This is a genomic window from Legionella feeleii, assembly GCF_001467625.1.
GTDB lineage: Bacteria > Pseudomonadota > Gammaproteobacteria > Legionellales > Legionellaceae > Tatlockia > Tatlockia feeleii.
Map to the genome: position 1 here is coordinate 446661 of NZ_LNYB01000085.1, position 45573 is coordinate 492233.

Here is a 45573-nt window from a genome sequence, read left to right on the forward strand (position 1 = left end):
TTTACATCAATGCTTTCTCTTATATTTCCTGTATGGCTGGTGAAATGTCTTGTTGAAATTCTTTTACTTCCTTTTTCAATAAGAATAACAAAAAGAATAAAAAATCGTGAAAAAATGAATATTTTTGACTTTAACACCAACTTCAACCCATTCATACTTGATTCAAAATACTCCATAAATGAAAATAAGGTTTAAAAATGAAAAAAAAAGCTGTCGTCTTATTGTCTGGCGGATTAGATTCAACCACATGCTTGGCATTTGCTAACTCAAAATCCTATGAATGCAATGCGTTAAGCTTTGATTATGGTCAAAGACACTCCTCTGAATTAAACGCTGCAAAAAAAATAGCTCAACATTTTAATGCAAATCAACATGAAATAATTTCCCTTGACTCATTGGGGAAACTGGGTGGTTCATCCTTAACCGATCAAACTAAAAAAATTGAAGAATACTCAGGAAAAACAGGAATACCGTCAACTTATGTACCCGCAAGAAATACAATAATGCTTTCAATTGCACTTGGCTGGGCTGAAATAATTAATGCTGATAGCATCTTTATAGGTGTCAGTTCAGTTGATTATTCAGGCTATCCAGATTGTAGGCCGGAGTTTATTGAAGCCTTTATGAAAATGGCAAATTTAGCCACAAAAAACTCAGTTTTAGGAGAAAAGATAAATATTGAAACTCCTTTATTGTATTTAAGCAAGGCTGACACAGTTAAACTCGGAAAATCTTTAGATGTGGATTATTCAATGACAGTTTCATGTTACCAAGCCAATCAAGATGGAGAAGCCTGCGGGAAGTGTGATAGTTGTTATTTGAGAAAAAAAGGATTCCAAGATGCTGACATTCAAGATCCAACAAGATATATAAGTTAATCACTAACCTTAGCCTCTTGAATCCACTGTCCGGAACCCGGACCGTGGACAAGTGTCCGGATCCCGGACACCTATACTTTCTCACAAATATACTTTTTTAAATGCTCGCTCAATTCATTGATATCTAATGAGTTCAATACATTTCTCGTTATAGAAATCCTCCCTGTGCTGGTAATTCTAAATAATGGTGATCCGGCATCATCATTATACACAAACGTTTTATTTCTATTTGTTTTTGAGTTTGATATAAATTTATCTATGCGTTTTTGTAGAGAGTTAACCCCAGCCCCTTCTCTAATATCTTGTGATAACTTCATAACTGCATCAATATAAACATCCCCCATAGCACAGGTTTTTGATAAAAATGCAGCTGTAGTGGGTGACACTTGAGATAAATCTGAAACTTCATCCCAAATTTTTTGAGGTACTTTATTAAAAGACATCAAATCACCAAAAGAAGATTTTGGTATTCCTAACCTTTTTGATAATTCATTTTGGCTAACATTTAATTCATTCATCATTTTTAAATACGCCTTGGCTAGAGAGTAGGGGGATAAACTATGTTTTTTATTTTCACTGGTTTGTATAACCATGCAATCAAGATCATCTTTATTTATGATGATTGCTTTTAATTTTATCCCTGCTTTTTTGCAGGCCCTCCATCTTCTTTCTCCACCAATAATTTCGTATTCGTAATTTAAATCTTGTATTTTTCTTATAATTGCCGGCTGCAATTGCCCATTATTTTTAATATCTTCCGAAAGCTCATCTATATCACCAAGTTCGAAATCACTCCTGTCGGAAAACCGCCAGTTACAACACTTTTCAGGGTCAACTGAGACAATATCTTGATTATTTTTAACTTCACTTTCCAGTTCTTTAATTCTAGTTATTAATTTTTCGTTTTCCTCAAATTGTTCAGTAGCTAAAATTTCCCAGTCATCTTTACCGTTTCTATTAAAGCTTAAAGAGACTGCTTCTTTTTGTAATGACTTTTTATTCATAAGATATCCTTTAAGAATTAATAATATATTCTAATACAGCCTCATACTCTTTAGAGACATTTTCGTTTGGCGCATAATCAACAATAGACATTGCAATTGCAGGACTTTTACATTCACGTAACCTTACGCTATTTGAAATAAAAGTCGGACATATTTCATTAGGGAATGTTTTTTTTACAATATTGATTACGTCTCTATCAAAATTTCGTAATGGTTTTTCAACCCTGTTTGGAATTAAGGCAGCAACCTTTACTTTATCATTTATTTTTCTCATTTTGAGTTTCTTAACTTGCTGATATACATCCTGTAACCCCCAGCTATCATATAAATCAGGGGTAAATGGAACTATAATTTTATTGGAAGCAGCCATTATAGAATCATATAAAGCCCCTTTCGATGGAAGGCTATCAATAATGATATAATCATACTTTGACTTATATTCAAGTAGGTTCTCTTTAATTAAAAATAATAAGTCTGATGCAGGAATAGCTTCGCAAGTATTAGCCAAAGAATTATTCGTACCTATTACATGTAAATTCTCACTAAGCTGATAAGGCTTACCAGAACGCCCCATAACGAGGTCAGACGTTGTAAACTTCATATCAATGGGATCTTTGATTAAAGAAGAGCTTAAGTGTCCCTGTGGATCACCATCTATCACAAGAACTTTTTTCTTTTTCGAAAGCATTAAACAAATATTAAATGCAACTGTCGTTTTACCAACACCTCCTTTAAAGTTTAAAAAACTCCATATTTCAGCAAGGCATTGATCTTCTACATCGCTTTCTTCAACCCCTGTTCTATCTTGTAGCGATATCCAGTTATCCAGTAACCGTAGTGCCTGAACAGGGGCTTTCTGGAAAAACTGATGCTCTTCATCCATCATCCATTTTTTTATAGAGCTAACAGAATACCCTGTTATATCTGATATATCTGAATGTTTTAAAGAATGCTTTTCTTTAATATCTCTTATTCTGTCATTTATGCAATCTATATCTGACATATTCTTCCCTCCCTCAAGATGACTATTTTATTATCATAAAGTTCAATACAAGCAAAAAAACAAGCTATTTTCTTCAAAAACCACTCTTAGGTTAGTTCTTTTAAGGAACTTATTCAATGCATTTGACAATAAAGTTCATTTCAGGAGAGAATAAAGAATAAAAAAAAGCCCGGGCTAACGGGCTTTTAAAAACTGGAGTTTTTGGGTGTTTTTAGATATAAAAATTAATCTCACAAATTAATTTTATCTAAAAATACCCATTCCGTCAAAGTTTAAAAAACTAAGGAATGGTTACGCATGAATAAAAACAACAATATAGCGACAATTTACCACGACCGCCATGATCAGTTAAAGCTTCTGGCAAGCAGTCCTGCCAAGGCAGAATTCCTGAGTAAGTGTATTTACTGGTGGCAGATTTCCAAATATAAAATTAAAAACAGCGATTACATCTGGTTTACCCGAACCACTGACGAACTGGCAGCGGGTGCAGGCCTTTCAGAAAGCTCAGTAGGACGCTACCTTCGGGATTTCGCAGAGAAAGGCCTGATAGAAAAGAGGGTGATTAAACGCTATTCCAGAAAACACGCTCAGGACATCGCCTGTCTGCATATCCGAATAACTGACAAACTGCTGGCGCTTTTAAAAACCAGTACAAAAAAACCATCCACAACCAACCAAGCAAGCAAAGGCAATAAAAATCCAGATAGTATAAATTTAGGTCATATTGACGATACCCCTTCGGTCAATCTGACGGTTCCTACTATTAATAATAAAGGAGATTCTCCTAATAACAATATCAGTACTGTTAGCAAAAATGCTGTTAATTGTGGAAAAAAACAAAAAACCTCTTTTGAAAAAACCGTCTTTCCCATTGAAAAAGACATTGGAGAAAGAGTCAGTGAAGAAATCAAAGATCACATCAAAGGCATGCTCTACAACGTACTTAAAAATCAGGGACAGGAGCTAAAGCACAATGAACGCCTGTTTACTGAAGTCCTTTTTGCTGTGACAAACAAAGAGCAGTTCAAAGACGTTGCCTGTATAAACCACCGCATCAATATCGCTGCAAGCCTGATTCGCAAAAAACTATGGCGAATACCAAAGGGATTTTATAACCACTGGGATATCGGTCAGGCCTTCAAGGAGCGTGATGAGGTTAAACGCCGAAGAACAAGTCAGGAAAAGCTTGAGCGTGAGCTTTTAGGCGTAACCGACCCACAACGTATCGCTGAAATAAAAGCCCGTTTTGAGGTAAGTATGGCTGACGAGTTCCGCTTCGATAAGCAAAAAGAAATCATTACCAAACAAAAAGAGCAGGCATCCCATCAACGGCATTTGACAGAAAAACTCAACCGAATCAGCAATGAAATCTTCACGGAAGGCAAATACTTAAAACAAATGGAAGATGCCCTCGATCAGGGTTTGGGATATGCCAACCAGGAACTTATCGACAGCATCGGCATAAAGCTTGCCAGACTGTATGACGAGCAGGCGAATATTGAGTCTGAACTTCAAAACATTCGACAGGAATGGGATTTGTGTGCTTAAATTCAGCTCATTTTACAGATGGTTTTTGTCCACAGATTTTGTGAATAAGCCTGTGAGTATAGATTGAATGGGCAGGGTTTATCAGGGTTACAAGAGTTATGCTCGAATCTGGTGTATGTGAAAAATAAATTAGGTGGCGTATCCTGTTGATTGTTCGCCAAGAACATAATCAACAAAAGGAAATACGCCATGAAGGATTGTAATCTGAAAGAGGTTTCTACACCAGTTCAAAGAATCACTGATCCATTAACTGAATTATTAAGGAATGGAGCCCGTGATTTAATTAGGCAAGCAGTTGAAGCGGAGCTTGGTGCCATGCTGTCTGAATATGAGGATTTAAAACTAATTGACGGTAGACAGGCTATCGTACGTAATGGTTATTTGCCAGAAAGAACCATTCAAACAGGCATTGGTGACGTCACAATCAAAGTGCCTAAGGTTCGTGACCGCAGTGGCTCTGGCATTCATTTTCAAAGTCACTTGTTGCCACCGTATTTGAGACGTACAAAAAGTATTGAGGAATTGATTCCCTGGCTTTATTTAAAAGGATTATCAACGGGTGATTACTCCGAAGCCTTGGGCGCTCTGTTAGGTGAGCATGCAAAAGGCTTATCTGCAAATACGGTATCTCGATTAAAAAGCCAATGGCTTTTAGAGCATCAAAACTGGCAACGCCGGGATTTAAGTCAGAAACGCTATGTTTATTGGTGGGCGGACGGTATTTATAGCCAGGTGCGAATGGACGCTCGCTTGTGTTTACTGGTTATTATCGGTGTTACCGAGCATGGCCATAAAGAGTTAGTTGCCGTGAGTGATGGGTATCGGGAGTCATCGGCAAGCTGGGAAGAGTTACTCACGAGCTTACGGCAAAGAGGTCTTGTTCATTCACCAAAGCTAGCTGCCGGAGATGGCGCATTGGGCTTTTGGAATGCTATTAGCAAAGTGTATCCCGACACCCGTCACCAACGTTGCTGGGTACATAAGACCGCTAATATTCTAAATAAACTACCGAAGTCAGTGCAGCCCAAAGTGAAAGCAGCACTGCATGAGATATGGATGGCATCAACCCGTAAAGATGCTCATAAAGCCTTTGATAATGCGTTGGAGTTATTCACACCCAAGTACCCGAAAGCAATGGATTGCTTGAATAAGGATCGCGAGGAATTGCTCGCTTTTTATGATTTTCCTGCAGAGCATTGGATTCATATTCGAACAACAAATCCAATTGAATCTGCCTTCGCTACAGTGCGATTACGTACAAAAAAATCACGTAACTGTGGCTCAAGAGATAGCACATTAGCAATGGTATTTAAGCTGATGGAGTCCGCTCAGAAGCGGTGGATAAAAATTAGAGGTTTTAACCTATTAACACTTGTTGTTAATAACGTTAAGTTTGAAGACGGAGTGCAGGTTGTTGAACAATCGGACTGGAAGGCCGCTTGATGATATTTTGCTCATACACCAGAATTGACAATAACTCTTTCCTATGTTTCATTCAGCTACAACACTGATACGGCTCACAAAGCAAGCAGGTAACCCATTATAAAGGACGTAATAATTCATGAAAAAATATCGGAGTATCCTTGCATGCATTATAGGGAATGCCCTGGAATGGTATGAATTTAGTTTGTTTGCTTATTTGTCTCCTGTTATTGCGAGTTTGTTCTTCCCGGATAATAATCCTGCCACGAGTTTATTGGCCACGATGCTGGTCTTTGCTGCAGGATTCATTGTGCGGCCCCTCGGCTCTATTGTTTTAGGACATTTAGGCGATCGCTATGGGCGTGCTAAAACACTTAAGTTTACTATTTTACTAATGTCTATTGCTTCGATCTTAACCGGTTTTCTGCCAACTTATAACCAAGCAGGATTATTGGCTCCCCTCTTATTAATTACTTGCCGTTTACTACAAGGATTTTGTATCGGTGGAGAATTTGCCGGCTCTATGATTTATCTTTCGGAATCAGCACAAGATAAACATCGTGCCTTGGTTAGCAGTATGTCTAATAATGGTTCCAATATTGGCGTATTGGCCGCTATTCTAGCCTGTACTACTCTCAGTGCCTTTGTTGGTAACGACGCTTTAGCGAGTTATGGCTGGCGTATTCTCTTTATTTCTGGCGGAGTAATGGGAATTTTAGGATTGTGGCTAAGACGTGACCTGTCGGAATCAGAGACTTTTCTACAGTTACAGCAAAACATTCGTGAAAAATATTTGCCTGTTAAATATGTGCTTACTAAACAATATCGCTCTATGTTTCACATTATTTTATTATTATTTATTAGTGCCTGCGGCAGTTATACTCTGATGGGCTATCTCTCTACCTATTTACATGAGTTTTTGCAGGTCCCGCTTAATCAAGCTTATCAAATGCAGACCTTGTTTATTGTTTTTTCTTTATTATTTGTGCCGGTGTTCGCACATATTTCTGACAAAGTTGGTCGAAAGAATATTTTAGTTTTTTCAACGCTTGGCTATTTAATTTGCGCTATTCCTAGTTTTTGGGTTTTACAAACGATTTCCGCTTGGTGGGTTTTGCTACCTTTAGTAATTTTTTATAGTGCCGAACAAGCTGTGACGCCGATAGTAATGGCAGAAATGTTTTCGGGTAAAGGACGTTATACGGGAATTTCCATGGCCTACAATATCTCCATGGCTCTAGTAGGCGGCTTTTCCCCGGCAATTAATACCTGGCTTATCAATCGCTTTAATACAATGATGATTGCCTATTACGTTGTCTTTTGCGCACTGGTTTCTTTAGTTGTTGTCGTAAAATACTTACCAAAACAATATGGCATTGAAAAGAATTTAGCTGCAATCTAGCGAAATCCTCTTCTCGCCCTGAAATCAACATTTGGAACCAGGCTGTTAGACAGTATTCCTATGCTCTTTCGCAGGCCTAACCTGTTCACCAAGACACAACGCCATGAATAAGAGAAAGAAATAGCCAGATCCTGAATAAAACAATAAAGAATCAGAGAGATTACCGAGCAAAAAAGGTATCAGCATGGCAAAAGCAATCGCTCTTGTTGTATTAAGCTGCCAACTGGCTCGAATTAAACTAACAAACAGGAACAATAAAGCAGCAAAACCCACGATACCAAATTCCGCAGCAACCAACCAATATTGATTATGAGGCTCTAACAATTTAGGCCCCCAGGCTGGTACCGGTTTCTCAGTTCTAAAGTAATAAGTAAAGCTACCGGTACCATTGCCAAATATTGGATGTTGGTTAAAAAGCTTGTGGGCAAAATCATGAAACTGTAAACGATAACCCACTGCGGAATTTTTATCATTGTTTTGGTAGCGATTTAATTCTTTGGCAATGGAATTAACATGCTCGTTGATTAAAGGGTATTTAAAGTAAGCTAATGTAAATGCCGAGCCGATCAAGAGAATGCCTGCTATAGCCTGGCGCCAAGAGCAGAGTTGTAAAACTAAAATACCCATCATCAATAGATAAACGACGTAGCCTGTACGACCAATATTGATAAAAAGCTCTTGATAGCTGTATATCCCTGCCAGTAAAACATAGGCAAAACGCCCCCCTAAACCTTGATGACGGTAGGCTAGCAGCAACGATAGATAGGTCGCAAAAGCAACCATAAAACCAGTAATAATATGGTTGCGAAACACATTATCAGGATCAATCGCAAGCGATTGTAAAAAACCGTGAAACTTTAAGATAGAAAGCGCACAGGTAATAAAAATAGCGAATAGGAATGCATGCAAACCCGTTTCTCTCGTTTTAGCATCACGGAAGCCAACCACTAACAGTGGCAAGTAAAGTAATTTGCTGTATTTTTCTACGACAAAAAATTTTTCTGACAAATTGGCCGGGCTCCAGAAGCAAGCCAGTAGAGCGATTGCAAATAAAATCAAGGCTGCCTTGCACCAGGATTTTGCAAAAAGACCAGCCAATTCTGAACGATAAGAAGGCGACAGGAGAATGGCCACTACCGACAAAGCCATACCAATACTTTTTCCACTGGAACTCATCGGTAAAAGAAAGAGTGTTGTGACCAGCAAGAAAGGAACAGCACGATGCAAAGAAAATTTTTGTGAAAAACTGAGTGTTGTTTCCATACGATTAATTATCTCTTATTGTCTTGGGTAATTTTTCGAACTGAGCATCGCGGTAAAGCTGTTTGATACCACGATAGAAAGTCCCCTGCGCATTAAAAACAGCAAATAAAAATCCGGCTTTGCCATCTAAAAAACCCCGTTGTAAAAAATAACAACGGAAAAACATCCATCCTGATCCCAATAAAGTTTTGCCAAAACTCGGCGATTTCTTTGCTTCGATCTTTATTTTGGCACTATAGGACGAATAACGATTGATTTTGTAGAGGGCATGACTAACATCCTGAAAAGAGTTGTGCATAATTCCCTGCTTTATTCGACTGATTCTTGCTGTTGCCGGAAGCAGTATTTTTTCATGTACAATATCCTCGCTATAACGAGCGCCAGCTCGCTTAAAAAGACGCACATGCCGTTTAGGACTGGAGGAAAAACGCAAGGGCTGACCGTAGAAACTCATACAGATTGGTATGCGATAAGCATCTGCTGCATCGCTGTTAATGGCGGCAATTATTGTTTCTTTGAGTGCTGCATCCACCCATTCATCGGCATCAAGATTTAATACCCAATCACCAGTGGCATACGCAAGTGCTCGCTGTTTTTGTACGCCATAACCCTGCCAATCAGTGCAATGCACTTTTTTAGTATATTCTTCGGCAATGGCAACTGTATTATCGCTACTACCCGAATCAAGAACAACAATTTCATCAGCCCATTGCACGGATTCCAAACAACGTCTAATGTTTGCTTCTTCATTTTTAGCGATGATAATGACACTGAGCATGTATGATTAACCAGCCAGAAATCGATAATGGCAATATTTTAACTGGATAACGGCATAAATGTAAGTAATTTGCAACAGGAAGCAGGTTTAATGGCCAAAAATAGTGCCCTATTGCTATTAAGTTGCACTATTGATCATACCGTCTCGTATTCTCTGATCAGAGAATATTTTGCCCTTTTGAGTACAGATTATTTTGCAAATCCTTATTAGCTTTTGAAAAAGTCTCTTGGTTTTTTCTTTTAAAATAAGAATATAAGGAAAAAACCCGAATTGATCTTGCAAAAACCGATGGCCTCTTCAGAGTAGGTATCTTCAATCAATTTGATAATATTATCGCCCGCTTAGTGGGGCTCTGAAAAAGGGTAACTACTTGTTAACTGGTAATATCATTGCGCCAAAATTACAAGCCCAAGTTCGCTGCAACCACTAAAAACAAAGGCACTGCATGCTGAAAGCATGAGTGCCTTGAATAGTTAGAACAGGTAGAATTCAACAGACACCTTCACGATGATCATGGCTATCAAAATGAAGCTTGCCATCTTTTACTTGTAAGGTGACATGACCACCATTCGCCAACTTACCAAACAGTAATTCGTCAGCAAGTGGTTTCTTTACATTTTCCTGAATTAAACGCGCCATTGGTCGCGCGCCCATGGTTTTATCATAGCCATGTTCAATCAGCCAATCTCGAGCTGATTTATCAACCTTAAAGGTTACGCCTTTATTGCTTAATTGCTCATCAAGTTCCATGATAAATTTATCGACAACCAAACCAATCGTCATCTGATCAAGAGGCGCAAAATTAATAATAGCGTCTAATCGGTTTCTAAATTCAGGGCTAAATTGTCGTTTAATAACCTCTAATCCATCATTGCTGTTATCCTGCAAAGAAAAACCAATGGCGTTTCTGCTGATTTCATAGGCACCGGCGTTAGAAGTCATCACGAGTATCACATGACGAAAATCGGCTTGCCGCCCATTTGTATCTGTCAAAGTGCCATGATCCATAATCTGCAGCAACAAATTAAAGACATCGGGGTGTGCTTTTTCAATTTCATCAAGCAATAACACTGCATGAGGGTTTTTAGTCACAGCTTCCGTCAATAACCCGCCTTGATCATAACCGACATAGCCTGGAGGAGCGCCAATCAGACGTGAAACCGTGTGTTTTTCCATGTATTCGGACATGTCAAAACGCAACAGCTCAATACCCAAAACATTTGCTAACTGTTTAGTGACTTCTGTTTTACCAACGCCTGTTGGGCCGGCAAAGAGAAAGCAACCCACTGGTTTTTGCGGTTCACGCAGGCCTGAGCGAGCCAGTTTAATTGCAGAAGCAAGTGCGGTTATTGCATTATCTTGGCCATAAACTAACAGTTTTAAATCCCGTTCCAAATTACGCAAAGTATCTTTATCTCGAGCAGAAACCTTCTTAACCGGTATACGAGCAATTTTGGCTACTACACTTTCAATTTCTGTCACAGAGATTATTTTTTTGCGTTTTGTCGCCGTTAACAGATTTTGATATGCACCTGCTTCATCGACCACATCAATCGCTTTGTCAGGCAAGAAACGGTCATTAATGTACTTCGCTGATAACTCAGCAGCAGCCTTCAGTGCGGGAATAGAAAATTTAACACCGTGATGATCTTCAAGACGTCCTTTTAATCCCTTCAGAATTTCAAAGGTTTCATCAACACTTGGTTCTGTAATATCAATCTTCTGAAAACGTCTGGCAAGCGCTCTGTCTTTTTCAAAAATCCCACGATACTCCTGGTAGGTGGTTGAACCAATACATTTCAATTCGCCATTGGCCAGTAAAGGTTTAATGAGGTTAGAAGCATCCATTACCCCTCCAGATGCCGCACCTGCACCAATGATGGTATGGATTTCATCAATGAATAATACGGCACCATCCTGCTGGCTTAATTGCTTTAAAACAGCTTTTAACCGTTTTTCAAAATCACCACGATATTTGGTTCCAGCCAATAAGGCTCCTAAATCCAGTGAGTACACAACACAGTTACTTATTGCCTCTGGAACTTCACCATCAACGATACGTCGCGCCAGCCCTTCCGCTATAGCTGTTTTACCCACGCCTGCTTCACCCACCAATAAGGGATTGTTTTTACGGCGACGGCATAAAACCTGGATGGTGCGTTGAATTTCTTCATGGCGCCCGATAAGGGGATCGATTTTACCCATTCTGGCGCGCTTATTGAGATTCATACAATAACTTTCAAGCGGAGACTCACTACCCTCACCACCTAATCCTTCATCATCCATTGGTGAATTCATACTGTCATTCATATCATTGTTATGATATTTAGAAACACCATGGGAGATATAATTAATGACGTCTAAACGCGTTATATTTTCACGGCGCAAAAAATAAACAGCCTGGCTTTCCTGCTCACTAAATATTGCTGCAAGAACATTAGCACCTGTCACTTCCGTTTTACCTGCAGACTGAACATGAAACACTGCTCGTTGTAGCACCCGTTGAAAACCGAGGGTAGGTTGAGTTTCTCGATCCAGCTCATCCTCTGGAATTCTAGGGGTCGTTTCGTCAATGAACTCAAGCAAATCACGTCTTAACGAATCAATGTTGGCATCACAAGCCTGTAACACATTACCAGCTGCTGGATTATCAAGCAATGAGAGCAATAAATGCTCGACCGTCATGAATTCGTGACGTTTCTCTTTGGCTTCCTTAAAGGCTAGATTTAAGGTGAATTCAAGTTCTTTGTTTAACATTTTATTGCTCCTCTCTCCAGCCACTACCAGTTTTCGGGTTCCATGGTACATAACAAGGGATGCTGGTTGCTTCTCGCATGGTCGTTTACTAGAGCGACCTTTGTTTCTGCTATATCCCTGGTAAAAACACCACAAACTCCCTTTCCTAAAATATGAACCTGTAACATCACCTGTGTCGCCAATTCTTCATTAAAGTGAAAGAACCGCTTCAATACATCCACTACGAACTCCATCGGCGTGTAATCATCGTTAAGCAGTATAACCTTATACTTCTTCGGCTGTCTGACCGCAGGTAAGGCTTCCGACTCCGCCTTTTTGCGCTCAATTATTTCCTCTAAAGACCATCCGCTCATGACATACACCCTTTATTAATTTTATAGACTTACAATGCACTTTTGGCCAGTAAAAAGATGATTTAATTATTGAAAAAATTAAACCTTGCGACAATCAACAACATCTTGATTAGATAGCATTCATACTGGTTATTATGAATAGTATAAAAAATACTCTCACTGTTAATCTGTAAAATGGCAGTTGAGCTCTTAATGCTGCCAATATACCTTAAATTTATTTGTATCCAAAAGTCCTTTTTTGGACGTAAAACGCCCCTTTTCAGGGGCGTCGTTTTATTCGTTATAAATTTGATTTATAACTATCCAATTTTAGAATATTACTTTATTTACATATGGTTAATCATCGCTTCAGCAAATCCGGAGCAACTTACACAGGTAGCGCCTTGCATTAAGCGCTCAAAATCATAAGTAACTGTTTTTGCTTCAATTGCCCCTTCCATTCCTTTGATAATTAGATCAGCCGCTTCAACCCAACCTAAATGGCGGAGCATCATTTCAGCCGATAAAATCAACGAACCCGGGTTTACTTTATCTTGACCGGCATATTTAGGCGCTGTTCCGTGAGTTGCTTCAAAGACAGCCACCTCATCGCCAATATTAGCTCCAGGTGCAATTCCAATACCACCAACCTGTGCAGCAAGTGCATCAGAAATATAATCACCGTTTAAGTTCAGGGTAGCAATAACGCTATAATCTTCTGGTCTTAATAAAATTTGTTGCAAAAAGGCATCAGCAATGACGTCTTTAATTATGATGGGTTTACCTGTTTTAGGACTGGTTAATTCCATCCATGGTCCACCTTGATATTCTTTTGCTCCGAAACTGTCGCGGGCAACTTGATAACCCCAATCCTTGAATGCCCCCTCGGTAAATTTCATGATATTGCCTTTGTGAACCAAGGTAACAGAATCACGCTGATTATCAATCGCATATTGAATAGCAGCTTTGACTAAACGCGCCGTACCTTCCTGAGAAACCGGTTTAATTCCTATACCGCAATTCTCGGGAAAACGAATTTTCTTCACACCCATTTCTTTTTGCAGAAAATGAATAACTTTTTTGGCTTCGGCTGAGTTGGCTTGCCACTCTATACCCGCATAAATATCTTCTGCATTCTCGCGGAAAATAACCATGTTGGTTTTCCAAGGCTCTTTGACTGGGCTTGGTGTACCATTGAAATAACGAACTGGACGTAAACAAGTATACAAGTCAAGTTCCTGGCGAATGGCAACATTCAATGAGCGAATTCCACCACCGACTGGCGTAGTCAAAGGGCCTTTGATAGAAACAACGAATTTTCTTATGGCATCCAGCGTTTCTTTGGGTAGCCATTGATCTCCACCATAAACCTTTGTTGCCTTCTCACCGGCATAAACTTCCATCCAGGCAATTTTCTTTTTATCACCATAAGCTTTTGCCACTGCCGCATCAACAACCCTTATCATCGCTGGAGTCACGTCCACGCCAATACCATCGCCCTCAATGAATGGAATAATAGGAAATTGAGGTACTTTCAAGGATAAATCAGCAGCAACAGTAATGGCTTGTCCCTGAGCTGGAACATGGATTTTTTCGTAGGTCATTGATAACTCCGTCTGGGTTAAAGAGATTAATCATAGCACGCTCAAACTCTTTGTCCCAAATGCATTTAATCTTACAAACAGGTATGGCTTCTCAATTGAATATAAAGACACTCATTGGCCGTAATGTGCACTACCTTTTCAGAGTTAAGTCTACCTTGAAGATATCCTGGTGCGCATTCGGTGCTTGCTAATGATTACCTCAACCTGATGCTCAGGTAAGCTTTGGTAGATAGAAAGAATTTTAAAAAGGATTTGAAATTGACTAATCTGTTTTATTGCACTGAGTTTAACCATTCGGGATCAAAGAGCTATTGGCCCGGTCGCTGGGCCTTCAGCTCAGCGACCGATAACTCGACTAGCTAGACATTAGCTATGTATTTTAGACCAATATAAGGACCTGATGCTGAAAAATCACTTTCAATACCTGTGAATACAGCCCCAATGTTATTTTGCGCATTGAAATAATTAAACCACATATAACCTACATCCAAAATTAAATCGCCTTGCGCCATAGTATAAGTGTAATCAGCCCCTACTTTGGCTTCAAGTTCTGGAACCATGGCAGTCTTTGAACCTTCGGTTAAACATATTCCACAGTTAAATTTGCTAGTTCCAACTAATATCGCTGTTGCAGCCTTAGCGTAAATTCCCAGACCATTTCCAAAAACGTAGTTCATATCCAGGCCAGTACGGGGGCCAAAGCCGTTAAATGTAGCAGATGATTGCGAAATAAATTCGCCGCTCCTATAAACGTGTGCGCGAGTTTGAATTCGCGCATATTGTACGCCGCCATGAAATCGTATTTTCTTATTTGCACTGAAATCAACAAATTGGCCTAACTCACCATTAACAGCATCCCACTTACTGTTGATAGATAAGTAATTACCACTTGCGAATGAAACCCCTGGTGTGAAATCATTGTCGTTGTCGAAATGGTACCAGTTTACATTAATGTCATTGCCTGTATTGAAATGATAGGAGCCTTCAAGTTTGAAACCCCAATCCCAATTCGGGTCGAAATCAGTAAACCTTGTAGCAGAATCAGTAGTGTTTGAGCCATAGTAACCAAAATCAGCATCATATACTGGTTGCAAATAAAGAGCGCTTATACCAATATCCCATGCAGTTCTCTCACAAGGAACAGTAACATTACCTGGGGTGCAAACAGGCCCCATAGTGCCAGCAAATACTGCACTGCTTCCTAAAGCAAGTATACTTAGAGCTGTTTTTTTCAAACTAAACATCCTTTGTCTCCAATTAGTGAGTTTTCATTCATTGATAAGTTTGCTTGGAAGTTCCCAAGAGCATGCGCTATATCAGCCAGTAAGTAAGCGAAGCATGCAATGCTTCGAGTATCCTTTTTGAATATAAGTAAGTCAAGATTTTGTCATTAAAAAAATTTAATGAGTACTAACATGCAGGCATAAAACCTACAACGTGTATTATGGTATGATTCACCATTCTAGGCTAGATAAGCGTTATTTTTCCATTGTAAGCAACATGAGTGAAATTTTACTATTCAATAAACCTTTTGGTGTTCTAAGCCAATTCACCGGTGACGTACATGAACAAACGTTGGCTCACTATATTAATAAACCGAACTTTTATGCAGCAGGGCGTTTAGATAAAAATAGCGAAGGGCTTTTGCTTCTTACTCATCAGGGTAAATTGCAACATCAGCTCAGTCATCCTGACGCCAACAAAGAGAAATATTATTGGGTTCAGGTAGAGGGGATACCACAAGAACAAGACCTCTTCCCCATTAGGCAAGGCTTAGTAATCAGAGAAACACGGTTTTTGCCGGCCAAAGTCACATTAATCGATGAGCCTCCGCTCTGGCCAAGGAATCCACCGGTGCGTTTTCGTAAAACCATACCAACCAGTTGGTTAGAGATCGTGTTGAGAGAGGGTAAAAACCATCAAATCCGTCGAATGACAGCAGCTATTGGTTTTCCGACATTAAGATTAGTCCGACATCGCATTGCTGATTGGTCATTAGGCACTTTGCAACCAGGCGAGTACCGTTTATTAACTATCAATTCCAAAACGGGTAAATCATTGAAAGGGCCTATTCGGTAAGCAACGTTTTTAACTCCAAAAAGGAAAAAACCTCTTGAGAATAAATATTTGCCTCCTCTTGAATCAAACTCAACAAGCATTCGACGTAGTATTTATCAAATAAAATGCCTGCTGTTGAATTTAAATAATTAATTGCTTCTTTAATTGTAAGAGCAGCTCGATAAGGTCTATTTATGACCATGGCATCCCAGACGTCGGCTATAGCAACTATTTTGGCTAACTCATTAATCTCTCCTTCCTTTAATCCCTTAGGATAGCCAGAGCCATCCAAGCGCTCATGATGTTGGGATACAATCACCTCAATCTCCCAAGGACAGACAATCTTATTTACAATCTCACTGCCTTTATTCACGTGCTGCTTTAAAACGTCATATTCATAACTTTCTAGTTGGCGGGGAGTTACTAAATACTCGATAGGTACATAAATTTTTCCCACATCATGGACAAGAGCCCCTAAATACAGGGTAGCCAAAAGATTAAGCTCTGAAAGATTCGCTTTTTGGGCAATATGCAAGGCAATCGAGGCAGTTCGCTTCTGATGCCCAGCTGTATAAAGATCACGTGTCTCAACTACCTCTGAAAGTGCTCTAATCGCATTAAAGAATGAATTTGCTAAAATTTCTTTATCAAGCTCAATTTGCTCTTCCAATCTTAAAAAGGTAGTTATCTCCTCAAAGTAAATCATGTAGATCGTTTTTTTTGCAATAATTTGGGTGATGGGTACAACTCTAACTATAAACGTTTTCTTGTTTAAATTAATGGATTCTTTTATTTCTTTATGAGACATAACTGCCGCTTTAAAATAATCTGGAACCTGATTAATCTTTGGGAAAATACGCCAAAATTTTAAACCGGTTGCATCCATATTTACCAAATCATAATAAGAAGGGTTGGCATAAAGGATTGAAGCTTGTGCATCACAAAGAAGTACCGGATTTTCTAATAACGAAAGAACATGCGACATTGCATCAAAGAGAACCAGGTCTTTTTTATGAGTAGACATACCTTAATCCCTGAACGTTATTTTCCTTAATAAAAACGCCTGAACCCATTAAAGAATTTTGTTAACTAATTTCTAGTATAGAATTAATTGAAAAAATACAAGGCATATCTATTTCAGGTACATTGAGTTTGGCAGGACCATCCACCTCCCAAAGCTTTAATAAGCAATACACTGGCTACCTGGCGGCGAGTACGAATATCCACCGAATTCAGTTCTGCCTGCAAGGCGGTGTTTTCATTGACAACAACATCCAGATAATTAGTGAGCCCACCTTTATATCGATCGATTGCTTGAACCAAGGCACGCTTTGCTGCAGCAGTGGCGGCAGTTTGACTTCGGTTTTCTTGATCAAGACGGCGTATGGCAACTAAATTATCTTCTACCTCTTGGAAAGCAGTAAGCACAGTTTGCCGGTAAGAAGCGACTGTTTCGTGATAACTCGCTTTTGCAGAGTTCAATAAACCACGCAAATTGCCCCCATCAAATAATACCAAGTTTGCCAAAGGCTTTACTAAAGCTAATCCACTAATGGGTCCAAGCGACCAAAATAGGCTGGGCTGATCAAACAGGTTTGCCAGGGTTTGACTTTCAACACCAGCTATTGAACTAAAATTAATTTGCGGGTAAAAAGCCGCACAAGCAACACCTATCTCAAAATTTGCCGCTTGCACGCGTTGTTCAGCAGCAGCAATATCGGGCCTGCGTTCTAAAAGTGAAGAAGGTAATTCAGGCGCAATAGAAACCAGATTCATTCTGGTTTTTGCAGGGGGCATTTTAAAATTAGCCGGTATTTCACCCACTAATACTGCAATGGCATGTTCAAGTTGGGCACGCCGCAATCGCATTTCCGTTGCTGCAGTCCTGGCATTTTCCAGTTGCGTAATGGCTTGATCAACATCGGCTATCGGTGCAGCCCCCCCATCATAACGTTTACGCGTTATGTATAAACCTTTTTCATAAGCCGCTACTGTCGCATCCAATACCCGTTGGCTAGCTTCATCTCCCCGCAAAGCAAAATAATCCATAGCCAATTCTGCATGCATGCTAAGAGAGACACCGGCAAGATCAGCGGCGCTGGCTCGTAACTGACTCTCACTGGCAGCCACTGAATTCCGCACCCGCCCCCACAAATCGATCTCATAAGAGACATCAACACCCGCTAAAAAATCACTAAAGGAATTAGTTGTATTTGGGTTAGCAATATTCCGCGATTTTTGTTGCCTGTCCGCATTTCCTACTCCAAGGAGGGTAGGATAATAAGCAGAACGTGCAACCTGTGCTGCGGCACGGGCATTTTGAAAACGGGAAAAAGCAATTTTCAAATTTTGGTTTGTACAGGTAACTTTTTCTTCCAGTTCATTTAAAACCGGATCATTAAACATCAACCACCAACGCGTACCTTTAGCAGTAGGAGTATATCCCTTAGCCTTTTTCCACTCCTTGGTTTCTTTGTATTCAAGAGGAATAGGCATCGGGGGGCGCTGATATCGAGGTGTAAACGAGCAAGCAGCCAATAATAACGAAAATAAAATCAGAGTCATTTGTCTTTTCATTTTGGGGCTGGCTCTTTTGGTGTTTCATTGTCTTTGGATGCTATTTTCACCTCTTGGCCGGCCATAAGAGCATCTGGTGGATTTAAAATAACTAGCTCTCCAACTTGAAGACCGGTATTAACCTCGACTTCAGTACCAAAATCACGACTTACAGTTATTGGACGTAAATCCACTTTATTATTCTTATTAACAACAGCCACTTGTAAGCCTTGAGCACGGAAGAGAAGTGTATTCACTGGTAACCGAATAAGTTTTGACGAAAGTGGCATATTGAAATGGACTTCCGTATATCCACCAGGCAGTATTTCATCCTTGGGATTATCCGCCCAGAATTGAGCAAGCAAAGTCAGGGAGTCAACATTAATAGCATCCGCTGTTTTGTACAGTTTGGCCGGAAATTTTTTCCCGGGATGTTCAGTGAAATATAAACTAACTTCCATGTTCGGTTTAATATTATTCACGTAGGTTTGTGGTATTTGTACATAAACACGGATAGGATTCGATTGCACAATATTAAATAAAGAAAAAACATTAGTACCACTACCTGCATTAATCAGTGAACCAATATCAATATTGCGGAAACTAATCGTACCATCAAAAGGTGCGATGACTCGCTCATAACTCACCAGATCGCGCAATCTATCACGGTTAGCTTGTGCCGATTTCATAATTGCTGTCGTAGCTTTTAAATTGCTAACTTTCTCATCAGTTTCTTGTTTGGAGACAGAATCTGATTTTAATAAATGGAGCCAGCGTTTTGCTGTAATATCAGCCAAATCTTTATTGGCAATCGCGGTGTGTAAATCAGCTTCAGCTTGGTGTAACTGGGCATTGACTTCCGGTGCTTCAATGATAGCAAGTAAATCACCCTCTTTAACTTTACTACCAATGTCAACATACCAGTCTTTAATATAACCATTCGTACGCGCGTAAATTGTTGCTTCGTGCCAGGCTTCAACCTTGCCTGGTAAAATAATTTCCTCGGTCAAAGGACCTGGCTTGGTAGTAAGAGTAGCCACAATCGGTACTGCATTCGCATTTGTTTCCACACGCAACGTCATCTTAGCCTGAACGCGAAAGAAAATAATAACAAAGGCAAGCAATAAAATAAGACAAACAATAATAATAACCCGACGCGACGTGCGAGACTCCCTCGGCAATTGACTTTCATCAGACATGCTTTTCCCCCTGGTCTTTTTTATGCTTGCGGCTATGAATCAGGCAAAAAATCGTAGGAACAAAAAATAAGGTGGCAATTGTTGCAAATGACAAGCCACCAATAACGGCACGTCCTAACGGGGCATTTTGCTCACCGCCATCACCCATCCCAAGTGCCATAGGAAACATGCCAATAATCATCGCCGAAGCAGTCATTAATACCGGTCGTATACGAGATTTACCCGCTTCAAGAGCTGAGGTAAACGGATCATGGCCTTCCTTCATATGATCACGCGCAAAACTAATCACTAAAATACCGTTTGCAGTGGCTACCCCCATACACATGATAGCCCCCGTTAACGCAGGAACACTAAGCGTAGTGTGTGTAAGGAATAACATCCACACAATACCGGCAAGAGCAGCTGGTAAAGCGGTGATAATAATGAAAGGATCTAGCCATGATTGGAAATTAATCACGATCAGCAAATAAACAAGAAGAATAGAAAAAATAAGCCCCAGATAGAGCCCCGTAAACGCTTGATCCTTGGTTTGTATCTGCCCCCGCACAACGACAGAAGACCCCTTTGGCAGATCTTTTTTGGTATCTTTGACAATTTTATTAATAGCTTTTGAAACAGAGCCCAGATCGGTATCTTGTATAGAAGCAAAAATATCAATTACAGGTTGAACGTTGTAGTGAGAAACCACAACGGGCTCCATAGTGCGTTTTGCATGCATCATCGCACCTAAAATCTGTGGATCTGTATCCTTTGCAGCATTGGCAACAGTAATATTACCCAAAGCCTGTAATGAATTCATATAATATTGCGGTGTTTGAGTTGCCACGGGATATGAAACATGATTCTTTGGGTTAACCCAAAAGGTCGGTGAGGTTTGAAAACTTCCTGAAAGAGTAATCAACAAATTATTGGCAATATCGAATTGACTATACCCCAGCTCACGTGCACGACTGCGATTTGACTCGACTAGAAACCCAGGGTAGTTAAAGGCTTGCCTTAGATGGGCATCCACTACGCCAGGGACATGTTTCAAACGCTCTAATACTTTAGACGCGTAACGAATATTTTCCTCTTGTTTTAAACCAATGACTTGGATATCAATCGCTGAAGGTAAGCCAAAGTTAAGCGTTTGGTTAACAATATCCGCTGGCAAAAAGGAAAACGTGACTCCTGGAAATTTCTTCTGCAGCAACGGCCTTAAATCACGAATATAATCGTCTGTTGGTTTATGGTTCTCCTGCAGCGCAATCAAAATGTCAGCATCACTGGCCCCATTGGTCGCTGAGTTACTGTAAGATAAATTGATACCACTGACAGGTAAACCAATGTTGGCAACAATACTGAATAATTCTTCTTCCGGAACAAGTTTGCGGACAACGTGACCAATTTCTCCTGCCAAGCGAGCCGTTTCCTCTACCCTTGTCCCGGTAGGAGCCTGCAAATGCAATTTAATTTGTCCAGCATCAACGCTGGGGAAAAAATTAGATCCAAGCCAGGGCGCTAAAAGAGCTATCGATACTAAAATAAACCCCAGGAAACTAAGAATAAAAACCTTTCTGTTGTCTAGCGCTTTGGTTAACAGCGTAAGATAACGTTGGCGAAAACGCTCAAACCATCTTTCAAATCCAGCGTGAAAACGCTGAAAACGGCTAAGACTATCTGGATCATGGATAGGCTCATGCTTTTTTAATAAATATTTGGCCATCGTCGCAACAAGAGTACGTGACAAAATATAAGACGCCAACATGGCAAAAATAACAGCTTCTGCTAAAGGGGCGAATAGATACTGTGCCACCCCACCCAGATAAAACATAGGCACGAAAACAATACAAATACAAAGTGTTGAAACCAGGGCCGGAATAGCGATTTGTTCTGCACCATCCAGAATGGCCTGTTCCACCTCTTTACCTTGCTCCAAATTCCAATTGATATTTTCAATGGCTACAGTCGCATCATCGACTAAGATTCCCACTGCAAGTGCTAAACCACCCAGAGTCATAATATTGATTGTCTCCCCCAAGGCAGACAAGATCGTGAGCGAAGCAAGGATAGACAGAGGTATAGAAAGTGCGATAATAAAAGTACTTCGCCAACTACCAAGAACAATTAAAATCATCAAGCCTGTTAAACAGGCTGCAATAAGCCCCTCCCTAATAACCCCATCAATGGCAGCAAGAACAAAGATTGATTGATCACCGAAAGTAGACAAATTCAAGGCTGCAGGCATCATATCTTTTACGACAGGTAACAGGGCTTTCACTCGGCTTACAATGTTAAGGGTCGATGCATTGCCTGTTTTTTGCACGGACATCATCACTGCCCGTTTTCCATTAACAGTAATAATATTGGTTTGCGGGGGGAAACCATCACGAACATGAGCAACATCACGTATATAAAGCACGCCACCATGCGGTAATGCTTTCACGGGGAAATTATTAAACTCATCCGTTGTTAAAGGGCTGGCATTAAGTTTAACTAAATACTCATACAGGCCAATCTTCTCTGTGCCTGCAGGTAAAATCAAATTCTGTGTATTAATCACTGCACTAATATCTTGTGCCGAAACCCCATAGGTTTGCATCTTTTCCGGCTGAAGATCGACTTGTACCTGACGTATTTTCCCACCATAAGGGAAAGGCAATGCGGCGCCCTGGACTGTGGCAAGCTGCGTTCGAATAAAATTATTACCTAAATCGTATAAGTCTTGCTCGGGCAAAGTTTGGCTAGTTAAAATTAATTGCAGTACCGGGACTGTCGCAGCATTGTAACTTAATACCAGAGGGGGTGTTTGGCCTGGCGGTAATTGCTTTAACAAGGTTTGTGCAATCGCTGTTACCTGACTTAAGGCAACAGCAATATCGACGTCATTATGGAAAAACAGTTTTGTAACACTGACACCAAGCAACGATTCGGATTCTATGTGCTCGATGTCATTAACCGTTGTTGTTGCTGCCCGTTCAAAAATGCTGGTAATTAAATCAGACATCTGTTGCGGTGGCATACCACTAAAACCCCATACCACACTGACCACCGGGATATCAATATCTGGAAAAATATCGGTTGGGGTGCGTAATATGGCCAGTGGCCCGATAATCAATAACATTAATGCCAAGACGACGAAAGTATAAGGTCGGGATAAGGCAATCCGCACAAGCCACATAGCAATCCATGCCAAAGGATTTAATGATTTTTAGTATAACAATGTAAAATACTTAGATCTATCTTAAGAGGATATTGATTTAAAAAATAATTTTCCCGAGATCTAATAGGAGCTGGTTGACATTTCACCAGGATAAATGAGCAGCGAAGGGCAGGAAGTCAATGCTATTCGGGAAGATAGTAGAAAGGTCAACAGTCCAAATAAACTATCGTCGGTAAGGCGCCTTGGCAAGCAAGGTATCATCGGCAAGTAATCTGACCCACGGCCAAAATAAAACACTAATAAGCGCACTGCCTACAGACATAAGAAAACCAATATGAAATCCCAAGAAAGCATCTATCGTTAAAATCAGTAATTGGTAAAGCAGACAGAAGAATCCTATCAGCCCCATTTGTTGCCCTATGGAAAAAAACGAAAACCGCCGTGCTTTATTACTGGCTATCCAGGATACAAAACAAAGAGCGAAAGCATGTTCGCCAATGACAGTCGCTAATAAAACATCCAGCATTAAACCGATAATCACAAGGAGACTGATATTGAAATGATCAGGTAAATAATACTGTAAATACAAAACCAGCATTAAAACCCAAGGCGGCCTAAGTCCCACTAAAAGATCCGGTAAAGGTAAAATAGTCAGAACAAGCGCTAACATGATTGCAATAATCAAACGCAAATTTAACGAATTCATGCATTTGCTCCTATAGCATTCATACGCTCATTAATCTGTGCTGTTAATGCAGTCTGCTCTTTATCAGGCCAGATGAGAAGTACTAGGCGATTCCTGTTGAGTAAAGCAATTGGGCTAACATCAACTTTTATAAAATCATCACCAGGAATACTTTTTATTTCTTCAACTCGACCCACAGGATAACCTTCGGGATAAAGACGGCCAAGGCCAGAAGTAACCAAGAGATCGCCTTTGTTAATCGACGAGGTTCTTGGTAAATTGATTAGTGATAACTGGCTCATACTGTTAGTACCAGCCAAAATGGCCCTTTCGCCAGTACGATTGTTTCTTACGGGAACCGCGCTTTTAGAATCGGAAATTAATAGAACCGTACTGGTCATATAGCCTACATCAATAATTTGTCCCATGACACCTTTAGCATCAAGTACAGGCTGGCCAGTATAAACACCATCGCGCTTTCCTTTATTCAAGACAACTAACTGCCGCGAACTCGTGGTATCAACTGCCAGAATTTGTGCAGCCATTGCGCGCATTCTCGCCTTGGATGAGGTAAGCAGTAACTCGCGCAATTGTGAATTTTCTTCCTTGATAACTAAAAGCTTCTGCAACTCGGCTTCAAGCATCGTTTGCTGGTAGCGTAATTTTATATTTTCATCAATGAGGGCTTTCTTGGCACTGACTAAAGATTGAATCCAACCAATAACCCGAACAGGGTAGTCAACAACGTATTGCAAGGGAGAAACAAGCAAGGCAAAACCACCACGTACGCTATCTAGATATCCATAGCGGTAGTCTGAAAACATAAGCGACAATGAGAGCACCAAGGCAAACGCAAAACTAAACGATTTGGGCTTGCCTTTAGCAAAAAGTCTGCTATTTGAATTATTCGGTTGAGAGGAAATCACCGCCACGCAGATCCATGGTTTCTAACGCTTTACCACCACCACGAGCCACGCAGGTTAAAGGATCTTCTGCAACCAGCACGGGTAGACCCGTTTCCTCCATCAAGAGAGTATCCATATTTTTCAATAGAGCTCCGCCACCCGTTAATACCATACCACGCTCGGCAATATCTGCCGCCAATTCGGGAGGCGCTAACTCAAGGGCAGCTCTCACAGCACCCACAATACCTGAAAGCGGCTCTTGCAGGGCTTCAAGAATCTCAGCACTGGTCAATGTGAAACTGCGTGGTACCCCTTCTGCCAAATTTCTACCACGAACTTCGATCTCGAACAAATCTCGGCTCGGGAAAGCGGAACCAATTTCGTGCTTAATGCGCTCAGCAGTAGTTTCGCCAATCAGAGTACCATAATTGCGACGCACGTAAGAAACAATAGCATCGTCAAACTTATCACCACCAATACGTACTGATTGATGATAGACAATACCACTGAGAGAAATAATAGCCACTTCAGTAGTACCGCCACCGATATCCACGACCATAGAGCCACTGGCTTCTTCCACTGGCATGCCAGAACCCAAGGCTGCTGCCATCGGCTCCTCAATCAGGAAGACTTCGCGCGCACCTGCACCCATGGCTGATTCACGGATTGCACGACGCTCAACCTGTGTAGAACCACAAGGCACACAGACCAGGACACGCGGGCTTGGGCGCAAGAACCGGTTTTCATGCACTTTATGAATGAAATGTTGCAGCATTTTTTCTGTAACAAAGAAATCTGCGATGACTCCATCCTTCATTGGTCTAATAGCATTAATATTACCAGGCGTTCTACCCAGCATGCGTTTTGCTTCCAAACCAACAGCTGCCACTCGTTTCTGACCCGACTCATTGCGCAAAGCAACAACAGACGGCTCATTTAAAACGATCCCTTTATCCCTTACATAAATCAATGTATTGGCTGTTCCCAAATCAATGGACAAATCATTGGAAAAAACGCCCCTTAATTTCCTAAACATCTGCAACAACCTCTTCTTTTTTTTGGCGAACACTTTAACTCATATTTGGATAAAAATCGACAGATCTTGATGAAGATTTATTTGAAGATAAAAATAGACCAAATAATCTATCAATATTTATCAAAAATCGGCGGGATACTCTGCCGTTAGTGTTCAAAATAAATTAGTTAAATTTAGGGGACTATTAACAGTCCCCTATACGGTTAACTCACTGTAAAAACCTCTTGTAATTGGAGTAAATGCTTTTCCACGAATTGCTTTCCTAACCCGCGCACATGAGATAAATCTTCCACTGATTTAAAACTCCCGTTACTTTCACAGTATTTGATAATCGCTTCAGCACGTTTCACTCCTATACCCTTAAAAGCCTTGGCAAGCGTATTGATATCCGCTTTGTTGAGATCTACTTTAGCATTCGATTTTTGGCTAGCGACCGGGGTTACCGTATTGAGCTGATTGGTTGCAGCATGAATTGGAAGGATTATGACCAATAGCGACCAGACAACAGCAAACAAACTTGTTTTCATTTTTTATTCTCCTTTATTGATTGGACTATACGGCTTTTTACTAAACCGTTTGTCTCGCATCAGACTCCTCCTGTGCGAGCCAAGTGAGTATCTCAGTATTTTTTTTATCTGTCGAGACTTAATGATATAAAATGTGAATGAAGCACATAGGCGACGCAAGCCGTTAATTTTTTTACCATTTCTAAATGCAAAAATTCATTAGGGCCATGGGCATTAGAGTGCGGACCCAAAACACCTGTAATCATAAATTGTGCATCAGGGAATTTTTCACCCAGCATCGCCATAAAGGGAATCGTACCGCCCTCCCCCATATACACAGCAGTTTTCTTATAAAAAGCCAATGAAGCCTCATCCACTGCTTTTGCCAACCAGTCTGCCATCAATGGTGCATTCCAGCCTTTAGCACTATCATCAATACGAAAACTGGTCTTTGCATGATAAGGTGGGTTCTGCGTTAAGGTGTGTTGCAAGGTTGTCGCAGCCTCTTTGGGGCAAACTAAAGGCGGCAGACGCATGGAAAGCTTGAATGCTGTTTTCGCTCTAAGTACATTTCCTGCATCTGCAATGGCTGGTAAACCTTCAGCCCCTGTTATAGCTAAGGCCGGGCGCCAGGTACGATTTAATATGAGTTGTTGTTTATCATGCGTCACCGGTTCAACACCAGTATGAAAAGGGAAACCACAGTAAACCTCATCCCCCAGAACAGCGGCACAGGTATTTGCCTGCTTCACACGCTCCAAAGGGATATCACAGTGCAGTGCAGCCAATTTAATCTCGCCATTTGTTTCATCTTCAATACGGCTAATTAATTGTTTGGCTACACGGAAACTATCAGCAACAATACCGCTAGCATTACCAGAATGCACTCCCTCATTGAGTAACTCAACCGATAATTCGCCTACAACATTACCGCGCAAAGATGTCGTCATCCATAATTGCTCATAATTACCCGCACCAGAATCCAGGCAAATAACCAGAGAAGGTTGCCCAATTTTGTCTTTTAATGCTTCGATATAATAAGGTAAATCATAACTGCCACTTTCTTCACAGGCCTCAATAATTAAGACGCAGCGTGCATGGGGAAGTTGCTGCTTTTGCAATGCGTTTATCGCCGTCAATGAAGCATACGCTGCATAACCATCGTCAGCCCCGCCTCGGCCGTAGAGACGTCCATCACGTATTACAGGTTGCCAAGGACCAAGTCCTTCTTGCCAACCAGTCATTTCAGGTTGCTTATCTAAATGGCCATAAAGTAATACTGTTTGATCGACCTCACCGGGTACCTCCATGAACAATAAAGGAGTACGGCCTGGCAAACGGATAACTTCCAAAGTTATTCCTGCTGGAGCATGCGCTTTACACCAATCAGCAACATGGTTAACCGCTTGCTCCATGTAACCATGTTCCTGCCAATGCTCATCAAAATGGGGGGATTTATTCGGAATTTTAATGTAATCGCACAAGCTTGGCAGAATTTCTTTCTGCCATTCCTGCTCAATGTACTCATATAGTTTTAGGGTGTTCAGCATGCAGTTGTTCCTTGATGAGAGCAATAATTTTCAAGGTAGCTGATTCAATATGGAGCGCCTTGATTTTAGCAATAATTTCTTCCCGTTGCTGGCCAGCTTCAGTAATTGCAGCCAGTAAATTTTCTGCGGTTAAATTGTCATCATCAACGACCTTGCTAATTCCCTGCTGGGCAAAATAACGCGCATTTTGAATTTGATCGCCTCGACTAACTTTGGCAGAGAGTGGAATTAAAACATGAGGTTTCTGCAAAGACAGAATTTCATAGAGTGCATTAGCGCCTGCTCGTGAAATAACCAAATCGCTTGCGGCAAACAAATCCGCCAACTCACCACTCGCGTATTCGAGTTGGCAATAATTAGCATGGTTAATCAAGTTACTATCCAACTTTCCCTTACCACATAGATGAATCACCTGATAGGAAACAGTCAACAAATCCAAAATGCTTCTTAACGCTGTATTCAGTTTTACTGAGCCCTGGCTTCCTCCCATCACTAATACACAGGGCTTGTCGTAATTAAAACCACATAACTCCAAACCTTTTTCTTTCGAACCTTTAAATAACTCTTGCCGTATCGGCGTCCCAGTTATTTCCACTTTTTCTGGTTTCTTAAAATGCTTTTTTGCTGCTCCAAAAGTAACGCAAATTTTATCGACAAAAGGAAAGCTTAACCGGTTAGCAAGTCCGGGACTCATATCAGATTCGTGGGCAATAACAGGTATGCGATTTAACCAGGCCGCCACAACAATTGGAAAAGCAACAAAACCACCCTTGGAAAAAACAATCTCTGTTTTAAGTCTGCGTAATAAGCAATAAGACTGCACGATACCAAGAAGAATTTTGAACGGATCCAAAAAATTTTGCCAACTGAAATACCTTCTTAATTTGCCGCTGCTAACAGCATGGTAAGGGATATTTAAAGCGCTGATCATGTCCTTTTCTACACCATCTTTTGAGCCGATATAATCAATTTGCCAACCCTCGTGTCGCAGCACTTCTATGAGTGGCAAGTTAGGTGTGACATGGCCAGCCGTACCGCCGCCAGTAAAAACAATCGATGAATTCATTTAACTTCCCTAACCAGTAAACTTAAATCAATGGCCTGAATTGATTTAGTAATAGCTCCGATTGAAATATAATCAACGCCGATTTGTGCTACCGCAGCGATGGTATTCAAATCAATACCGCCTGATGCTTCCAGTTCACAATCATAAGGTTTAGCAATTTCTACTGCTTCCATCAGCATAGCATTGCTAAAATTATCGAGCAAAATGCGATCGGGTCTGGCGAGCAACGCTTCGTGCATCTCCTCAAGCGTCTCTACTTCGACCTCAATCAGCAAATCAGTACGCATTTGTCTTGCTTGGTTAATTGCCTGGGTAATAGAACCACAGGCTTTAATGTGGTTTTCCTTAATCAAAAACGCATCGTATAAACCCATACGATGATTGACTCCTCCCGCACAGGCTACAGCGTATTTTTGGGCATGGCGTAAACCTGGTAATGTTTTACGGGTATCCAGTAAACGAGTCTTGCTGCCTTGTAGCTTTAACCGGTACTCATGGGTTTTTGTGGCGGTAGCTGACAGGGTTTGTAAAAAATTCAGAGCAGAACGCTCAGCAGTTAAAATACCAGCTACTGGACCTTTAATTTGGCATAAAGTTGCAGGCTTACCAAGCCATTGCCCTTCTTCTACTAACCAATCCAATTTAATCGCAGGATTTACCTCAGCAAAAACAGCATCAACCCAAGGGCGCCCGCAAACCAACATCGGTTCACGCGAGATAATTTCGGCCTCGGCAAATAACTCAGCAGGCAGTAAGGCAGCACTAACATCGCCATTGCCAACATCTTCCTCCAGCGCCCTTTTAACATCAGCCAAAATATCGATTTGGCTTAACTTCATGCTTTCTCCCCTTTTTGGTCACTTTTGCCGTAACGGGCTTTAATAAAAGGCGGCGCAATAACGGTAGTCACAATAACCATCAAAACAATCGCTGAAAACAGTTGATCAGACATTACACCCAATGTTCTTCCTATCGAGGCAAAAATCAATCCAACCTCACCGCGCGGTAACATACCTATCCCAATCAACAAGCGATCATCTTTGCGATCTGCACCTAAGCCACTAACTAATTTACCAACAACAGCTGCAGCAATCAGACCGCTGGCCATTAGCAGTACCTGCCAATCCCAAAAGGATTCGAGTTTTACCTGAATCCCGATGAGAATGAAAAATAATGGAGCCAAAATAGATTCAAGCGGCGCTACGAGATTATGGATACTTAAAGAATCACTTGCAGAACGTGTGCGCGATTCAAACAAACCATCATGAATAATGAGTCCTGCCGCAAACGCACCGATAATAGTTGCTAAATGAATCAGCGTTGCTATCCATGCCAACAGCATGACAAAGATAAATGAAATGAACAACTTAGCTTCCCAGAGCTCAAGAAATTTAAAAAAGCTTACCGCTTTACGAATAACCCAGGGACCAAGAGTGATGACAACAGTAAAAAACAGGGTAGCAGAAATTATAACGCGCCCTACCATGACCAGATCAACTACCCCACTAATTACGACAGAACTGACGATAGCCAGAATTACCAAACCTAAAATATCATCAATCATTGCCGCGCCAAGAATTGTTCTCGCTTCGCGGGTGCGTAATTTTTTCATCTCGGCAAGCACACGAGCGGTGATCCCTATACTCGTCGCTGACAAGGTCGCTGCAACAAACAAATCAGCCTGGTAGGAGGACTTCGGCAGCATTAAATGCGCTACGGCAAAACCCAGGATAATAGGTACAATAACACCAATAATGGCTACTTGTACTGATTCACGGCCAGTATGTTTAAGCTCTTCTACTGAGCTTTCAAGGCCAACCATAAATAAAAGAAAAATCACCCCATAACGGGAAAAAATATCAAGAACATAGGCCACCTTGATTAAATCAATCCCGTTACCATTACCTAGTGCATCGGTAACTTGCTTGGCATAATAAGGATCGGAAACACTACTCGCAACTGCCTGGGGAAGAGAAATGCCCCCAAGCATTTCACGCATGATGTTAAAAATAGCAGACCCTTCACGTAGAATAACAACAAGCTGCGAGCCAAAGAAGTAACATAGATTGCCCAGAAAAACGCCCATCAACAATTCACCCAATACCCCCGGCTGATTAAAGCGTCTGGCTATATAGCGGCCCAGGATGGCGAAAAAAAGGATAAGGGTAACCCAGAGTATCACGGGTGCAACTGGATCATGGTGGTCAGCTTGGTTGCCAGCAAATAGCAAGGCGGGGAAAAAACCTAGCAGTAAAATCCAATATCTTAAATAGCGCGACATGGGCTATTGCTCAGCAAGAAAGAGACAAGTTTCCAATACTGAATCAGGATTCAACGATACACTGTCAATTCCTTCCTGCATGAGCCATTGAGCAAAATCCTGATGATCGGATGGGCCCTGGCCACAAATACCAACGTATTTCCCTGCTTTTTTACAGGTTGAAATCGCCATATGTAAAAGTGCCTTAACCGCATCATTCCGCTCATCAAATTGCGCTGCAATCAAGCCAGAATCCCTGTCCAAACCAAGCGTTAATTGTGTTAAGTCGTTGGAGCCTATTGAAAAACCGTCAAAATATTCTAAAAACTCGTTGGCAAGTAATGCATTAGAAGGCAATTCACACATCATGATGACACGCAGGCCATCTTTACCGCGCTCAAGTCCATGCTGTTTAAGCACCTGGATAACCTGTGCCGCTTCAGCAACCGTTCTGACGAAAGGAATCATTACTTCGACATTGGTCAATCCCATCTCTTCGCGTACGCGGCGAACGGCTTTACACTCCAGAGCAAAACACTCGGCAAAATCAGCAGATACATAGCGTGATGCACCACGAAAACCCAGCATGGGATTTTCTTCATGGGGTTCGTATAAATTACCACCCGCCAGATTAGCATATTCATTGGATTTAAAATCGGAGAGTCTGACAATGACTGGCTTTGGGTAAAAGGCAGCAGCAATCGTAGCTATACCTTCTTTTAAACGCTCAATGTAATACTCCACTGGAGATGCATAAGCGGCGGTCTTGTCATCAATAAGCTGTTTTAAATTTTTATCCTGTAAAGAGTCATATTCCAACAAAGCTTTTGGATGAATACCAATCGTATTGGAAATTAAAAATTCGAGGCGAGCCAAACCAACCCCGGAATTAGGTATGGATTGAAAAGCCAAAGCACGCTCAGGATTACCAACATTCAGCATGATTTTCATCGGCAGTTCAGGCATGGTATCCACATCAAGGTGTACCTGCTCGAATGGTAACAAGCCTCGATAAACATAGCCGGTATCTCCTTCGGCACAACTCACTGTGACTTCGTCTCCGTCCCGAATGGCTTTGGTTGCATCACCACAACCAACCACAGCGGGAATACCCAGTTCGCGGGCAATAATGGCCGCATGGCAAGTTCTGCCACCCCGATTAGTAACAATCGCCGCAGCCCGTTTCATGATCGGCTCCCAATCGGGATCCGTCATGTCAGAAATTAAAACATCACCAGGCTCGACACGGTGCATTTCACTAATGTCTCTGATAACCTTCGCCCGTCCCTGCCCGATACGTTGGCCAATACTACGGCCCTCCGTTAATATCTCCCCTTGTTTTTGCAGGGTATAGCGCTCTAACACTTGGGTATTGCTACGGCTTTTTACAGTTTCAGGACGTGCTTGTAAGATATATAACTTCCCGTCCTTACCATCTTTAGCCCATTCAATATCCATAGGTCGGCCATAATGCTTTTCAATAATAAGAGCCTGTCTAGCCAACTGCTCTGCTTCTTCATTCGTTAAAGAAAACAGCAGACGTTCTTTTGCTTTAACTTCTTCTGTCTTAACAGTCCGGGCTTGTGTTTCATCATTGCAATAGACCATTTTGAGCGCTTTACTGCCCAAATTGCGGCGGATCACAGCAGGTCTACCCGCTTGCAGACCTGGTTTATGAATATAAAACTCATCTGGATTTACCGCACCTTGCACAACCATTTCACCCAGGCCATAAGATGATGTAATGAAAACAACTTGATCAAAACCAGACTCGGTATCCATGGTAAACATCACACCACTGACCGCCAAATCACTACGAATCATTTGCTGAATACCAGCCGACAAAGCCACATCATTATGGGCAAAACCGTGATGCACCCGATAAGCAATAGCCCGATCATTAAATAAAGAAGCAAAAACCTGTTTAATAGCAATTAAAACAGCGTCAATACCCCGCACATTTAAATAAGTTTCTTGCTGACCGGCAAAAGAGGCATCAGGCAAATCTTCTGCAGTTGCTGAAGAACGTACTGCAACACTAAAGTCACTGTGACCGATTTGTTGAGCAAGTAGCTCATAAGATTGGCGGACTGCTTTCTCAAATTCAGCAGAAAAAGGTGCCTTGATAACCATCTCACGAATCGTTTTTCCGGTTGTGGTTAATTGAGCGATATCATCCGTATTGAGGGAATTAAGCATGGCATAGATTTTTTTATCCAAACCATCATTCGCTAAAAAATCCCGAAAAGAATCCGCTGTAGTGGCAAACCCGGTTGGCACTGAGACGCCAGCCTTTGATAAATGGCTAATCATTTCACCTAAAGAAGCATTCTTACCGCCTACTTGCTCCAGATCCTGCATACCCAGATGTTGAAAATCAATTGTATGTACGCTGACTGCCATAACCACCTCTAATCCATAAAAATGACCACCATTCTACTGAAATTGCTAGATGATGTGAATTACCAACATAATTTGTTGTTAATTCAAATAATACTCCCAATAGTTTGGTCCATGCCCAACAATTGCCCCACAGGAAAATTCCACTTACGCCGGGCCAGGGGCCCGACCTGCGTTTGGTGTCAGGCTATTGGCGATACAAACGAATATTGGCAGGAGGTGTAACCGGTTTTGTCGAACGAATAGGATTGATATCCAATCCGCCTCGGCGTGTATAACGTGCGTAAACTGTTAATTCGTCAGGCTGGCAGTATGCCATGAGATCCATAAAAATACGCTCAACACATTGTTCATGAAATTCATTGTGATTGCGAAAAGACACCAGATACCGCAGCAAAGATTCATTACTAATCCGAGGACCGGAATAAGTAATTGCAATAGACCCCCAATCTGGCTGACCTGTCATTAAGCAATTTGATTTAAGCAAATGACTATATAAGACGACATTCTCTACTTTTTCCGTCGAAACATTTAGCAATCGCGGATTTACTTTATACTCAGAACAGCTAATATCCAGCTCATCCAGGCAAAGCCCTTCCAACTGCCCAATTGGCGCTTCAATAAAACCTTCCGCTTTATAAAGCACCACTTGCACGACGCTACCTGCCGCCTTACTTAAATCAGATGCTATGGTTTCCTGCACCGTTTCAGCCGAATCAAAGATTGTATTATTAAAGGAATTTAAATATAACTTGAGGGATTTCGATTCAATAAGATTAACCGATTCACAAGGCATAATAATATCAGCTACTGCAACAACCGGCTTGCCTTTTTGATTCAGCCAGGACAATTCAAACGCTGTCCAAATATCATAACCCGTGAACGGCAGGGATAAACCAATGCCAATACCCTCACGCTTTGTTTGGCGCGCGACGGGAAAAAGCAGTGAGTTATCATAATTGTCGATGTAGGCACTACGCCGACCCAGCGGCGAAGCGTGTAAATAGTGTTCGGACATACTCTCTATATCTATTGACTAAAAAGCGCCTATCATAGCAAATCAAGGCTATTTATGCAGCAAGTTTGTACAGTCGTGCTCTTCACACCAATCAAATCTGCACCTGTATTTTAAATTAGATGCTTACAACAATTCACATCTGCCGCTGCATCTAATATTATATGCGCTTTATGATTGCGGCGAATTATCCATGACCTTAACTGCTTTAAACGCTATCTCACCTATCGATGGGCGCTACCTGAAAAAAACCAGCGCATTAAGTCCTTATTTTAGTGAATTTGCCCTAACTTATTACCGTCTTATGGTAGAAATTCGCTGGCTCGAATCATTAGCTGCAAACAAAGAGATCACTGAAGTACCCGAACTCGACAAGGGGTCACAAAATTATTTAAACGAAATCCTGGCCAATTTTAACGAAGCTGAAGCAGAAAAAATTAAGGTTTATGAAAAACAAACCAACCATGACGTCAAAGCAGTAGAATATTATTTACAGGACAAACTTGAGCAATTTGGAGGATTACGCAGGTATACCGGCTTTATTCATTTTGCCTGCACGTCCGAAGACATTAACAATTTAGCCTATGCCTTGATGGTGAAAGAAGCCATTGCCCAGGTCATACAACCTTCTCTGGCAGAAATTATTGGTAGTATTACCATGCTGGGTAAGCAACATGGTGATATCGCCATGTTATCAAGAACACACGGGCAACCAGCAACCCCAACTACCATAGGCAAGGAATTAGTCAATTTTGTCGCTCGTCTGAAACGCCCACAACAGCAATTGGCAGAAGTACTCATTCCAGCCAAATGTAACGGTGCAGTGGGCAATTATAATGCTCATATTATTGCTTATCCCGAAGTTGACTGGCGTAAACATTGCGCAAACTTTGTCAGTTCACTCGGCTTATCTTTCAGCGCTTATACAACCCAGATAGAGCCTCATGATGGCATTGCGGAAGTCTCCCATATCATGATTCGCATCAACAATATTTTGCTTGATTATACCCGCGATATCTGGACTTATATTTCCTTAAATTATTTTAAACAGAAAACGATTGCTGATGAGGTTGGCTCATCCACCATGCCTCACAAGGTTAACCCCATTGATTTCGAAAATGCTGAAGGTAATTTGGGTTTGGCTAATGCTTTATTTAATCATTTTGCTAACAAACTAACCCAATCTCGTTTACAGCGCGACTTATCCGACTCTACTGTGTTACGCAACCTTGGCGTCGCCTTCGCTTACACATTAATTGCCTATCAGGCTATTGCAAAAGGAAATGATAAATTACAGATCAATAAGCGTGCCCTGAAGCATGATCTTGATTCCAATTGGGAAGTGCTCGCTGAAGCTATCCAGACTGTTATGCGTCGCTATGAAGTACCCAATGCGTATGAACAATTAAAAACCCTTACTCGCGGCCAGGGAATTGATGCGGATAGTTTGAAAAACTTTATTAAGTCGCTCGATATTCCGGATAAGGTAAAAAATCAGTTAATCGGATTAACACCGGAAAAATATATCGGCTTGGCGGCCCAACTGGTGAAAGCATTTTCATGAGTGGTAATCTTTCGCAGCAAGGACATGCTCTAGAGTTTGATGTTCTGGTCATAGGGACTGGGCTTGCTGGCCTGAATTATTGCTTACAATTGCTAAAATTACAGCCCAACCTGACTATTGCTTTAATCAGTAAAGCCGAAATCACTGAATGTAACAGCCGTTACGCGCAAGGCGGGATTGCCGCAGCCGTTGCACCGGAGGATTCTCTGGAATCGCATATCGCCGATACACTCCATGCTGGTGACGGTTTATGCTATCAACCAGCCGTTGAATTCATTATTCGCCAAGGGCCACAAGCCATCAAAGATTTACTGGCTTACCCGATTCCTTTTACCAGACAATCTGGCGGCGATTTTTCCCTCGCCCAAGAGGGAGGGCATTCGCATCGACGAATTTTTAACAGTGGCGATCAAACCGGTTTAGCCGTTACCGAAGCCCTGCTACAAGCGGTCAAGCAACAGCCACAAATCCATTTTTTTGACTATCATATAGCCGTTAATCTCATTACCCATTACCATCCTCATCGCACAGATAATCAGGGAGAGGTCTTAGGGGCCTACGTACTGGATTGCCAAAACAATCGCATTCACACTTTTGTATCCCGTTGTGTCATTCTTGCGACCGGCGGCGCTGGTAAAACCTATCGCTATACCACCAACCCCATTATTGCAACTGGCGATGGCGTCGCTATGGCTTATCGGGCTGGGGCGCGCGTGGGTAATATGGAGTTTTATCAATTTCACCCTACTCTTTTACACCACCACTCGCTAAATAATTTTTTAATTTCCGAAGCCGTACGAGGTGAAGGGGCTTTGCTAAAGAATGCTGATACAGGCGAACGTTTCATGCGTCGTTATGCACCAAACCAATTAGAGTTAGCGACCCGTGACATCGTTGCCCGATCTATTTTTAGCGAAATTGAGCAGGGCCAAAGCGGTTTTGTGCATTTAGATATCACTCATCAGTCCAAGTCTTTCTTAAAAAAACGTTTCCCGCAAATTTACAATACCTTGCTCTCTATTGGCATCGATATGAGTCAGGATATGATTCCTGTCGTACCTGCTGCTCATTACCAATGTGGCGGTGTGCTAACTGACGTTGATGGACGGACTGATCTCAAACGACTCTACGCGATTGGCGAGGTTGCTTTTACCGGTCTGCACGGAGCCAACCGCCTGGCCAGTAATTCCTTGCTCGAAGCATTAGTCATGGCAAGCAATGCTGCTCATTGTACCTTGAAAGACATTACTACCCCCATTAAGATAATTGACAGCATTCCCAACTGGAGTTCTCCAGGTGAAGTCAATGCTCGCCGCGCGAGCCAGATTAATGCGCACTGGCGTGGTTTGCGTGGTGAAATGACCTCTTATGCCGGTATTGTACGTACCGAAGCAGGCCTCCAGGATCTACTACAATTAATTATGAAGCGTAAAAAAATAATTGAGGAATATTATTGGAAGCATTGCATTACCCGTGACTTTATCGAGTTACGTAATATTGTTTTGAATGCTGAACTCATTGTTAGAGCTGCCTTATCAAGAAGAGAATCCAGGGGCGGCCACTATCGCGAGGATTTCCCGTATAAGAATGCCCAGGCAGAAGAAAGTATTGCCCGGCTGACCTCACCGCAGAATCCCTTTATTTAGTTGAGGTGTACCCATGTTTAAAAGCCATACTGTTTATCAACCAGAAAAAACACTCATGCAAATTACCAATGATATGAGTATTTGCCAAAGCGACTACCCACTGGATTGGTATCAGGAAGACTTTATCCCCTATGCAGAAGAGTATCAGGCTTTACCTGATCGAAAACTGACAACAGTGCTTGCCTGGATGCAACCCTATATGCAAAAAGCACAAAGTCATTTTGGTGATAAATTATTGTTACTCGCCCACTACTATATGGGGGGAGATATTGTAAGATTAGTTGAGCAATTTGGTGGTCAAATTGGTGACTCTTACCAATTGGCACTCATGGCAGCTAATCATCCTGAGAAATCGGTGATTATTGAATCAGCGGTTCATTTCATGGCTGAATCCATCAGTATTCTCGCTAACAAACAACAACAAGTCTATATCACTAATCCCAAATCCGGCTGCACAATGGAGATGCTTGCTAAAGATTTCATGGTTGAGCCTGCCTTTCTGGATCTGAACGAACGCTACGGAGCAGAGAATATTTTGCCAGTTTGCTACATGAATACCTCCGGACGAGTCAAAGCCATGACTGGTGCTCAAGGTGGTGCCGTCTGTACCAGTTCGAATGTAAAGAAAATTTTCTCCTGGGCGATAAAACAAAACAAAAAAATATTGTTTATTCCAGATCAACATATGGGTGAAAACATCGCCTATTGGCTAGGGATCAACCACCTTGCTTACTGGCCTGGCGGCACAGCAGGCGCTCAATACTCTCTTGCTGCTCAAGATAGCAAAACGCTGGATCAATTCGATAAAGCCAATTTAATTTTATTCGCCAGTCAATGTGCCGTTCATACTCATTATCAACCAGAAATGTGTGAATACTGGCATCAATTGGGGTACACCACCGTGGTTCATCCTGAATGCCGCAATGAGGTTATTCGTGTTGCCCAGCAAGCGGGTTCAACAGCCTTTATTTGGGATTATGTAGTGAATGACCGAGGGAACACCAAACATTATGCCATCGGCACAGAAAATCATATGGTAGAAAATTTGAAGCAGCATTGTAAAAACAGGGGCATCACTGTCGTTAACCTGGCCGAAGCACCTAAACAAGATAATGAAAAAGGCATGGGCTGTGGTTGCGCTACCATGTCACGCAATGATCCACCTCATCTGGTGGCACTGGTTGATCTTTTACGCCAAGGAAAAACGATGGCTTATAATGAAGTCAAAGCAGGTGATCTGGTCAATGAATTTACCGGTAGTCGCCAGCGCTTACAAGAAAGCGAACAAGAGTGGGTCATCGACAATGCTAAAAAAGCCTTGCAAATGATGATAAATATTACCGAAGACCGTTTATGAAGCTCAGGGCTTTAGTCCATGCCTGCTAAACATGAAAAACCAAGGCAAGTTGTCTTGGTTCCTTATGACAAGCAATGGCCGCTTTTATTTGCTCAGGAAGAACAACAACTAGCGGCTATTTTGAAGCAACGATGTCTGGCTATTCACCACATTGGCAGCACTGCAATTCCTCAAATTCACGCGAAGCCAATTATTGATATCTTGCCGGTTGTTGATGATATCGAGAAAATTGATGCCTTAAACCCTCACTTTGAAGCTTTAGGCTATACCTGTATGGGTGAATATGGCATAAAAGGCCGTCGTTTTTTTTGGAAATCGAAATCTCAGCGCAGCCATAATATTCATATTTTTTCCCAAAATTCACCAGAAATTGCGAGACATTTAGCGTTTCGTGATTTCCTCATTAACAATCCTGTTTATGCCCAGGCTTATTCGCTGATAAAACAATCCCTAGCCGCAGTCTTTGTGGATGACATCGAAAATTACGTGAATGGCAAAGCTTCTTTTATTCAATACATTGACTATAAAACAGGCCAATGCAGTCAGGAACAATTAGATGCGGATGATCATATCGTCATTAGTGCTTACAACCCGGCTTGGCCATTACTGGCCAAAGCTGAAATTGACACTATCACCGAATTCAGCAAGGCACTTGATTTTGTTGTTATTGAACATATTGGTAGCACAGCTGTACCGGAGTTATCCAGTAAACCAATCATTGATTTGTTCATTACAATTCAATCTTTAGACCAAGCCCCCCAATGGATCGAACTATTGGAAACACTAGGTTATGTTTTCTGGCCTGAGAATCCGGATAAAACTCATCTGCGCTTTTTTAAAGGCATGCCTCCTTTTGGTAAAGGCAGAACTCACCACATTCATCTTATGGAAGCCAGCACTAGCTCGATGGAACACCGTCTTTTGTTTCGCGATATTCTACGTCTTGATGGGCAAATACGACGCGACTATGAAAAATTAAAACAGCAATTGGCGAATGAACATAGCGGGGACAGAGAGTACTATACTGATGCCAAATCATTATTCATTACGCAAGTACTTCGCACTCACGGTTATGAGAAACCCATCTCGCGTTGATGATTATTGCTAAATTCATTAAAGATTGATTACACTCAATAGTCGCTAAAACAGAGCAGGGAGATACCCATGTCAACAGCCTCTAATAATACTGCAAATTCAATCTATGATGTTCCTGTTAACACGATGGATGGCAGTGTTACAACGCTTAATCCCTATCGAGGCAAGGTGATGTTAATCGTCAATGTAGCCAGCCGCTGCGGGTTCACACCGCAATATGCCGAACTGGAAGCCATGTATCATGATTACAAAGAGCGAGGACTCGGTATCTTGGGTTTTCCGTGTAATCAATTCCTCCATCAAGAACCCGGAACGCACGAAGAGATTAAAGCTTTTGCGGAGAGCTGCTATCGGATAACTTTCCCCTTGTATGCAAAAATCGATGTACGGGGAGAAAATCGCGCGCCGCTCTACAGCTATATCATCAAACACATTCAAAAACGCCCTTTAAAATTTATTCCCTGGAATTTCACCAAAATTTTAGTTGATAGTGAGGGACGTATACTGAAACAGTATCTTCCAACCACATCGCTGCAAAAGATTCGCAAGGATATTGAAGCGTTATTACCCAATTAAAGCCTCACCCCTGGTATAGCAGAATCTTACTGCAACCAAATTGTTATACCAGAACCGATATAAGTGCCATCCAAGCGACCACTGACCGGATGGCCAATCTCCAAATCGAAAGCCATCGTTGGATGAATCAGATATAAGAATCCATAATCAGCGTTAAAACCACTACCTTGGCCTGGCCCCGTCTTGGTTTGACCATAAATTTCGGCAAAAAAGCTAAGTTTTGTCGCAGGAGCATAGGAAAAAACCAAATCGGGGTTAATCGTTTGAAAACGTAAATTACCCGCAATGGGAGGTAAGGAAATTGTGCTTGCACTCAACTCAAAAAGCCAACTAAATTGTTCATTAATTGTGTAATTCAAAATACCACTCACCACAGCACTAACTTCCTTTGCGCCAAAACCAGCACTACCACCAGGAGGTGCTATTGCAGCCTCTGCTGCGAACATCCATTTTGAGTTGTAAAAAACCTGATGTTTTATATCCAGCGTGGTTATATCATAACCAGAAAACGGATAACTGGTTTGTTGATTAAACGAGGAGGCAAACAAAACAAACTGAGTATTAGCCGGTAATCCCAGCGTTAAAGTCAGTTGTGGGAAATTCTGGAAGAAAACGGCAGGATTGGAAAATCCTGAATAGATATACCCTGCTTCTGCCATGAATGTTTTAGGTGGTATCACACAAGGACTATCAGCAACCGAACCTCGATGCGTATAATTAAACACCGCGCCAGGTCCATCACAAGGATTATCTGTTGTTCCTGCAAAAACTTTCGTCATGAATATGAAGATAACAATCCATATCGATAACAATTTCCCTATTAATCTAAATCCCATTCACTACGGCCATACCATTCATTTATCCGTCACTCTACCATATTTACCCTTAAGTTAATAAAGCGACCACATGACTGTGTAAATATTTTACAAAATTCCCGATCACGACTATTCTTAATAACTAGGGCGGTATGATTTACGCCTCTATTACCAGTATAAAGTAAGTTCAACCAAGATAGGAGATCAAAAATGAACAAGGACATCTTTGAAGGTAAATGGGAAGAGGTTAAAGGTCAATTGAAACAAAAATGGGGTAAATTGACTGACGATGATCTCTTGGAAATAGAAGGTAATAACCAGGAAATTTATGGCAAATTGAGGCAACATTATGGTTATACCAAAGAAGAGATTGAAAGACAGTTGAGAATGTTTACCAAACATTAATTCTAACTTTAAAAGGAATTCATGATGTTAGGATGGGCACTTATTTTCCTCATCATTGCAATTGTAGCCGGTCTATTCGGCTTCAGAGGCGTTGCTTCTACGGCAACGGGTATTGCAAAAGTCTTGTTCTTTTTATTCATTGTTATTTTTATCGTGTTACTTTTGATGAATTTATTGGGTGGTGGACCACCTCCTGCTCCTCCAACCTAAATTAAAAAGTAACAGATAGAAGCCATCTAATGTATCGCAAAGAGTGAGAGTAAATCGAAGTCTTTGCGATATTTAATTTTTAACAGAAAAATTACTATTTAAATTTTTACAAAATCAAATTCTTAGACTACAAATAATATCAAGGACTTTCACTGAGAGACTTCATGAAAAAATGGACCGGATTCCTCGTCGTTTTGGTAGTGCTGATTCTTATCGCTTACTATGTTATGGGTTTTGTACTCGAACGCACACTCAATAAAAATATCAATTCAATTCCTAAATCGCCAGTACTCAGTGTTGAACTGGATAATTATGAACGCGGTTGGTTTTCATCGCAGGCTCTTTTAGCGGTAAAAATGCATATTCCAGCGCAAGAAACAACCGACGCACAAGGTGAATCCTCCACCGAGCCACCCGCTGATGTTGATATGAGCTTTCCACTAATTATTAATCATGGTCCTTTTATAGTTTCTGATTATGGCATGGGCTTCGGAATGGGCCAGGTAACAACTCGCCCCGAAACGCATTTTCATGTGTTGGTAAATTATTTTAATAAAACTATTTTCAAATACGCTATTCCAGCTTTTACCATAAAAGGCCAGGGTGGATCTGATGAGGATAGTTTCCAGGCGGAATGGTTAGGCCTAAATGCGTTACTTTGTGTCTCACCCAATTTGGACAAATTAGGCGGTGGTTTTATCCTGCATGGACTCAATACTTCTGCAAGTAATGGCCTATTCAAATTAGGTAGAGTAGTCAATAATTTCAAACTGAGCCGTTCCCAGGAGGGATTATGGGTAGGACAGGTTAGTTTTAATGTCCCCTCTGCATCACTCAGCGGAGATAAAGATAATCAGAATTTTAATCTTGAAAGCTTTGATTTGGCCTTAGGTTCAGATATCACGGACGACGCCCTGAATGTTGATTTAGGCTTATCACTGAAACAATTAGTTACTAATGACAAAACTTACGGACCAGGTGTTGTCAAACTCAGTATTAAAAATCTGGATCCTGCCGCAATGGCCAGTATTAACAAACTGACAGAAAAATTGGTTCAAGATAATCCGAACGCCACCCTGCTTGGCGTTTCCATATTATCTGAACTTCCAAAACTCCTGTCCAAAGGCGCCATCTTAGAATTATCCGAAATGAACTTTAATTTACCAGAAGGAAAGATTATAGGTAATCTAAAAATCTCCGTACCCACAGGGGAAGTCAATGACCCCGTTCAATTACTGCAAAAGGCGCAGGGTACTGGGGAATTTAGAGCACCAATGGCGATCGTCAAAGAGATTCTGGTAGCAACCATGACAACTAATTCGGAAAAAAACTCGAACTCAGAGGAAGACCAATCAACTCCGGCACAAGCTACTGCGCAAGAGCCCGCAACTGGGAACACCGCTACCGCAGTCATGCCGACTGCTTCAACAACAGACTCAAATACCGATCTCTCCGCACAAGCAGACAAAGTCTTGCAAGACTTAGTGAATAAAGGTCTGTTAAAAGTGGAAGGAAACGATTATGTCGTCAGTTTCAAATTAGAAAATCAACAACTGATGGTGAATGGACAACCCTTTGATCCCAACACATTGAAATGATTTTTCCCAAAGGCCGGTCTACTTGCCGGCCATATGTACCCTTACTCAATCTTAATTTGACTAAAATACTGCGGTAACTCCTTAGCGAGCAAAGGATCAATCTTATTAACATAAGGAATATTATCAAACGCAGTACGTGGATAAACCCTGTCATTAACCCAATGTCCCGACCAATACGCTGTCGTTCTTATGCAATCTTTGGCAAAATGATGCAAATGGTATTGTTGTTCTAATTCAAAACAACCTCTCAGAAAAATATCAACATAGGATTGTACAATAGGATCATGGTGTGACGGAGGCTGTAAACTCTGCGTTGTATAAATCCAGTATTGGCCGCGTGGAAGAGACTTCGTAATTAAGGGGCGAATTTTTTCGCGGGCAACAGCCACTCTACAATAGGTATTTTCACGTCGATCATAGTTATGCAGCGCCTTCGCCCCATTTAATTTAAAGTAGACGGCATTCATTTCCGAACCAGCCCGTTTTCTTATTCCCAGGTAGGTTGTGCTAAATCCCACTTTACTACCTTGCTCAATCCATCCTCGCTCGAAGCCACTAATATATACGGGATAATTCTTACCTACTCCTGCAGCATCTTCTCGCTTGGAATCTTCTTGCATCAGTGAGCCATAGCCAATAACAAACTGGGGCAGCTTATTATTAAAGGGTGGTCGACAATTGCCTGCCAAAAGAGGCTCTTCCTTGACAGCCTGCTTAAAACAAGAAGACAGAATCAACGTGCTGAATAACAAAAGCAGCACTGGCCTTGTTTGATTGAGAAATAACATAGAGTCCTTTCGTAAGCGAATTGCAAACAGTAAACCTTACTCTTCCACTGCAACATAGAATTGGCAACTGCCCAGAGAGTCAGTACATACATAACCACCAAGGGTATCAATCCAATTATTATCCGAACGGGCCGGTATCTTGACTCTCACGGGCCACCAGATTGAATAATGACCCACTGAATTTTTATAAGTGCAGACTACACCTTGCCCCAAACCTGCAACCATGATATTGGCACGCACAAATTGAGTATTCGCCTCACCTTGCGGATTATGGGCTGAAAATGGATCTTTTTGCCAAGGTGCTGGTAAAATACCCCAGCGCAGTGAACTGGTTTCCGGATCAGGACAGTTAAATGGCGTGGCATAAACAACTGCATTCAACGCGCAAAGCAATCCTGCTACCAATATTTTTTTTTTCATAAAATCCTCGCCAAAATCGAGCTCTCCATTCCAAAGCTCATTTATATGAAATGTTGCACATTATTTGCAATAAATAGTACCAGGTCAATTGAAATGATTTTATTTTCTAGCTTAGTAAATAATTTCATTTTCCCCATTGTTTCGCAATATTTCTTTGTTATAATGGCCGCCTGTGCCGGGGTGGCGGAATTGGTAGACGCGCCGGATTCAAAATCCGGTGGTGGTGACACCGTGTGGGTTCGAGTCCCACCCTCGGTACCATTGAGACATTTTGTAACGGTTCTCAATGGTTCATAATGGCACATAACTTCTTGATTGTTATTGAAATAATATAGACTTCTACTTCTCAAATCATTCTCAACTATTCGTTATTTTTCGCATATAACCGCGCATACTTTGGGTAAGATCTTGGGTAAGATTTCTTTACCTCTACTTCAAAGATGCTTTAGTTGAGGTAATTGATCATGCTGACTGATTTAAAAATTCAACGCCTGAAAATAGAAAGCAAAACAAAACGATATGCAGACCGTGACGGCTTAAGTTTAGAAGTCAGAGCTAGTGGCAAGAAAGTATTTCTCTTTCGTTTTCAATGGAATCAAAAACCGCAGACTATCACTGTAGGCCACTATCCAAGTCTGAGTGAGTTATTGTCAATTCTGGTGTATGAGCAAAATATCATCAAGCGGCCTTCCAGTCCGATTGTTCAACAACCTGCACTCCGTCTTCAAAC

At 41.3% G+C, this 45573-nt stretch carries 39 protein-coding genes, 1 tRNA gene and 1 pseudogene; 16 read left to right on the forward strand and 25 right to left on the reverse strand.

The annotated features are described in order from the left end of the window. Positions 1–195: pseudogene (locus Lfee_RS17725) on the forward strand (queuosine precursor transporter); the annotation flags it as partial. A 2-nt stretch (positions 196–197) separates the two neighbouring features. After that, the gene (gene queC / locus Lfee_RS14395; protein ID WP_058447680.1) at positions 198–878 is read left to right on the forward strand and encodes a 7-cyano-7-deazaguanine synthase QueC; all 681 of its coding nucleotides are present in this window, start codon (positions 198–200) and stop codon (positions 876–878) included. Positions 879–949: 71 nt separating this feature from the next. Here queC and Lfee_RS14400 read toward each other — a convergent pair whose 3' ends face one another. Further along, on the reverse strand, positions 950–1882 hold the full coding sequence (locus tag Lfee_RS14400; protein WP_058447681.1) for a ParB/RepB/Spo0J family partition protein: 933 nt from the start codon (positions 1880–1882) through the stop codon (positions 950–952). A gap of 10 nt (positions 1883–1892) precedes the next feature. After that, positions 1893–2885 carry a ParA family protein gene (locus Lfee_RS14405; RefSeq protein WP_058447682.1) on the reverse strand — a complete coding sequence of 331 codons (993 nt, stop codon included), beginning with the start codon at positions 2883–2885 and terminating at the stop codon, positions 1893–1895. A gap of 297 nt (positions 2886–3182) precedes the next feature. Between Lfee_RS14405 and Lfee_RS14410 the strand changes: the two genes are divergently transcribed. The 3 genes from Lfee_RS14410 (at position 3183) to Lfee_RS14420 (ending at position 7257) form a co-directional block, all read left to right on the forward strand. Beyond that, entirely contained in the window at positions 3183–4433 is a 1251-nt protein-coding gene (locus Lfee_RS14410; protein WP_058447683.1) for a helix-turn-helix domain-containing protein, read from the forward strand. Between the two features lie 189 nt (positions 4434–4622). After that, entirely contained in the window at positions 4623–5876 is a 1254-nt protein-coding gene (locus Lfee_RS14415) for an IS256 family transposase (protein ID WP_058447684.1), read from the forward strand. A gap of 118 nt (positions 5877–5994) precedes the next feature. Then, positions 5995–7257 (forward strand): MFS transporter, encoded by a 1263-nt coding sequence (locus Lfee_RS14420; protein ID WP_058447685.1) that lies wholly within the window; start codon positions 5995–5997, stop codon positions 7255–7257. A gap of 45 nt (positions 7258–7302) precedes the next feature. On the opposite strand, the gene Lfee_RS14425 is transcribed toward Lfee_RS14420, so the two are convergent. The 6 genes from Lfee_RS14425 to Lfee_RS14450 all read right to left on the reverse strand — a co-directional run bounded on the left by Lfee_RS14425 (position 7303) and on the right by Lfee_RS14450 (position 15235). Then, a complete protein-coding gene (locus Lfee_RS14425; RefSeq protein ID WP_058447686.1) occupies positions 7303–8520 on the reverse strand; it encodes an O-antigen ligase family protein in 1218 nt (405 codons plus the stop codon). Positions 8521–8524: 4 nt separating this feature from the next. After that, positions 8525–9298 carry a glycosyltransferase family 2 protein gene (locus tag Lfee_RS14430; RefSeq protein WP_058447687.1) on the reverse strand — a complete coding sequence of 258 codons (774 nt, stop codon included), beginning with the start codon at positions 9296–9298 and terminating at the stop codon, positions 8525–8527. A gap of 489 nt (positions 9299–9787) precedes the next feature. Continuing rightward, entirely contained in the window at positions 9788–12055 is a 2268-nt protein-coding gene (gene clpA / locus Lfee_RS14435) for an ATP-dependent Clp protease ATP-binding subunit ClpA (protein ID WP_058447688.1), read from the reverse strand. A gap of 23 nt (positions 12056–12078) precedes the next feature. Further along, positions 12079–12408 (reverse strand): ATP-dependent Clp protease adapter ClpS, encoded by a 330-nt coding sequence (gene clpS / locus Lfee_RS14440; protein WP_058447689.1) that lies wholly within the window; start codon positions 12406–12408, stop codon positions 12079–12081. 326 nt (positions 12409–12734) lie between these two features. Beyond that, on the reverse strand, positions 12735–13991 hold the full coding sequence (gene icd, locus Lfee_RS14445) for an NADP-dependent isocitrate dehydrogenase (protein WP_058447690.1): 1257 nt from the start codon (positions 13989–13991) through the stop codon (positions 12735–12737). Between the two features lie 359 nt (positions 13992–14350). Further along, positions 14351–15235, reverse strand: a complete 885-nt coding sequence (locus Lfee_RS14450) for an Lpg1974 family pore-forming outer membrane protein (RefSeq protein WP_058447691.1) — start codon at positions 15233–15235, stop codon at positions 14351–14353. Positions 15236–15491: 256 nt separating this feature from the next. Here Lfee_RS14450 and Lfee_RS14455 point away from each other — a divergent pair, with 256 nt between their 5' ends. Then, a complete protein-coding gene (locus Lfee_RS14455) occupies positions 15492–16070 on the forward strand; it encodes a pseudouridine synthase (protein ID WP_058447692.1) in 579 nt (192 codons plus the stop codon). Here the strand turns inward: Lfee_RS14455 and Lfee_RS14460 are convergent. The 14 genes from Lfee_RS14460 to queF form a co-directional block, all read right to left on the reverse strand. Beyond that, positions 16060–17073 carry an HD domain-containing phosphohydrolase gene (locus Lfee_RS14460; protein ID WP_058447693.1) on the reverse strand — a complete coding sequence of 338 codons (1014 nt, stop codon included), beginning with the start codon at positions 17071–17073 and terminating at the stop codon, positions 16060–16062. The genes Lfee_RS14455 and Lfee_RS14460 overlap by 11 nt on opposite strands. 113 nt (positions 17074–17186) lie before the next feature. Beyond that, the gene (locus Lfee_RS14465) at positions 17187–18626 is read right to left on the reverse strand and encodes an efflux transporter outer membrane subunit (RefSeq protein ID WP_058447694.1); all 1440 of its coding nucleotides are present in this window, start codon (positions 18624–18626) and stop codon (positions 17187–17189) included. Continuing rightward, the gene (locus Lfee_RS14470) at positions 18623–19804 is read right to left on the reverse strand and encodes an efflux RND transporter periplasmic adaptor subunit (RefSeq protein ID WP_058447695.1); all 1182 of its coding nucleotides are present in this window, start codon (positions 19802–19804) and stop codon (positions 18623–18625) included. Before Lfee_RS14470 ends, Lfee_RS14465 begins: the two co-directional genes overlap by 4 nt. Then, positions 19797–22964, reverse strand: coding sequence for an efflux RND transporter permease subunit (locus tag Lfee_RS14475; RefSeq protein ID WP_058447696.1), 3168 nt, complete (start codon positions 22962–22964; stop codon positions 19797–19799). Before Lfee_RS14475 ends, Lfee_RS14470 begins: the two co-directional genes overlap by 8 nt. A 205-nt stretch (positions 22965–23169) precedes the next feature. After that, positions 23170–23652 carry a rod shape-determining protein MreD gene (mreD, locus tag Lfee_RS14480; protein ID WP_058447697.1) on the reverse strand — a complete coding sequence of 161 codons (483 nt, stop codon included), beginning with the start codon at positions 23650–23652 and terminating at the stop codon, positions 23170–23172. Continuing rightward, positions 23649–24557 (reverse strand): rod shape-determining protein MreC, encoded by a 909-nt coding sequence (gene mreC, locus Lfee_RS14485; protein ID WP_058447698.1) that lies wholly within the window; start codon positions 24555–24557, stop codon positions 23649–23651. Before mreC ends, mreD begins: the two co-directional genes overlap by 4 nt. Beyond that, positions 24535–25572, reverse strand: a complete 1038-nt coding sequence (locus Lfee_RS14490; protein WP_025385468.1) for a rod shape-determining protein — start codon at positions 25570–25572, stop codon at positions 24535–24537. The genes mreC and Lfee_RS14490 overlap by 23 nt, the downstream gene beginning before the upstream one ends. 203 nt (positions 25573–25775) lie before the next feature. Further along, positions 25776–26099: a ComEA family DNA-binding protein gene (locus Lfee_RS14495; protein WP_058447699.1), complete on the reverse strand. Its 324-nt coding sequence runs from the start codon at positions 26097–26099 to the stop codon at positions 25776–25778. A 104-nt stretch (positions 26100–26203) separates the two neighbouring features. Next, the gene (locus Lfee_RS14500) at positions 26204–27628 is read right to left on the reverse strand and encodes a M20 family metallopeptidase (protein ID WP_058447700.1); all 1425 of its coding nucleotides are present in this window, start codon (positions 27626–27628) and stop codon (positions 26204–26206) included. Next, positions 27603–28694 carry an undecaprenyldiphospho-muramoylpentapeptide beta-N-acetylglucosaminyltransferase gene (locus Lfee_RS14505; protein ID WP_058447701.1) on the reverse strand — a complete coding sequence of 364 codons (1092 nt, stop codon included), beginning with the start codon at positions 28692–28694 and terminating at the stop codon, positions 27603–27605. Before Lfee_RS14505 ends, Lfee_RS14500 begins: the two co-directional genes overlap by 26 nt. Beyond that, complete coding sequence (gene nadC / locus Lfee_RS14510; RefSeq protein WP_058447702.1) at positions 28691–29533, reverse strand: carboxylating nicotinate-nucleotide diphosphorylase; 843 nt, start codon at positions 29531–29533, stop codon at positions 28691–28693. Before nadC ends, Lfee_RS14505 begins: the two co-directional genes overlap by 4 nt. After that, positions 29530–30975, reverse strand: coding sequence for a cation:proton antiporter (locus Lfee_RS14515; RefSeq protein WP_058447703.1), 1446 nt, complete (start codon positions 30973–30975; stop codon positions 29530–29532). The genes nadC and Lfee_RS14515 overlap by 4 nt, the downstream gene beginning before the upstream one ends. Before the next feature lie 3 nt (positions 30976–30978). Next, positions 30979–33357 carry a phosphoenolpyruvate synthase gene (gene ppsA / locus Lfee_RS14520; RefSeq protein WP_058447704.1) on the reverse strand — a complete coding sequence of 793 codons (2379 nt, stop codon included), beginning with the start codon at positions 33355–33357 and terminating at the stop codon, positions 30979–30981. Positions 33358–33541: 184 nt separating this feature from the next. Beyond that, positions 33542–34372, reverse strand: a complete 831-nt coding sequence (gene queF / locus Lfee_RS14525; RefSeq protein ID WP_058447705.1) for an NADPH-dependent 7-cyano-7-deazaguanine reductase QueF — start codon at positions 34370–34372, stop codon at positions 33542–33544. A gap of 190 nt (positions 34373–34562) precedes the next feature. Here queF and purB point away from each other — a divergent pair, with 190 nt between their 5' ends. From purB to Lfee_RS14550, 5 genes are all read left to right on the forward strand, one after another. Beyond that, entirely contained in the window at positions 34563–35933 is a 1371-nt protein-coding gene (purB, locus tag Lfee_RS14530) for an adenylosuccinate lyase (protein WP_058447706.1), read from the forward strand. Next, positions 35930–37579 (forward strand): L-aspartate oxidase, encoded by a 1650-nt coding sequence (gene nadB / locus Lfee_RS14535; RefSeq protein WP_058447707.1) that lies wholly within the window; start codon positions 35930–35932, stop codon positions 37577–37579. Before purB ends, nadB begins: the two co-directional genes overlap by 4 nt. Positions 37580–37592: 13 nt before the next feature. Continuing rightward, positions 37593–38936, forward strand: a complete 1344-nt coding sequence (gene nadA / locus Lfee_RS14540; protein WP_058447708.1) for a quinolinate synthase NadA — start codon at positions 37593–37595, stop codon at positions 38934–38936. 18 nt (positions 38937–38954) lie between these two features. After that, positions 38955–40031: a GrpB family protein gene (locus tag Lfee_RS17275; protein WP_064088335.1), complete on the forward strand. Its 1077-nt coding sequence runs from the start codon at positions 38955–38957 to the stop codon at positions 40029–40031. Between the two features lie 69 nt (positions 40032–40100). Then, a complete protein-coding gene (locus tag Lfee_RS14550) occupies positions 40101–40607 on the forward strand; it encodes a glutathione peroxidase (RefSeq protein ID WP_058447709.1) in 507 nt (168 codons plus the stop codon). A 26-nt stretch (positions 40608–40633) separates the two neighbouring features. On the opposite strand, the gene Lfee_RS14555 is transcribed toward Lfee_RS14550, so the two are convergent. After that, on the reverse strand, positions 40634–41386 hold the full coding sequence (locus tag Lfee_RS14555) for a hypothetical protein (RefSeq protein WP_058447710.1): 753 nt from the start codon (positions 41384–41386) through the stop codon (positions 40634–40636). Positions 41387–41632: 246 nt separating this feature from the next. Here Lfee_RS14555 and Lfee_RS14560 point away from each other — a divergent pair, with 246 nt between their 5' ends. From Lfee_RS14560 to Lfee_RS14570, 3 genes are all read left to right on the forward strand, one after another. Next, positions 41633–41827 (forward strand): CsbD family protein, encoded by a 195-nt coding sequence (locus Lfee_RS14560; protein ID WP_058447711.1) that lies wholly within the window; start codon positions 41633–41635, stop codon positions 41825–41827. Positions 41828–41851: 24 nt separating this feature from the next. Continuing rightward, positions 41852–42037, forward strand: coding sequence for a DUF1328 domain-containing protein (locus Lfee_RS14565; protein ID WP_058447712.1), 186 nt, complete (start codon positions 41852–41854; stop codon positions 42035–42037). 164 nt (positions 42038–42201) lie between these two features. Then, on the forward strand, positions 42202–43635 hold the full coding sequence (locus tag Lfee_RS14570; RefSeq protein WP_058447713.1) for a YdgA family protein: 1434 nt from the start codon (positions 42202–42204) through the stop codon (positions 43633–43635). A gap of 41 nt (positions 43636–43676) precedes the next feature. Here Lfee_RS14570 and Lfee_RS14575 read toward each other — a convergent pair whose 3' ends face one another. Both Lfee_RS14575 and Lfee_RS14580 read right to left on the reverse strand, forming a co-directional pair. Next, the gene (locus Lfee_RS14575) at positions 43677–44423 is read right to left on the reverse strand and encodes a hypothetical protein (protein WP_058447714.1); all 747 of its coding nucleotides are present in this window, start codon (positions 44421–44423) and stop codon (positions 43677–43679) included. A gap of 36 nt (positions 44424–44459) precedes the next feature. Then, a complete protein-coding gene (locus Lfee_RS14580; RefSeq protein ID WP_058447715.1) occupies positions 44460–44843 on the reverse strand; it encodes a DUF3757 domain-containing protein in 384 nt (127 codons plus the stop codon). A 174-nt stretch (positions 44844–45017) separates the two neighbouring features. Here Lfee_RS14580 and Lfee_RS14585 point away from each other — a divergent pair. Next, positions 45018–45104 (forward strand) — tRNA-Leu (locus Lfee_RS14585). A 203-nt stretch (positions 45105–45307) separates the two neighbouring features. After that, positions 45308–45573: Arm DNA-binding domain-containing protein (locus tag Lfee_RS14590; protein ID WP_112854859.1), on the forward strand; the 266-nt coding region annotated here is incomplete at its 3' end.

Excerpts from the sequence above, each read along its gene's own strand:
- Lfee_RS14560 (WP_058447711.1), top strand. The coding sequence starts at position 41,633 with ATGAACAAGGACATCTTTGAAGGTAAATGGGAAGAGGTTAAAGGTCAA.
- queF (WP_058447705.1), bottom strand. The coding sequence starts at position 34,372 with ATGTCCGAACACTATTTACACGCTTCGCCGCTGGGTCGGCGTAGTGCC.
- Lfee_RS14405 (WP_058447682.1), bottom strand. The coding sequence starts at position 2,885 with ATGTCAGATATAGATTGCATAAATGACAGAATAAGAGATATTAAAGAA.
- Lfee_RS14495 (WP_058447699.1), bottom strand. The coding sequence starts at position 26,099 with ATGAAAACAAGTTTGTTTGCTGTTGTCTGGTCGCTATTGGTCATAATC.
- Lfee_RS14555 (WP_058447710.1), bottom strand. The coding sequence starts at position 41,386 with ATGACGAAAGTTTTTGCAGGAACAACAGATAATCCTTGTGATGGACCT.
- purB (WP_058447706.1), top strand. The coding sequence starts at position 34,563 with ATGACCTTAACTGCTTTAAACGCTATCTCACCTATCGATGGGCGCTAC.
- clpA (WP_058447688.1), bottom strand. The coding sequence starts at position 12,055 with ATGTTAAACAAAGAACTTGAATTCACCTTAAATCTAGCCTTTAAGGAA.
- Lfee_RS14425 (WP_058447686.1), bottom strand. The coding sequence starts at position 8,520 with ATGGAAACAACACTCAGTTTTTCACAAAAATTTTCTTTGCATCGTGCT.
- ppsA (WP_058447704.1), bottom strand. The coding sequence starts at position 33,357 with ATGGCAGTCAGCGTACATACAATTGATTTTCAACATCTGGGTATGCAG.
- Lfee_RS14550 (WP_058447709.1), top strand. The coding sequence starts at position 40,101 with ATGTCAACAGCCTCTAATAATACTGCAAATTCAATCTATGATGTTCCT.
- Lfee_RS14455 (WP_058447692.1), top strand. The coding sequence starts at position 15,492 with ATGAGTGAAATTTTACTATTCAATAAACCTTTTGGTGTTCTAAGCCAA.
- Lfee_RS14415 (WP_058447684.1), top strand. The coding sequence starts at position 4,623 with ATGAAGGATTGTAATCTGAAAGAGGTTTCTACACCAGTTCAAAGAATC.
- Lfee_RS14420 (WP_058447685.1), top strand. The coding sequence starts at position 5,995 with ATGAAAAAATATCGGAGTATCCTTGCATGCATTATAGGGAATGCCCTG.
- Lfee_RS14505 (WP_058447701.1), bottom strand. The coding sequence starts at position 28,694 with ATGAATTCATCGATTGTTTTTACTGGCGGCGGTACGGCTGGCCATGTC.
- Lfee_RS14460 (WP_058447693.1), bottom strand. The coding sequence starts at position 17,073 with ATGTCTACTCATAAAAAAGACCTGGTTCTCTTTGATGCAATGTCGCAT.
- Lfee_RS17275 (WP_064088335.1), top strand. The coding sequence starts at position 38,955 with ATGCCTGCTAAACATGAAAAACCAAGGCAAGTTGTCTTGGTTCCTTAT.
- Lfee_RS14400 (WP_058447681.1), bottom strand. The coding sequence starts at position 1,882 with ATGAATAAAAAGTCATTACAAAAAGAAGCAGTCTCTTTAAGCTTTAAT.
- nadC (WP_058447702.1), bottom strand. The coding sequence starts at position 29,533 with ATGAAGTTAAGCCAAATCGATATTTTGGCTGATGTTAAAAGGGCGCTG.
- queC (WP_058447680.1), top strand. The coding sequence starts at position 198 with ATGAAAAAAAAAGCTGTCGTCTTATTGTCTGGCGGATTAGATTCAACC.
- nadB (WP_058447707.1), top strand. The coding sequence starts at position 35,930 with ATGAGTGGTAATCTTTCGCAGCAAGGACATGCTCTAGAGTTTGATGTT.
- Lfee_RS14500 (WP_058447700.1), bottom strand. The coding sequence starts at position 27,628 with ATGCTGAACACCCTAAAACTATATGAGTACATTGAGCAGGAATGGCAG.
- Lfee_RS14490 (WP_025385468.1), bottom strand. The coding sequence starts at position 25,572 with ATGTTTAGGAAATTAAGGGGCGTTTTTTCCAATGATTTGTCCATTGAT.
- Lfee_RS14570 (WP_058447713.1), top strand. The coding sequence starts at position 42,202 with ATGAAAAAATGGACCGGATTCCTCGTCGTTTTGGTAGTGCTGATTCTT.
- Lfee_RS14470 (WP_058447695.1), bottom strand. The coding sequence starts at position 19,804 with ATGTCTGATGAAAGTCAATTGCCGAGGGAGTCTCGCACGTCGCGTCGG.
- icd (WP_058447690.1), bottom strand. The coding sequence starts at position 13,991 with ATGACCTACGAAAAAATCCATGTTCCAGCTCAGGGACAAGCCATTACT.
- Lfee_RS14575 (WP_058447714.1), bottom strand. The coding sequence starts at position 44,423 with ATGTTATTTCTCAATCAAACAAGGCCAGTGCTGCTTTTGTTATTCAGC.
- Lfee_RS14465 (WP_058447694.1), bottom strand. The coding sequence starts at position 18,626 with ATGAAAAGACAAATGACTCTGATTTTATTTTCGTTATTATTGGCTGCT.
- Lfee_RS14515 (WP_058447703.1), bottom strand. The coding sequence starts at position 30,975 with ATGTCGCGCTATTTAAGATATTGGATTTTACTGCTAGGTTTTTTCCCC.
- Lfee_RS14565 (WP_058447712.1), top strand. The coding sequence starts at position 41,852 with ATGTTAGGATGGGCACTTATTTTCCTCATCATTGCAATTGTAGCCGGT.
- Lfee_RS14475 (WP_058447696.1), bottom strand. The coding sequence starts at position 22,964 with ATGTGGCTTGTGCGGATTGCCTTATCCCGACCTTATACTTTCGTCGTC.
- Lfee_RS14580 (WP_058447715.1), bottom strand. The coding sequence starts at position 44,843 with ATGAAAAAAAAAATATTGGTAGCAGGATTGCTTTGCGCGTTGAATGCA.
- Lfee_RS14450 (WP_058447691.1), bottom strand. The coding sequence starts at position 15,235 with ATGTTTAGTTTGAAAAAAACAGCTCTAAGTATACTTGCTTTAGGAAGC.
- mreD (WP_058447697.1), bottom strand. The coding sequence starts at position 23,652 with ATGAATTCGTTAAATTTGCGTTTGATTATTGCAATCATGTTAGCGCTT.
- clpS (WP_058447689.1), bottom strand. The coding sequence starts at position 12,408 with ATGAGCGGATGGTCTTTAGAGGAAATAATTGAGCGCAAAAAGGCGGAG.
- nadA (WP_058447708.1), top strand. The coding sequence starts at position 37,593 with ATGTTTAAAAGCCATACTGTTTATCAACCAGAAAAAACACTCATGCAA.
- Lfee_RS14430 (WP_058447687.1), bottom strand. The coding sequence starts at position 9,298 with ATGCTCAGTGTCATTATCATCGCTAAAAATGAAGAAGCAAACATTAGA.
- Lfee_RS14410 (WP_058447683.1), top strand. The coding sequence starts at position 3,183 with ATGAATAAAAACAACAATATAGCGACAATTTACCACGACCGCCATGAT.